We start from the raw sequence: 57,671 nt of genomic DNA on the forward strand, positions 1-57,671 counted from the left end.
CATTTCCTCGACACCATTAAAATCATCGCTTACCGCGCTGAATCAGCAATGGTTAACATCGTCCGTGAATTCCTACCCAAACCCGATCAGGCTCGGGCAATATTGCGTGCCTTATACGCCACCGAAGCCGACCTCTTGCCCGACTACCTCAACAAAACCTTGACCGTCCGGTTGCACCACAGCGCACGCGTACATACTGATGAAATAATCGCTAAGCTTTGCGAAGAAATCAATGCTACCAAAACCTTCTTTCCCCGATCTGGATTACGTCTGATCTTTAAATTGGGGTCATCTTAAAATCGCTGGGATCAGGTGGTCTGAGTTAAGTGCGATGCAGAGACGCCGTTACCGTGGTAAAAATGAAGCAGGGAAGTCCATCTGTTTTTTAGCTTGAACTTTGTCGCTGAATTAATGGGCAATCTGCGATAACACGTTTTCGCAAATTTCAGAAGATATTTTTTTGTTCCATGGCGAAAGGGATGTTGGTCTATTTTTTGTGCCCATGCGGATAGGCGTAACGCTTCCAAACGTTCCACGGTGTGGGTTGCTTGCAGCGTTTCGATTTGCTTGTCACGTTCCATAACGGTCTGGCTCAGCACTGAAATATGCTTGTCCCGTTCGGCTACCTCTGCTGCCAGGTTTGCTATCTGCCTTTCCTGTTGATTGAATGATTGAGTAAGGTGCTGGACCTGCATTTTCAAATCGGCTACCACTTTTTTCTGTATTTCATTCAGAAACTGATCTTTATGGAAAAGGTAGCTGCCAATTAAATTAGGGTGGCCATATTTAACGCTATGGACAAGATGGCCGATTTGTTCCATAAAGTCTGTGGACTGCAGAAACGGAACATTTCTGTAAAAAGAATGGGTTGTCAGCGTACGATAGCAATCAGTAAGCAAGGAGGGGTCAGGCGGTTCTAGCGCATCCAGTTTTTCCAGAAAGCATTCCCATAATTTCGTTTCGATATAGTTCTTTCGGACAAGTCCAAATAATTCTTCGATATCAGTATTTTTTAACCTGTTAATTTGATTGTGGAAGGTTTTATCGTCGATGTTCTCTAAATGACGGCCGGAGAAATTCGCATATTGAGCCTGGGAAAAAAAAGCTGGATCAACCAGCCCCTTTACGCCATCATAACCGACCAAGCAAACGGGCCTGCGGCTTGCCAATCCTTCCAGCACCACCCTCCCCATGCCTGCAACGCCCCGGCTTGCTTGCATGAGTTGTGGGATATCCGAGCGGTTGCCGCAAAACTCAACAAAGTTCAAGGTATTATCATGTGCAAGCTGATGCAAGAGTGCCTCTTTGGCTGGACCATCACCGACAACCCGTACACCCGGCAGATCAGCAGTTTGTGCCTTGTTGATGAAGTCGGTGATTCCAACGATTTTCAGTGAATCAAGACGGCTCACTAGCAGCCACCTTGGATCGATCCCGCCAACGTTTACAGTGGCAGACTCAAAACGATCGATATCTATCCCATTAGGCTGACTGAAGATGCGTTCTTGTGAAATATAGGGCGAGGCCAGTTCGGAGATTTCTTGGGATACCGTCACGACCAGGCTCGTATGCGGCAGCACTACTGATGTCAGAAGAAAATTGTAGATGGGTCCATAATGGTTTCTCAGGGAAGTCGGGCCATGAAGCGTGAGCACGTAGGGTATTTTTTCAAGCTCTGCCGCAATCAAGCTGGGGAGTAGAGAAATAAAAGGGTGGGCATGGATACACTCGATCGCGTGCTGACGAACAATTTGCCTCAATGTTTCAATAGTATGTAGGAGTTCGGCAAGTGAGCTTTCCGGCCCGAGGGGGAGATCTTTTGTCAGTGAAGCAGTTTCCGGTGGAAGGAGCAAATCGTTGAAGCGTTTACCCGTTGCGAGATGAACGCGACACCCGGCACGGGTAAGCGAAACGATCTCACCTCTGATATGCGTTTCGAGCCCGCCTACTTCGAATGCCTCGCTGACGATCAGAATCGATTTCATAGACTGCTGATTTCTTTGACGGATACAGTCGACTTGAGCGATGCGATACCGCTACCCAATGGATGCGTTTCAGTGATATTAAGAATGATGACATCCGTTTTTCTGTCAAGATAAGACATATCTTGGGGGGAAATGGCTTCTGCGATTGCAAGGGTGACGAAATAAGTGCCCGTGCAAAGCATTAGATTGAGATTGAAGTCAAATTGGAGTGCCATGCCGGATTTGGCATCCAGATAATTTTTGTCGTAATAAAGTGTACTGGTGCCAAAAGCGGAAACGCCTTCGATGGTACGAATGAGAATACCGGCTTGAATCTCTTGAATCGACTCAAGAATATCGACATGGAAACGTATTTTGACTTTATCTCCAGTCCTATACGCTTCACAGTAATCCCCTGCTTGATCTAATGCTTCCCAGTGGCTGATAATTGCTCGCAGCCCTGGATTTTCCTCTTTTTGGGCAACATTGGACGACGCCTGTGCGCCGACATCGCTTTCGAGTGGTGCTGGGCGAATGGGTTGGGAGCGAGCATTGAGGTAGCGTAAATAAGTCTTTTCATCCGAATAAAGCAGGGCGTGATATTGATCGACGATTTCCTTTGCAGGCCCTAAGCCATGCAGTTCTCCTTTATGCAGTAAAATAGCACGCTGGCAGAATTTTTCGATAGTGGCGGTCGAATGGGTGACCAATAAAATTGAACTGCCATTGGCGCGCAGCCGATCGATATAGTCGTAACACTTCCTTTGAAATTTTTCGTCACCCACGGAGAGTGCTTCGTCCACAATCAAGATCTGCGGATGGATGCAAGCTTGCACCGCAAATGCGAGTCGAATATACATGCCGCTTGAATAGGTTTTTACCGGTTGATCGAGATATTCGCCAATATCGGCAAAATCAGCAATTTGATCGATGCGTTCATGAATTTCTTGTTGCGTGAGACCCAGCACGGAGCCATTGAGATAAACATTCTCACGACCGGTAAATTCAGGATTGAATCCAGAGCCTAACTCCAGTAGCGCCGCCAGCAGTCCATGGGAGTTGACTTCGCCTGTAGTGGGAGACAGTGTTCCAGCAATGATTTGCAGCAAGGTTGATTTTCCGCTGCCATTTCGGCCGATGATGCCAACGGTTTCTCCTCTGGAAATCGTGAATGTGATATTGCGCAGTGCCCAAAATTCGCGGAAATAATGTTTTTTCCCCCCTGCCAACATTTGTATAAGCCGGTCACGCGGCTTATCGTAAATGTGATAGCACTTACTCAGATTGTTAACTGCAAGTGCGGTGTCAGAGAACATCTGCAAATCCTTTGCGGGTTTTCTGGAACCAGGCAAAGCCCAGCCAGGCGATAGCCGATGCCAGCAGCAGATAGACACTCCAAGCTTGCCAATCTAGCCCTTTTCCCCAGATCATGACGTCTCGGGTTTGTTCGACAATGAAGGTCAATGGGCTAAGGTGCATGATGAGTTGATATTCTTCCGGCAGCGCAGTGATCGGATAAAAGATCGGTGACAAGAACAACAGTGCAGTTGTCATGACGCCGATGATTTGAGCGACATCACGCAAATAAACTCCCATCGAAGCGAGAAACCAGCTCAATCCCAAGATCATCATAAAAAAGGGAATCAAGGCAATAGGTAGCCAGAGAATGGTCGGATGGGGGATGCCAAAAAAAATCAGATAAAAAAGTAGCCAGACAATCAAGCTGATCAAGAAATGAAAGGCGGCGGAGCCCATCGAAACGACCGGGAGGATTTCCAAAGGAAACACCACTTTCTTGACATAATTGACATTGCCCAGTATCAAGCCAGGCGATCGATTTACGCACTCGGCAAATAGGTTATAAACCATCAATCCCGCAAAAAGCACCAGGGCAAATTCGGTTTTAGATTCGGAGCCGCTCGCCCAGCGTGCTTTGAAGATCACGCTGAATACAAACGTATAAACAGTCAGCATCAGAACCGGGTTGAAAAATGACCACAATAGTCCCATGACGGAACCCCGATACCTCCCGACCACTTCTCGTTTAGCCAAATTGTAAATAAGACTTCGATGTGTTTTGAGTGAGTTGAGCAATGCGAAAGGAGAGATCGATCGTGCTGCGTGTGGATTCAATTTTAAAACTCCAGCTTACCGGTATTATTGTTATGATTTTGCAAGATGTGTAATAAGCTTCCTAAAGAGGGTGGTATAGAAAGCTGGAAGATGATTCCTAAATGATCATTAATATTTCATTAATGACATATTAAACAATTGTGACAATAGTATCATGGGCGCTTCTTTCCCAGCAATGACAGCCACGGTGCGGCCTATATCCCGACTCTTACCAGCAGGCCCTTAAGATAGGCCCCTTCTGGGAAGCTCAGCAAGACGGGGTGATCGGGTGCCGCTATCTGTTGAGAAATAATGTGTGCGCTTACCCCGGCATCCAAAGCGGCGCCCGCTACAATTTTCTGAAACAGATCGCTGCTGATACCGCTGGAGCAGGAATAGGTTGCCAAGATTCCCCCTGGCCTGAGCAATTTAAAAGCAAGCAGATTGATATCCTTATATCCCCGTGCAGCTTTGTCTGCAAAGGCCGCAGTGGGTGCAAATTTGGGTGGATCGAGTATGATCAGATCAAATTTCCGGTTTTGATCACGTAATTTGCGCAGCATTTGGAACACATCGGCACATTGCCATTGCAAAGAATCCGTACTTAAACCATTTAGCGCAATATTGCGCTGGGCGAGTTTCAGTGCATCCTCCGATGAATCAACAGACAGGACCGATTGGGCACCCCCTTGCCGAGCATAGACGGAAAACGCGCCAGTGTAGCAAAAACAGTTCAACACATCTTTTCCGCTTGCCAGCGTCCGGATTTTAGCGCGATTATCTCGCTGGTCCAGATAAAACCCCGTTTTCTGACCTTGAGCAATGTTTATGGCAAAACGCAGACCATTTTCTTCAATCGTCAAATTGTCGGGCAATTCACCCCACAAGAGACCGATGCGCTTTTCTAATCCTTCGAGTGCGCGCACATCGGTATCGGAGCGTTCGTAAATACAGACCGGATCACATATATTTTTCAAGATCTCCAAGAACGTTTTTTGCCAGCACTCGGCACCGACGCTCCCAATTTGCAAAACGACCACGCGATCGTAGCAATCGACCACCAAACCAGGCAGACCATCCGATTCGCCATGCACGAGGCGGAAGCCAGAATGCTCCTGATACGCCCCCACATCTTTGCGAAGTGCTAGCGCCTGAACGATCTTATGGTAAAAAAAGGCTTCGTCGATACGTTCATCTTCCTGCCAGGACCATACACGGGCAGCGATGGGGGCACTGGCGTGGTAGGCGGCTTGTGCAAGAAACGCCCCTTGGCTTGAATAGAGCTGCACGGTATCACCATCGACTGGATATCCCTCTGTCCGGCTTATCGCGCCAGAAAAGACCCAAGGATGACGACGCAGCAGGGATTTTTCTTTCCCCGCCTTGAGGATGATTTTTTTCATGAAGATATTGATACGATGAGGGTTCTCAAGCGCTAAATGGCATTGTTGCGGGGTTATTCATCCGGCGCTCGGTCAGGAATGCGTTCGACATTCTCAAGCCATAGCTTCGCTTCACTGTCGCTCGGCGCGCGATAGTCACCTCGTGGAGAAAGCGAGCCGCCCGAGCCCACCTTGGGGGCATTGGGAATACAACTGCGCTTGAATTGACTGATCTGAAAGAACCGGTAAGCGAAGACGTTTAGCCAGTGCTTGATTTCACCGATGGTGTATTGATTTCGCTGGTTCTCTGGGATGCTGGGCCAGCGGCCTTGGCTGCGGTCGCGCCAGCTGCAGTAGGCGAGAAATGCGATTTTGGTCGGCAGATAGCCAAAACGTATCGTGTAATACAGGTTGAAATCTTGCAATTCATAGGGTCCTATGATCGTTTCCGTGCGTTGGGCGGGTTGATTGCTGCCTGTTTTTCCTGGAATGAGCTCCGGGCTGATTTCCGTGTCCAGGATGGCACGCAGTACGGTGCTGGCATGCTCGCCAAGCTGATCGGTATCGGCAATCCAGCGGATCAGAAATCGAATCAATGTCTTCGGCACGCTGGCATTGATGGCGTAGTGCGACATGTGATCACCCACGCCATAGGTGCACCAGCCGAGTGCCAGTTCACTCAAATCACCGGTACCCAGTACCAATGCATGGTGGTGATTCGCTAGCCGGAAAAGGTGATTGGTACGCTCTCCCGCCTGCACGTTTTCGAATGTGACGTCATAGACGGGTTCACCATGTATGTAAGGGTGGTCGAGATCGCACAGCATCTGCTCACAACTTGGGCGGATATCGAGTTCATGCGCGGTGCAACCAATCGCTTGCATCAGTGCCCGGGCATTGTTCAGGGTAAGGCTACTGGTGGCGAATCCAGGCATCGTATAGGCGAGGATGTGCGTGCGCGGGTAGCGCAGCACGTCCATCGCGCGGGCTGCCACAATGAGCGCATGGGTGGAGTCGAGCCCCCCTGAAACGCCGATGACGATTTTTTGAATGCCCGTGTGCTTGAGCCGCTTAACCAAGCCTTGCACTTGGATATGGTAGGCTTCAAAACAATGTGCATCGCGTGCAGCAGGATCTGCGGGAACATAAGGAAAGCGGTCATAGTGGCGCTGACAAAGAAGCTGGCTAGACTCCGGGAAATCGATCTCGAACAGAATTTCACGGAAGGGTTCGATGGTCTGCCGATAGTAGCGCGCGCTTTGCGTGAAGCTATTTTGCCGCATGCGTTCTTGAATCAGGCGATCCAGGTCAATATCGGCGAGTATCACTTGTGAGCCCTCTTGAAACCGGCTCGATTCGGCAAGCAGTGCACCATTTTCATAAACCATGGCGTGACCGTCCCAAGCGAGATCCGTCGTCGATTCGCCTGTGCCGGCAGCCGTGTAAAGATAGGCTGCCAGACAGCGTGCTGACTGATTGGCTACCAGGCTATGGCGATACGCGTGTTTGCCGATCGTGATATTGGAGGCCGAGAGATTCAGCAGCAACGTGGCGCCTGCCAGCGCTGCATGACAAGAAGGCGGAACCGGTACCCACAGATCCTCGCAAATCTCTGCAAAAAAACTGAAGTGTGGTTGATTTTCCGCCCGGAACAATAATTTTTCACCGAACGGAATCGCACGCTGACCACATAGCGTTATAGTGCCACAATTGGCTGCGCTAGCCGGGGCGAACTGCCGAAGTTCGTAGAATTCCCGATAGTTGGGAAGGAATGTCTTGGGGACGACGCCGAGAATTCGGCCCCGATAGAGGATAGCAGCGCAATTATAGAGGGCGTGATTCACTTGCAACGGTAACCCGACCACAGCAACAAGAGGGAGTTGCTTGGAAGCAGCCAATATTCTATCCAGCGCATCGATGGCACCGGCAAGCAAGGTTTGTTGATGGAACAGATCTTCACACGAGTAGGCCGTCAATCCCAATTCGGGAAAAAGCGCAACGAGGGCATGTTGTTCGGCCGCCTGCTCCATCAACATAATGGTTTCTGCAGCGTTGAAGGCCACATCGGCGACGCGAACATCGGGGATGCCCACTGCAACTCGCACGAAACCGTGATGATAGAGATTGAAAAAAGCCTTATCTGATTGCATTGATGATCCCCGGTATCTTGGCGCCACTGTCAAGTCGCTTGCAGGAAACGCATGGATAAATCCACCGCTTTGAGCTCTTTCGTCAAGCTGCCGATGGAGATTCTGTCCACCCCGGTTTCTGCAATTGTGCGAGCATTGATCAAGGTGATGTTTCCTGAAGCTTCCAGAATCGCGGGTGGATTCGATAGGTGCCGATTCAATGCCACGGCGTCCCGTAAAATTTGCAGATCGAAATTATCCAGTAGAATCATGGGAGCACCGGCCGATAATGCTTGTTGCAATTCATCCAGCGTTTCGACTTCGATTTGGATAAACACGCCAGCAGGCGCGATTTCTTTTGCTTTCTGTAAGGCAGGTGCAATACCTCCCGCGGCAAAGATATGATTTTCCTTGATGAGGATGCCGTCGTACAGGCCGAAGCGATGATTTTCGCCACCGCCACATTTGACCGCGTATTTCTGAGCAAGCCGTAAACCAGGCAGGGTTTTGCGCGTATCGACAATCATGGTTCCTGTACCTGAAACAGCTTCGACATAGCGCCGTGTTTGCGTAGCAACCGCGGAAAGGAGCTGTAGGTAATTCAGAGCGGTACGCTCGGCTGTCAACAAGGCTCTGGCATTTCCGGTTATTTCACATAACGGCTGATCAGCTAGAACGCTCTCACCCTCTCGCACCAACCAGCTTATTTCAATGCCGGGTGATAGCTGCCGAAAGCATTCCTCGAACCAGGCGATACCGCATATGACGGCTTGTTCACGGCAAATAACGCGCGCAGCCAACCTTTTATCGGCAGGTACCAGCGAGGCAGTCAAATCGCCTGTGCCGATATCTTCCGCTAAGGCCAGACTGACCTGTTTTCTGATGTCATCATGCGTTATCCCTATCATGGGTTTCTTGGTCTTCCTAAGCAATTGAGTCGCGTTCATTGTATAGCAATTTATCGTGCGGGCAGTCAAACGAAAACAAGTAATTGCCTAGCTCTGATGGATATCAATGCATTTCAACTTTTGCTTGACAAATATTCTGGATCACTTGCTAGCGCGCTATTTCTACGTGTTCATACGTATGTTTTTAATCGGTGCATTCCGCTAATCTGCTGGGACAGCGGGCTTAACAAGCTGAGTGGTTATTTCTAGTAGTTTGACTATCAATAGAGGAGTAGCTCATGGCTGATCAAGAGGATAGTAAAGGGGTTAAGCATTGTCTTGATAGACAATCTCCAGATTTACACACGCAGCAGCGCTTGTTGAAATTTATTAATGAAGCGCGCGTCGTCAACGATCTTACAGTACTTCCTCATGACGTACCCGTGGTGGATGAGGAACTAGCTCACCTGGGGGATATTCCGCACCATATCGACCCGAAACGGACGCTCGATTTGGCTGATGCGTGCAAGTTGTTCGAGGCGCGTATCGATCACAACCTCCTGCATGGCTTTACAAATTTTAAGGATCTGGTGGCAATACTGGATCGTCGCATCCTTGACATTCTGATTCGTTTGTTCGGCTCTTACCGGTACGGGCGCTGGGATTACCTATACCCCATGACAGCTGGTGGCATGGCATTGTCGATTGAACATGCCGCTTTGTTGCGTACTGGCAAGGTGTTGTTCATAGAAAGTGGCACTGACACCATTTTGTGGGATCCGACTGACGAAGTGACGCCTCAATTCAGTGTCATAGATGGCGCAACTACCGGTTTGACTGCCAATCTATTTTGCTCTGGCCATGTCTTTCTTTCCAACGGCGAACTGCTCGTGGTGGGTGGTGGGGGCGGTGGACCTGGCGCTGCGAGTTCGATTCAAGGCTGGCGCTATGATCCTATCAGCCAGCAATGGACGCAGACAGGCGATATGACTACGAAACGCTGGTATCCCACTGCATTGATGCTGGGAGATGAACAGGGACCGACAGGCTTTAGCAACCGCGTGTTGGTTGCAGGCGGAACCGGTGGGACAGGGGGCATGGAGGTCTACTCCGAATCGACAAATTCATTCGTGCCAATAACCGTAAATGGCCCGATTACCAAGCACTTCAACCAGACTTATCCAGGCTTGCACTTGTTGCCGGGCGGCGAAGTTTTTTATGCGCCTACGGGATTTGCCAATTGCAGTACTGGGAGTGTGGGCGGCTATACAGATGGCCCATCTGCTTGGTTTACATTTGATGCTCAGCAAGGTTCGAACAGCGGTCATTGGACTGAAGTATCCAGCGCGCAGATCGATCGTGCTAAAGGGATGTCGGTGTTGCTATTGCAATCCACCTACCCCTTCGTGCGCGTTACTGCAATAGGAGGCGGCCCGGCTGGCACCAATAGTACGGCGCAAACGATCAATCTTTCCACTCTTTCCCCAAGTTGGGGACCAACCACCACTATTCCTGATGGTCGCCCCAGAATTAACGTGAATGCGGTGTTGCTGCCCAACTCCACGATATTGGTTTGCGGAGGCTTGCAGAGCAGCCCCTACCCGACATGGATTTATGATCCGAACGCTGCGGTGAGCGCATGGCGCGAAATGGATGAGAATCATCGCCCGCGGCACTATCATGCATGTGCCCTGCTGCTGCCTAGTGGAAAGGTAATGATGGCTGGCGGTGCGTCATCCGGGGGGTGCAGTCTCAGCGTTGAAAATTCCATTGAGGTTTTCAGCCCACCTTATCTATTCAATCCTGATGGTACTTTGGCGACCCGCCCCATTATTGATTCAGTGAATGGAGAGGTACCGACTTCTAGCCATTTTGTCCAGTTCCATCACGGCGATACGTTCACAGTGGAGTCTCCTCAAGCTACGAGTATCGCCAAAGTGGTTTTGATCCGCCCAATGGCTGTGACACACCAAACGGATAGTGAGCAGCGTGTCATTCAAATGCCTTTTTATACAAGTGGGGCGGCTCAGTTAACGGTCAGTGCGCCTGACGGCGGTCCGGCGCATGCAATGGCACCGCGCGGTTACTATATGTTGTTCTTGCTCAATACTAGCGGTGTGCCGTCAGAAGGGAAATTCGTTCATTTGCATTGAAAATGAAAATGTCATGATCTCCATCGAGCTTATTTAAGAAGGGGAAATATTGGCGCTTACGTAACGGCATCCTCGAATGGATGAACACATGCAAGGAGAAAATAGTGCTGCGGTATGAGCAATGAATGGTCAGCGTTATTGTACATCGAGCAGTTCAGACCAAGAGACATCACTCATTGGTTTGATTTTGCAAGGTAAAGTATCGCTGTTATAAGATCAACTGCAATCGGAGAACGCCACTATGACAACAGGAATCGGGCCCTATGTGACCCCAGATGCTGCTGATATCGATACCGATCCATCACCTAATGTATTAGAAATTACCCTCACGATTTCACAGCAAACTGTCGATATTGGCGGTGGGGTGATGGCGAACGCGGAAACGATCAATGGCACCATTCCCGGGCCAACGCTGAGGTTGAACGTTGGCGATACCGTGATTGTTCGCGTGGTTAACGATCTTCCCCATCCCAGCGGCATCCATTGGCATGGTATCGAGTTGCATAATAGTGCCGACGGCACACCTGTCACACAAAATGGAATTCCGGTCGGACCCTTCGTGCAGCCTTCGCCATTATCGCCGACCGGTGGTACTTACCTGTATAAATTCAAAGTACCTCGTCCAGGTATCTATTGGTACCACCCCCACCATCATCACTCAACCAATAGAGTATTCCGGGGTACTTACGGTATGATCATCGTCACCGACCCGAATGAAGCAATGTTGGTTGGGGCGGGTGTGCTGCCTGGTGCTACGGATACCGTTCAGCTGGTATTGAGTGATACTACCGTATGCAAGGCACCCGGTACCAACGATACGGTGACTTACGATCCTTCCCTTCCTTGGGTAGGTGGTGGACCATTTCCAGGTCAGCCGGGGCCGACACCAGCAGATTTATGCGAAATTTCTCCAATGAATGAGGATGGCAGTCCAGCAGCAGGGCCTTTTGCCGCCGGAGATATACCCAATATACAACGTATGGGTGGCGGCAGAACCAATGAGGGCCAGACCGTGCTCACGAATGGGATGAATGTCGGTGGACGGACTGGAACACCGACGGCCCCCGGTCTCTTGAACGCTGATGCCATAACATACGATATCCAATCAGGGCAAGGATTGCGACTGCAGCTCGTCAATGCGGCTACTATCCGTTATTTTCGTCTTATCCTGACGACGAATGACGGAGTGCAAGTGCCCTTGGTTCGTGTTGGTGGTGAGGGTGGATTGCTCGATCATGCCGTCGTTGAGGGTGGCGTGATCGGCGGCTTTGATACTAAATACACAACCGGTGAAATATTACTGCCAGCAGCGAGCCGGGCCGATGTGGTCGCAGCCATTCCAGCGGGGACTACCGGCGTATTAACGCTGTGGACACAGGATTTTGCGCGAACCGGAGCAGGATTTGCCAATCTGCCGACTGTGCCCGTTATGCACTTGAATGTGACTGGTCCGGTGGCAGGGCCTGCTTATGTGATTAGTGATGGCACGCCTCTGTTATCCACGATTCCTGGCGCATCCCCCATTCCATTGGGAGCGCCGGACGCTGTGCTGCTCGATCCGTCTGGCTTTGCTCCACCGAAGCCTGGCTTATCCGATCAGGACATAGTGTTGACCAATGTGGGAGGCATGCTGGGGATCAATGGAATTCCCGGAGACCATGAAGACCCGGAACCTTATACCTCAAGACCCCACTTTGCTTCTGCACGTTACGCCAAGCTGGGGGATACACTCGAATTGACTGTGACCAATAATACGGGTGCGCACCATCCCTTTCATCTGCATGGTTTCTCAATTCAACCGATTTCGTATACGCGTCCGGGTTTTCCAACATTGGCCTGGCCTTATACAGAATTCAGAGACAATGTGGATGTGCCGAGTAATTACACGCTTACCTTCAGAGTAAGGATGGATGATCGCGAACTGGCCGATGGGATTACATTGGGCGGCGGATTGGGTCGCTGGTTATTCCACTGCCATATTTTCTTCCACGCGCATCAAGGGATGATCAGTGAGTTAGTAACCACGGACGCCGATGGCACTGGAAGCGAAAAACCCAACGTCGATGTAGGGGGTTCTTGGGCATTCGCGCCTCTTGGCGGAATCGCCACCCGTAAGGGCAAGCATAGTCATCCCGATGGCGACCCTATAGCCCTTTCTGCGAGTATCGGTACAGTCACCGATACAGGCGGTGGAAATTGGTCATGGGAGTTGGACACCTCCATTGGTCCTGTACCTGCTTCGACCCAATATGTTTATATTACAGGAACAGATCCTTCCGGGCGGCAGGATCAAGCTGTTTTTCGTTTGAAAATCGGCGCGCCGGATGATGGCTCAGACAACGGCGATCCTCATATTCATACCGTGGAAGGTATTCGCTACGATTTTCAAGCGGTAGGTGAATTCATTCTATTGCGCGATCGTGAAGATGGAATAGAGATCCAAGCTCGCCAGACGCCTGTACTTTCAGCAAATCCGATTATCGATCCCTACAGTGGACTGAGAGCATGCGTCAGTGTGAACACAGCCATTGCCGCCCGGGTAGGATTGCATCGGATTGCCTACCAACCCGGACAGGAAAGGGGGCAGCTTCAATTTTATATCGATGGAAAACCTGCCCGGCTGACAAGAGAGGGCATCGATCTTGATGGTAACCATGTAAGCGGTTTTGATGCGGACGGCGCTACCGCTTTACGCGTTGATTATGCGAACAGCACGGTACTCATGGTTACGCCACGCTTTTGGAATAGCCATAATATTTGGTATATGAATGTGAGTATTTCGCATACACAGGCCGACGAAGGCATTATGGGTCGCATTCCAAAATCCAGTTGGCTGCCGAATCTACCCAGCGGCCAGAGTATGGGACCTAGGCCGAGAAGCCTGCACGATCGTTACGTTGCGCTTTACCAGACATTTGCCAATGCCTGGCGAGTTAACGACGCGAATAGTTTGTTTGTCTATACGCCGGGTATGTCAACCGAAACCTTTACAGATAGGGACTGGCCTGCCGAAGAGCCTCCCTGTCAGTTAAAATCGGGATTCGAAATCCCAGGTGCGCCTGTTCCAGTAGGCGTTGATATCGAACAAGCTGAACAAATTTGCCAAGCTGTGACCGAGGGTGATCTTCACCAGGACTGTGTTTTCGATGTGGCGACACTTGGCGACGAGGAGTTTGCCAAGGGTTATTTGTTTGCCCAGGAACTCAGGCTGCGCAGTACTTCCGTGCAAGTTGCGGTCGGTAAAACATGTACCGGACACGCTGATTCTCCCGGCATTACCGCAACGGTACTGCCGATGAAAAGTCACGGCCCCACTCCCACAGGAAGCATCACGTTTATGGCCGATGGCAATGCAGTTGGATCACCCCTCAGACTGGACGAACGGGGGCGAGCATGCCTGCCTTTTAATACTCTCAGCCCGGGCACCTATAAATTTCAGGCGATATATCAAAGTGATGGAGACCCGCATCGTTACCATTCCAGCGCGAGCCCAATTCTCACTCACACTGTGGAGAAAGGAATGGATGACCATGGCAAGCGGCGTTTCAAACTTTGGTGGGTGATCGGGATCATTTTATTGCTGCTGCTGTTGGTAGTGGCGGTTATTTCAAGATAAGAATGATCGTGACGTCATGTAGTCAATAATGGACCGTTTGCTGATGCAAGGTAAATTTGTTCTCCTCTTGAGTTAATCAAAACGACATCATCGGTGATTTTTCCGGTACTTTTGTAAAGGGTCTCTCGCACGATCAGGAATACTTGCCCAACATGTGGGAAATCGAGGTGTTCATTCAGCTTTGTTCACTGGGCGAACGCATAATCGCTCAAGATTGATTTTCATGAGCGCTGTTTACACTGGAAGCGCTCTTTTGTCCAGATCTTTAAATAACTTTCTGAATTTGATTATGATTGATTAGTGAACAAATTTATCCTGGAAAATACCAGCAAGACCTATACAAACTAGCAAAACTGTGGATGGAGTTGGAACTGGAACAGCTGTTATTGAAGATTCGGCATCTCCGGTGCAAACAGCCCATGCAAAATAACGGCACCCTTTACCATTTGCATTCAGAAAGCCGGAGTTGGTATCGAGATACCATGCGTGTGTTAAGGTTTCAGTACTTGTCCCGTAACGGCCTAATTTTATATTCGAGAATAATGCAAGCGAAGCAGGGTCGCCGTCTAAAATTGAGTTGCTATGGTGAACGCCTAATGATACATAAAGTAAATAGGAAAGTTCACTGTCATCACAATAACCAAAGCATGGGGCGCTGCCATCCGGATTGAGTGCTGATGGCAACCGCCAATCAGTAAACCCGCCAACATTCAGACTTTCTGTCCATGCTGTAGCGTTTGTCCAAGTCATTTGTCCATCACTTGTAGGAAGATCATAAGGATCATTGTCGTAAATTGTTCCTCTTCCCGCGTTCGCATCTGCCAGCCAGGTCAAATTGGAATCAGTGTCATAAACAGCGAGCCCATTAAGGCGTGATAGCAATGTGGCGTTTGCGGATAGCGATATAGAGCTGAACAATATTAAAAAAAGCACGTAATTAAATGCTGAAACAAATGACTTGTTCGTTGCCGGTCCTTTTTGCATTATTGAGCAGTTTTTCGGCGATAGATTCCCATGCCTAATAGGCCGATTGCCAGCAAACCTATGAGGGGTGGTTCTGGAACCGAGTTGATTGGGTTCGTTATTAGTGGTCATTGCTCGTACTAGAAAGCTTCCTGCATTCGGATTGCCAATATTTTCATCGTTAAAAGTGGCAGCATGTGTTTAAGCCCTCCCTAGAATGATGGTTGAAGAAGAAATGCTTTGATCGGAAAGATTGATTCTGGCCCCCATATGACTACCGAATGAGTTAACATCAGAGAAAGACGATACAGCAAGGATGGAAAGATGCGATTGACCAAACTATAGCTTCTCACGGCCGTGAGACTTTAGATAAGGAGTGGCTTGATTTTCCATTAGAATCAGATAAAGAACTGGACTGGTGAGGTGGAGGTAGAGCGGTTTGAAGTATGGCTGGTGGAACTTAATCCAACTAAAGGGAAAGAGATCAACAAAACTCGGCCGTGCATAGTGATATATCTCCCAATGAACTGTCTGCCTTGTCAACAGTTTTAATGGCGCCTTTGGCGACAAAGGGTTTTGAACTTCCATGTCGTGTAAAGTGTCAGTTCAAGGGCAAAAAAAGGGCTTATAGTGCTCGATCAAATAAGGGTGGTTGATAAATCACGGTTGAGAAAAAATCTCGGGATGATAAGTGGTAAAACGCAATTTGATCTTTGCGCGTGCCTGCAGGAATTATTTGCGTGCAGGCTCTTACAATGTTGCGCCAAAAAGAAGTCAAATGGCTTCTGCATATTAATTTAACAGCAAGCATAGGACGCAATCCATATTGCGCCGAATTAAAAATACGGGTGCAATGCACTTCGCATATTGGCACCCTACATCTGCAAATCATTAGCAGCAAATGGATAGCCGGACAAACGCCATTGCTTTGAGTTGATTGCTACTCATTTGGGTTTTGTTATTACAGTGCCGGTTTGTCTATAGCCAATAAGTCATAAATATTGACCCACTCTCCCTCCACTTTGAGCGCCAAGCCGGGATTGAAAACATAAGTTCCGCGCATGACGCGATAAAACAATTTGCGGTTATATTTGTCGTCTTTGTTGATTTCATTCTTTGACAGAATACTGGACAGATAGGTCCGTTGTTTACGCCTTTCCGGTAAGATGCTATAGGGAATATGTTGCACTGCATCGATAAAATCCTGGCTGGAGAAACCGGTAGGCCGGTAAAAATATTTTTTCGTCATTACGCGGCAAGAGAGGGCAATCATTAGATTGAGCATGAAAAATTCCATGATGTGCTGGTCGAGTTTGATCAAATGGCCGTCGACCTGAATGCTCATGCTGGTGGGTTCGAGCTGCTCGTAGATATCAGCCAATTTCTTTTTGGCGTAGCTTTCGCTGTGAGCCGTTTGCGCTAGAGCGATTTGAAAAGCTGTTAAACCATTGCTGTCGACTTTTTCGGTATTGGCACCCAGTTCAACCAGCGCCTTGATCACCTCGGTATTGCCCATCCACGCAGCGACCATTAACGGTGTTTGATTGAAAATATTACGAAAATCCGGGCCATATTGATCAACCTGTTTGAGAACGGCATCGGGTTTTTTAAAACTATAAGCGCTATAGTGCTTTTGTTGCAGTAGTTGTAAGCCTTTTTCGGGGTGCTGCGCGGCTTTGAACCCTGCTCTCTGCAGATTAATTATAATGTCCCGATCTTCATAAACCAAGCCATACTCGAGCAACAGCATCCTGGCGTTTTTGTCAGCATTGTCAAAGGCTTTCTGTTTTAGCTCAGCCAGCACGGGATGGGTGATGACCTGCCAGTTGGGTGTTTTTTGCTTGAGAATTTCATTGCGTATGCGCTCAGCCTGTTCCTGCTTGCCTTGAAGTTCGAGTTTATGTGCTTCCAGACGCCAGGCATCGAGACTGGATTGCTGGCTGGCAAGCTGCAGGCTTTCCTGAGCGTTGCGCAATCCCAACAAATCCAGCAAAGGCTGTTTGGGGTTACTTTCAATCCAGTATAGATTTTTGACCGCCCTTGTCAGTGCGACATACAGTGCATTGATATAAAACTTGTAGATTTCCAGCGATTTGTCGGTTTTGTCCTTGGCACGCGCATATTTAATGTCTTGATCTAGATCGGTTAAACTGACGCCCTTGCTGATTTCACGATAACGGCTTTCCTCCTGAGTCAGGAAGTTGTAGAGGATGATGTTTTCATATTCCAGTCCCTTGGCTTCTTGGATGGTAAATATCAACGGCGTGCTGAAATACTGTTGTGCAGCCGGTTTTTGCTCAGCCGTCATGACGATGATGGCGAACAGGGTAGAAGCTTTTGTTTTGCTATCCAGCTCCTTACGGACAGAAGCAGTATCCTGCAAAAACAGCACTTCACCCTGATTATGGCCATTACTCTCAACCAAGTAGTGACTTTCCTTGTCGATGGAACCAAAGCGCTGGCTCTTTATTTTTAAAATCTTGTTGGCAATATCCGTGACTTGCGGTGAATTACGGTAGTTGGTGTTCAGAATCCGGATCAGTTGGTCGGATGTCTGAATATCATCCTGCCGGTAAAACAAACTTTTTACTTTCGACCAGGAAAAGAAATTGGGATGAACGATCTGATTGGAGTCGCCGCACAAGATAAAATCCTGCGACTGTCTGAGCGATTTGATGATCAGATAGAGCTGAATATTGGTCAAATCCTGCACTTCATCGACAACGATAAAATCGTAGCGTGGCTGGAGGAGCTGCAGGTATTGGTGGCTGACGATATTGCTGTCGTAAAGATGTTCTTTCTGGAGAAATGCTAGATATTTCTCAAAAGTGTCATAGACCAGTTCGCGTTCTTCAGCCAGAAAGATCGATTCCTTAACGCCCAGATTCAGATAGTCTTCACGGCTTAACCAGCTTTTATCGGTGGCAGGTCCCGTGATGACCCCGCGAAACTCCTCGAACAATTTGTGTGCATCCTTCAAAGGGCCTTGGCGATAACGACCAAACCACTGCTGAAATGCCTGGAAAGTGACGGGCTTACCCTCCGGCACACGTATACTTTCCAGAAATTCCTGGAATGATAAAAAATCGATCTGCTGATCAGGATTATCGTAATGATGCGCGTAATACAAATCGCGTGAATTTTTAACCAGATAGGCCGATTGCGTGACATACAAGACATCGCCTACGGCTTGCTTCATTTTTTCCAGCGTCAGGGCAGTCTTGCCGCTGCCGGCCGAGCCGATCACAATGAGGGGCGGCTGCAAATCATAAATCGACTGTTGGCGGTCATCAAATGAGATAATTTTATCCAATAAATTAAACGAGGTATGGCTAGGGTTCAGATAAACCAACCTTTTTTCGCCAGCCTCATCGGGTTTGGAGAGGGTGGGAATTTTATCTTCATCAATATGGCTTACCTGGCGTAGAAACCGAGAATCCTGATAAGCGTGGTTTTTGATAAACTCGAGTATGAGTGCGTAATTTTCATCCTGATAACGATAAATCGAGAACAGCAATCGATCGCGCTGATTCAACTTTGCGCGATACAAATTATCACCTACCTTTTTAACCTCGGCCGATTTAAAGTTATCATCTTCTAGGTATTTATTTAGTTTGGCGAAACCTGGGATGGTGTGAGGGTTAAGTTCATTGTAGACAAGGATTTTCATAGGATACGCTGGATGGCTGGTTAAAGCATGCTGATCAAATATGGACTTTGTTTTTACTATGGCAGAGATTCTTTTTGGAACTTGGAAAAAGATGCGAAACTGCCTGGAAGATATATCAATTAATTAAGTGATATTTTACAAGAAAAACTCTACTATCCGAAAAATAGGCCATTACCCATAAAATAGCCAATGAGATTTTGTTTTTGGTTAACAAGAAACATTAGTCGCCCTTTTATTGAGCCAGGTTGATTCATCAGGAGAGTTGTGCGATGCGCCAAACACTCGCGGCGATATTGGCAAGTGCCCGCTGCCTTGACTCGATCCGTTCCGGTGTCCAGTTCGCATTGTCCTCGGCTATTTTTTTGTCAAGGCAAACATGCTCGCCTGCAGAACGGGTTTTTTTATCCACAAACGACACATTTCCTATATCCCGATTCTTACCTGCTTCCAGCATAGTCATGTTGCCAAGTCGGTAGATGAATGATACCAGGTCGCTGTCGCGGAACGCTTCCTACCCTTCTACAGGGTTCTGGGGCAGGACGTGTTCGATCGTGTAGCTTGATGAATCGAAATCAACTTCCAACCCGCTCCATTGACGTTCCAATTTGCACAGGATGTAACGCACCACCTTGTTGTTGCGTGTGGCGGTGGTCTTGATGCTCTTGTCGGCAAAGGCTGCTCTGAATCCATCATCGGTTAGATAGATCGGGCGCAAACCCTCCAGCACCTCAGATGCTCGTGTGATTTCAGCACGGGCAATCCGTAAGGCTACGGCGTGGTAAACCCGCTCCTGCTCTCCGGTGTGCTGCGCACCAATCACGTTGTAGCGGAACGCGAGTACTACTGTGGCGCTCAACAGGGACTCAAAATCAGCATCCTGATGGTTGCGCCGCGCTGCCATCAACATCGGAAATGGCTGACGAACACTGAACATACGGAGCTCCTGCGCGCATTGCCGCCAGCGCGGCGGCCACTGCGATCCCTCAGGTTGTGTCAAGGCAAGATAGATATCGATGTCCTGATCCATATTCCGCAGTAACGAGAACACCTTTTCGCGAGCATCGATCCGGCTGTGGATCGTCTTGAACAACTCGGACTGTCTGGTAAAGCTCTCACGACTATTCCAGTGCATGCGCAGGAAATCGGGAAAGCTTTCACTGCCAAGCCGTCCCACCATGGCTTCCCAGTGTCTCTCCATGTCTTCGAGCTCATGGCTACCCTCATTGTCACGTGCGAGCACCGAAAACAAATAATTCTTGAGGAGATCGGTTGCTGATAACCGGACGCCACGCGCGTTCAGCGTTTCAAAAACTTTGTAGGCGTTTAGTTCGTCCGCAACGGCGATGACCGTGAAAAACAGTTTGTCGCTCATCGCTTCAATAAATTGCGCGATGGCCATGCCTGGGTCCTGGGTCAGCGCTGGATTTAACATAGTCCCGCAGCCGCCGCTCGAACCACTCGAAAGCCTTGCGCATTGCGTGGACCGAAGCCGGGAATCCCCGCTGCGGCAGATGGCCTTCCAGTGGCACCAGGTACCGCTGATAGTAGTCATCATTATTCCGGTTGAGCGACAGCTTTGATCGCGGCACTAAAGTCACTGGATCGAGGTAGCCGATGTAGCTCGCGCGAATCTGATCCATTCGCTGGCGGTTTCGCTCCGCATCCTTACCTTCGGCAACATAGCGCTTGAGCAATCGCAGGCCGCGCAACAGGTCGGCTACAGACCAGATGAAGTTGGCGAGTTGTTGAAAGTTGGCTGAGATCATCAAGTAAGATTATTTCTTTGCAAATGCCGACTTGATTCCGTTCGGCAAATGGAATAGCGAACTATAACGCAATTTAACGCTCGGCCAATACCACATCAACTATTTGAACCTCACTATCCCGTCTAAATTGTAATATCGTTTTCTCCCCCACCTTGAGTGTCCGCAAAATATTGGCATACGATGCCAAATCAGTGATGGGTTGTCCGGCTAGTTGAATCAGAATATCGCCAGGTTGTAACTGCGCTTGTTGTGCTGGGGAATCAGGAAGCACGCTATCGACACGCACGCCTTCGCCTTGGTAGGAGAAATCCGGTACCGTGCCGAGACTGACTTTGCGTTTATCTTTTGCTTGTGTTGTTTCAGGCGACCCGTTTTGGGTATCAAGTGTGACGGTCAGCGGCTCCAGGCGATTGGCGAGATATTCGGCCGCTTCCTTGAGGATGGCGGCTACTTTGACCAACCCAGCAGGGTCGATTTTATCGGCGGTATCGCCTGGCGCGTGATAGTCTTCGTGCGCGCTGCCAAAAAACTGGACGGCGGGCACGCCTGCTTGAATGAAGGCGGCCTGGTCGCTGGAGCCGAAATCATCCTGTACGGCGTTGACGGCAACTCCGGTGACAAAGCCTGCGCCACGAAATACATGGACCAGTTCTCGCGCCGTGCCGGTACCGAATAGCGTAACCGGGTTATTGCCTAGCCGCCCTACCGTATCCAGATTGAGCATGGCGATGATTTTTTCTGCTGGATAGCGAGGGCTGTTGTCAATGTAGTGCTTAGAGCCGAGTAGATTAGCTTCTTCACCGGTGAAGGCGACAAATATGATGGTGCGCTGTGGTTGCCATTTGGGAGCGATCTGCCGTGCCAATTCCAGCATGACGGCAACACCGCTGGCGTTGTCATCCGCGCCGTAATGGATTTTTCCCTGATGGGCTGCGCGCACATCTGGCCAGCCCAGGCCCAGGTGGTCGTAATGCGCACCAATCACCAAACTTTGTCCTGCTAACTCAGGATGGGTGCCTGGCAAAATTCCGATCACATTGCGCAGAGTGATTTTTCCCTTTGGTGCGCCCACATCCTGTTGCCATACTTGGAAGTAGCTGTCGCCATCGCCACCGGGCATCAGTCCTGCCTGCTGAAAGTGTTGTGCGATGTACTCGGCCGCCGCATCCAATTCCGGGGTGCCCAATTCGCGTCCTTTAAACGCTTCACTGGCGAGCTGGGCGATGTCTGCAAGCATGCGGTTTTCTGAAAACAAGGGGGGCAATTCCGCCAGTGCACGCCGGGGCGTTAAGGTGCCAATATGGTTAGAGGTATATGATTCATCGTCTTTTTGCTTGATCGGCTGTGTTAAGGGCGATTGGGTGACCGGCCATTGCCCTTTGTTGACATTGGTCAGCTCATCGCCCTCAAAGGCCAGGTAGCTGTATTTACGATAATGCGGCAGTTTTCGGGCGAGCTCCGCAATGGCTTTAGGGTGATCCGACGCCACCCATAACAGGGTTGCGTCTGGATGGGTCGGCTGCCTGGCTGTCAGCACAATGGCGTGTTTGGTTTGTTGGTAGTGTTGTTGATCCAATTGCAGCTCACCCGCACGGTGAATCACGCCATGTTCAGACAAAGCGTTGAATAGCGCGTTGCTGAATTTATTCTGCCAGCCCATGATCCATACGGTTCGATCTTTGGGCAGCGCTTGTATCTGGTCATCCTGCACGACTTCCAGCAAGCCGGTTTGAGTTTTTTGCCAATTGGCTGCGAGTGACTGGTAGGCTTGCAGCACTTCTTTAGTTGCATTGGCTGGCAGCACCAGCAAAGGTTTCTCCGCACCGAAACCTTGTGACAAGGCAGAAGGGATTTCGCGGCTATCCAGGCGACGGAACACATCGAATTGGGGATCAACGTCGATGCGGACTGGTCGTGCGTGAAAATCCATTTCGATTAGATTGGTTGGCTGATCAATGGTAATTTTAGTCTGATAAGCCTGTGCTTCACCTTCCAAATGCACAGCCAGTGGCACATTGAGTTGATAGGGTGTGCCCTGTTGATTTTGCTTGATGACTGCCTTGAGTTTAAATCCTTGCGTCGTGCGTTCCGCCCACGCATCCTGCAGCAAGAGATTCGGTGCGCCAGTGCGGTATACCCATTGCTCAAAGAATGGAGAAAAATCCATCTCCGTCAGTGTGCTGAAGGTCGCTCGTAAATCCTCGAAAGTGGCTTGCTTAAATTTGAACTGTTTGTAAAAAGTACGTAATACCCGGATAAACGCCTCATCTCCCAGCTCTTGCCGTAACATATGAAAAAACATCATGGTTTTACCATAACCTACCGCTTCCGAGCTGGAGCTGTGGCGTGAGGTGAAGCGGGCGATGGGGAAGTCTTTTTCTTTGCTGACGAAATCCGCATATTTTTGCAGCACATCACGGCGGTATTCCTCGCCTTTGCCGTTTTGCTCGCTGACCAGATGATCGGCAAGATAAGCGGTCAACCCTTCCGACCAGTTTCCTTTGCTGTAGTCGACAAAAACGCCATTACCCCAGTAATTATGCAAAATTTCATGCGGGTAAGAAGAATGCAGGATGAAAGGAAAGCGCACCACCTTCGGACCCAGTAAGGTAAATGAAGGCATCCCGTAGCCGGTTTCCCAGAAATTCTCGACCAAGGCGAATTTCGAGTAGGGGTAAGGTCCGATCAGTTTGTTATACATCGCAATGTATTGTCCGGTGGTATCCAGATATTTCTGAGCCAAGGCATCATCCGCACTGCGTAAATAGACATAGGCCTCTACCGCGCCCGCTGACTGCTGGTACCGTTGATAGCGCCCGGCTACGAGATAGATATCGTCTTGCGGCTGTTTCTCTTCCCAGATGACATGCTGGGTTGTTTCTGATTTTTGTTCGTTGACCAAGGTACCCTGGCTGACCACATCCCAACCGGCAGGAATCTGAATATTCAAGTTGAATGACACCATGTCGTCCTCGAACTGAGGGTACCAGGCGGTGGAGCTGGCCAGAAAAACCCCTTCGCTCGTGATGAGCCCGGGCGTATAACTGAAGCTACGTGCATATTCCAGACCGGGGCCTTGCACTGCATGGTTGATTTTGCCGCTGAACGCAAGTGAGAACGACTCCTGTTGCGGTGACAAGGTCAAGGTGTACAGTTTCAATGGAACAGGTCGGGCAGATAACGCAGCGTTATCTTTCTGTGAGGCAATACGCGCGCCTTTGACTGCCGTAATCGTCAAATCCGCATGCAAGCTGAAATGCAGCTCGCTGGCTGTCGATTGATTGCGATAGCGTTCTGGAACGCGTATTTGGTCTATAACTTGTATTTCCGAGGTATCCGGTGAGAGCGTGATTTCCATCTGATGATGAAAGGTCTGATCGCTGGCTGACGCCAGGCTATAGAGCATACAATAGAGGATGAAGCACGCTATGGTATAAAATTTGATTGATTTTTTCATGCTTTTAATTATTGGAAGTTGTTTGATTAACTTATTCTGACCGATCTTCGCGCGATTACAAAACCGATTTACAAAACCACTGCAAATGACAGGTTTGTTTACTTTTTTTTAAAAGCTATGTTTAAATGATTTTTATTTAGTAACGAGGCTTAAAAGTCACATGAAAAATTTTACACAACTACCTTTTATGGGTTTCCCATTGCTCAGCAAGAAACTATTGGCAGCAGCTTGTTTATTGACCGTCACTCATGCAGGCGCAGCAGAGTTTATTACCGAGGTTACTCAACTTTCAGATAAAGAAATCAGGGTCGGTGAAGCCTATTACCGTGCTGATATGCAGTGGATGGTTTATCAAGCGGAAGTGACCGGAGACAATCCTTTTTATCAGATTTTCCTGAAGAATCTAAGCAACGGAAAGGTGCAACAAGTATCGCCGGGCATCGGCAAAACGACTTGCTCATGGGTCCATCCTTCCCAAGAGAAAGTGCTGTTTTCCTCGACACACGAAGATCCCGACGCTAAAGCCAAAATGATTGCTGAGATCGAACGGAGGAAATCCGGTGAGCGGAAACCTTACGCTTGGGACTATGATGAGTTCTATGAAATCTACGAAGCTGATTTTACAGGCGGAAAGATCAAGAATCTGACTAATACGCTGGGCTATGATGCGGAAGCTTCCTGGTCGCCTGACGGCAAGTTGATTGCGTTTGCTTCTAATCGCAGGGCTTATACCGAAACATTGTCCGAGGAGGAAGCCGCCCTTTTCAAAAAAGACCCTTCCTCTATGATCGATATCTATATCATGAACGCCGATGGTACCAACGTAAAAAGACTGACCCATACCAATAGCTATGATGGCGGCCCCTTCTTCAGCCCGGATGGAAAGCGTATCGTCTGGCGACGTTTCTCGGATAATGGCCGAGAAGCCGAAATATTTACCATGAATATCGATGGCTCGGACCAAAAACAAATTACCCGTCTCAACATGATGTCCTGGGCGCCTTTTTATCATCCCTCAAATAAATACATCATTTTTTCGACCAACGTTCATGGGCACCGGAATTTCGAACTTTACATCGTCGATGTCGATGGCGAAAAGGAACCCGTGCGGGTGACAGATATGGATGGGTTCGATGGACTACCTGTTTTTACCCCTGATGGCAAATATATTACTTGGACCAGTGATCGTACCCCTGAGAAAAAAGGGCATCTATTCCATGGGAAATGGAATCATAAAAAAGCGTTAGAACGTCTTGCAGTGAAATAAGTAAATTAACTCAAGGGTAAGGAAAGGGCAACAGGGCTAAGGAGGCTGTCCGAGAATAGACTGATCTACTGCGGACAGCCTCCTAGTGCTGGAGTGTATCCTGTTGACACCTTTCCTTTTACGACTAATTACTATCAGCATTCTCAGGTTGGCTATGACGACCTTCAGGAACTTCGCCTTCATGGGTTAGACCATATGTCGAAGGATCTGGGCTTTCGGGTGCTGACGGTTTGCCGCAGGCGGCGAGGCTTAACAGTAAAAAAATTGCAAAAATGGGTAACATTTTCATATGAGGTAAACTCCTTCAATTAAATAAAAATATAGTATTTTGTGTGTCTTTCACAATTAGTGACATGTTGATAGTTGGAATGATCACATCCGCCAAATTAATGTAGTTTGGGGAATCTAAAAGATATCAAATTATTACAGGAGGGATTGATATCTTTTTGGAACCAACGTGTCTGCTGCCCATTGCTTAAGCATACTTATTTCGAGTCGAATTACTCGCCAATCAAATCACTCGAAGGTGCCAATAACATCAACTTAAGAAGTTTGCTGAAAGGCTCATGACATCAAGGAAAATCTGTCCGATTGGAAGTGGGCCGTTCAAACTTGAGATAAGCGTCTGCCTATCCTTCTAGTTTGCCGTACCACTAAACTTACTATACGCTTCAAAATTGGATCCGTATAGGAATAGATTCCCATCTTTTGAAAAGAATGGAACAAATGGGGTTTGGTAGCTGGATTCAATCAAGCTTCCGATTTTAGCCTAAGAGGTTGTCTGAAAATAGTTTGGATCTACTCCGGACGAACCTGCCAGGCTGGATTTTTCGATCCTTTTCGTAAGGTAGAGCCGCTATTCGCCTCAAATGATCAAAAAATCTAGCTCCGCCAACTCACGCTTGCGTATCGAGGGTGAGTCGTGTCGGTAACTCAAGTTCGGCGCGTAACGGCAAATGATCCGAGGCTATCCGCGCGATAGGTGAGTCATGGCGCTGCAGACGCTTCAACACGATGTTGGGACGCACCCACAACCGATCCAATGCCAGCAGTGGAAAGCATGCTGGAAAAGTAGCAAAAGAAGGCGTCTTAGCAAATGCTCGATGCAACCAGCGCAGCGGCCGGCCCCACAGGAACCACTCGTTGAGATCGCCGAGCAGGATCTCGACCGATTCAGCTTGAGGTTCGATCAATTCCAATATTCGTTGCGCCTGAAGACGGCGTTCCCTGATAGATAATCCGAAGTGGGTCGCGACGATGCGAAATGTGATACCGCTTGTCTGTATCCTTGCGTCGATCGCGCCACGTGGTTCACGATCCGGGACGGTCAAGTCATGTTGAAGGACCTGCTTGATTGGTAGGCGACTAAGTAATGCGTTGCCATACTGTGCGTTATGCCGTAGCAGCGTTGGCCCGGCAATCGGCTGATATTGGTCGCCGGAGAGGAATTTCAGTAAATCGAATCCACCGTCGTCATAGGTTTCGACTTCTTGTAGGGCGATAATATCGGTGTCGAGTTCTTCAAGAACTTTGCGAATGCGCTCAGGTGAGAAGCGGCGGTCGATACCATAGCAACGGTGAATGTTGTAAGTGGCTACGGTAATGCCCAGCAACGGTTTTCAATCCTGGTTAGTCGATGGGGTATCGTTTGCGCGGCGCTTAAGCCAGGTTATCAACCCATAACCTGCTAGTGCGATGCCGCCAAAAATAAGTGCAAGCAGGATGCCATTTCCCCAACTGGGCTCTTCCAGCATTGCACGAATACGATCAGTAAAGAGGGTGGTCGCAGCAATACCGGGCCCCATGCCTATCGCCGTACCTAAAACAAAATCCCTGAACCGAATATGAGAGGCACCCGCAACCAGATTGACGACGGTAAAGGGGGCTACGGGGATGACGCGAATGAGAATGACAGCGAGCAACCCTTGTTTCGCCAGTCGCTTGCTGATCCGGTTTAGACGGTTACCCGCGATGTGGCGTACCGTGTTGCGGCCAACAAAGGCCCCTAAACCATAACCGCTCAGTGCACAGCCAAGCGCGCCTAGAAATGCACAGGTAAAGCCGGTAAAAGGCCCGAAAGTCAAAACCGTTACAATAATCAGCACGGTGATTGGAAACATCGCGAGTCCTGCTACCAGTATTCCGCCAACCGCAAGCAGTGGTGCAGCAGGAAGTTGATTAAATGTGTCGATAGCGACGAGTAATCGATCGATATCAAGGTATTCCGACAACGGTGTCCACCGCCACATTGCAGTCAGTGCGGCGAGAACCAATAACATAGCGACCCATAATATCAGCCTCCGCCGCGCAGGTGGACGATCTTCTTGGTGAACGAGCTGTTCTGCGAGACGATCAGGATCGATCGGCTTTTCTGGATCGAGTAACGTTGCCTCGGATACGAGTTCCTCGAGCTCTTTGGGTATGTCCATGGGTAAGGGCTTTAAGGTCCGCTCGTTCTGGGATAGATGGTCAATGGCTTTCACCAGAGAACCCGTACTTTCGATTGCTTCGGTAACTTGCCGAGGTTCGGCGCCAAGATGTTCGGCTAGCAGACGAGCACGAAAGTAGCTAATGGCATTGCAGAGATCCTTGCGGTCTTCGGACTCAAAGGCAAGATCACATTCGCTGTCAAGGCCCATTGAACGGTTATTCAAATTGGCGGAGCCGACGCGCACGAAAACGTCATCCACGATCATTATTTTGGAATGGACATTGACACATTCTTTGCCGATACCCGGAATTTCGGGATAAAGCAGCCGAAATCTTCCCTCACGGTCGCTTTGCTGCAGTTTGTGTCCAAGCCGTGCACGCAGTACGTCCATGGTCATCTGAGACAACCATCCGCGCGTGCATTTGCCTGATACGATCACCACATCGGGGCCATCCGGCTCTTCCAAGCGACGGGCAAGCGCATCGCCGATAGCAGGGGAACTGATGTATTGATTTTCAATATAGATGGAGCGCCGTGCTGCGGCGATCGCGTCGAGATATAGGCGCTCTACTTCGCGTATCTCGGCACGGCCTTGGTAGGCGGGATCGGTGCGTGCAATGGCGATGCGCACGTTTTCTGCATCCACCGGTACATCGTTAGGCCATAATTGAGCGAGGGGCCGAGGTTCGTGAACGTGAGGTTGGTAACCGCTCGCCCGTTTCCAGCGATCGCGTGCCAACTCGCCCAATGAACGGGCGATTGGCCCCCCTACCATTAACTGCACATCATGATGTGGATCCGAAGGGCCTGCTCCTTCGTCACGTCTTGAGTCTCCGGGTTTGTGCTCGGGCGTGTCCCAGCGTGCACGGGTCAGATCTAAGCCACCACAGAATGCCACGGTATCATCAATGACCACTAGTTTTTGGTGATGGCTGGCACCGAGTGGATGACAGTCGTCAAGCCAGAAATGTACGCGGCGATGGGTGCGCCAGTCTAGCTGGTAGACGGGCAGCCATTCTCTATCCATGCCATACAGCATCGCAAAATCCCAATTGAGTACGTAGCACTGGAGCTTAGATTTTGCTTTAGCAATGTGGTCTAGCAGCGTTCTCAACTCATTTGGATGAACCTCTTCGCCACTGCGGATGAGGCGGAGGTTGCTATAGGTATCCCAGGCAAGAATCAGTAGTGACAATTCAGCACGCATGGCTGTCGTGCGAAACGCCTGAAAATAGTCGGCGCCGTCCACTAGAAAGGTGACGCGTTCGGCAGTATCGATACGCCAGCAGTTGTGGCCTGGATTCAGAATTTTCATACTTGGTGGAATGGCAATCGATCCAATAAGTGCCAGAGTAAGCAGACTTTATCGCGAATATCGCTTTTCTGGGAAATAGGATGTTTTGTACAAATCATCAGTCAATCATGGTTTTATGCCTATTATTAATAGAAGTATAACGCTTTGTGTCAGGGGTTTTGTCCAATTTGCACAGGAAAGGATGAAATTTCTATCCAAATTGCAAGCGGTATGAATGTATGCTGTTTTCAGTAAATTCGCTTACTATGGAGACATTAGCGATTATTTGTGAAGGTAATTGAATTCAATATGTCCAATGCACTTAATCTGATCATATATAGTATTGGCACGATCCTGGGATTGGTGGTCGTCGGCGCGATCGTTGCGTTGTTTATCCGGGATATCACGCAAAAGCAGCACACGATATTGCGCAATTTCCCGATCATCGGCCGGCTGCGCTATTTTTTTGAGCTTCAAGGAAAATACTTCCGGCAATATCTATTTTCGGGTGATCGGGCAGAATTACCATTCAATCGAGCCACCCGGGCATGGGTCTATAAGAATGCCAAGAATAAAGGGGGCATCGTCGGCTTTGGCTCAACTTACGATTTACGGGAGCCGGGCGCGATCATCTTCGTCAATGCGGCTTTTCCAATTCTGGAAGAAGACCAGTTGCCTACCCCTTCGCTTTATATTGGAGAAGGTTATTGCCGCTATCCTTACGAAGCACGGTCGATTATCAATATCAGCGGAATGAGCTATGGCGCGATTTCTGCACCGGCTGTGCGGGCGTTGTCGCTGGGTGCAGCCAAAGCCGGTTGCTGGCTCAATACCGGTGAAGGCGGGTTGGCGCCCTATCATACGGAAGGTGGTTGCGACATCATCATGCAAATCGGTACAGCAAAATACGGGGTTCGCGATGAAAACGGTAATTTCTCTCCTGCACGCGCCAAGGAGATTGCTCCACTTGTCAAAGCATTTGAAATCAAGCTTTCGCAAGGGGCGAAACCCGGCAAGGGGGGCGTGTTACCGGGTTCCAAAGTGCACGCTGAGATCGCTGCCATTCGGGGTATTCCAGCTTTCCACGATTCAATCAGCCCGAATCGTCACCACGATATCGGCAGTATCGATGAATTGCTGGATAAAGTGGCCTACATCCGCGAATTGACCGGTCGTCCCGTAGGCGTCAAAACGGCCATAGGTGGGTGGCACTTCATAAATGAGCTTTGCGATATCATCCTGCGGCGAGGGCTCGAGTACGCGCCTGATTTTCTGACCATCGATGGTGGAGAGGGAGGGAGCGGTGCTGCACCGCAAACGCTGGTCGATCACGCAGGATTGCCGATTGCAGAAGCGTTACCGCGAGTCGTGGATGCGCTGATCGAATCTGGCTTGAAGCCACGCATTCGCGTCATTGCCGCGGGTAAGCTTGTCACTTCGGCACATGGCGCCTGGGCATTATGTGCCGGAGCGGATTTTGTCAATACAGCGCGCGGCTTCATGTTTTCATTGGGTTGTATCCAGGCGATGCGCTGTCATCTGAATACCTGCCCGACAGGCGTGACAACACACAATCCTCGCCTGCAGCATGGTTTGGTTGTGGAGGAAAAATACCTGCGTGTCGCGAACTATGCTATGAATGTCAATAAGGAAATCGGGATGATCGCTCATTCATGCGGTGTCAGGCACGCTCGTGAACTGAGGCGTGAGCATGTGCGGATCGTGGAAACCGCGGGAAAAAGTGTCGCTTTGAATATGTTGTATCCCTACCCTGAAGTGCGCAAGGGATTTAATGAGAAAATAAACATTGATTGATCGAAGGTTGAAATTTCTTTGCATCCCCATATAGTAAGGTCAACTTACAATCTCATCAGGAGCTTCTATGCGTCTCGATAAACTTACCACAAAATTTCAACAGGCACTCGGTGAAGCACAAAGCATGGCACTAGGTAAAGATCATCCGTATATAGAGCCACAGCATCTACTGCTGGCGTTACTACAGCAAGATGACGGTGGCACCGCTTCATTGCTGCAGCGCGCAGGTGTTAACGTTAACCCGTTGCGGGAGGCCTTGGCAAAAAGCTTGGAGCGTATGCCTAAAGTGGAAGGTGTGGGTGGAGAAATCAATATCTCACGGGAGCTCAACAATTTACTCAATTTGACCGATAAAGAGGCGCAAAAGCATGGTGATCAGTTCATTGCTTCGGAAATGTTCCTGCTTGCAGCGCTCGAGGATAAAGGTGAAACGGGGCAGTTGTTGAAACAGTTTGGCGCCAACCGCAATGCTTTGGAACAAGCGATCAAGTCCGTACGTGGTGGAGAGAATGTATCGAGTGCGGAGGCAGAAGGCAGCCGCGAAGCTTTGAAAAAATATACGCTTGATCTGACCGAGCGCGCACGTCTTGGCAAGTTGGATCCGGTAATCGGGCGCGATGATGAGATACGGCGAACCATCCAGGTATTGCAGCGCCGTACCAAAAATAATCCGGTCTTGATTGGGGAGCCAGGGGTCGGTAAAACCGCTATTGTCGAAGGGTTGGCTCAACGTATCGTTAATGGAGAAGTCCCCGAGACGTTGAAGAATAAGCGTGTCTTGTCACTCGATATGGCGGCATTACTGGCAGGCGCGAAATATCGGGGCGAGTTTGAAGAGCGACTGAAAGCGGTTCTCAAAGAAATTGCTCAAGATGAGGGTAAGACGATCGTGTTCATTGATGAGCTGCACACCATGGTGGGCGCAGGCAAGGCTGAAGGCGCCATCGATGCGGGGAATATGCTCAAGCCTGCGCTGGCCAGAGGCGAGTTGCACTGTGTCGGGGCAACGACCTTGGACGAATATCGTAAGTATATCGAGAAGGATGCGGCATTAGAGCGGCGCTTCCAGAAAGTGCTGGTCGATGAACCGACGGTTGAGGCGACCATCGCCATCTTGCGAGGACTGCAGGAACGTTATGAACTTCATCATGGCGTAGATATCACTGATCCTGCCATCGTGGCGGCTGCAGAATTATCCCATCGTTACATTACCGACCGTTTTCTGCCAGATAAGGCGATCGATTTGATCGATGAGGCGGCTGCGCGAATTCGCATGGAACGGGATTCCAAGCCCGAAGCGATGGATCGACTCGATCGGCGCTTGATCCAGCTCAAAATCGAACGTGAGGCGATGAAAAAAGAGAAGGATGAGGCTTCGCAAAAACGACTCGCCTTGCTGGAAGAGGAAATTAAAAAACTGGAGCGGGAGTACGCTGATCTAGAAGAAATTCTCAAGGCAGAAAAATCACGTGCTCAAGGATCGCAACAGATCAAGGAGGAATTGGAGAAACTTAGAAAGGAAGTAGAAGCCGCAACACGCAAAGGAGATTGGCAAAAGGTTTCGGAATTACAATATGGCCGTATTCCTCAGCTGGAAACCCAGCTTGCCGAACAAATCCAGCAGGCTGAAGCAGCCGCCCAAGGTAAAGATGCCAACAAGCCCAAGTTGTTCCGGACGCAAGTGGGTGCTGAAGAAATCGCTGAGGTTGTTTCGCGTGCAACAGGTATTCCGGTCGCCAAAATGATGCAAGGGGAACGGGAAAAATTGCTCTTAATGGAGCAAAAATTGCATGAGCGTGTGGTGGGACAAGATGAAGCAACGCGACTTATTTCAGATGCGATTCGTCGCTCGCGCTCAGGACTCTCCGATCCTAATCGGCCTTATGGTTCCTTTTTGTTTTTGGGGCCAACCGGTGTGGGGAAAACCGAACTATGTAAGGCTTTAGCAGAGTTTCTGTTCGATTCCGAAGAACATTTGATTCGTGTCGATATGTCGGAATTCATGGAGAAGCATTCTGTGGCGCGCTTGATTGGCGCTCCGCCCGGTTATGTTGGTTACGAAGAAGGTGGATATCTCACTGAGTTGGTACGCAGGAAGCCTTATTCAGTGATACTGCTCGACGAAGTGGAAAAAGCGCATCCCGATGTATTTAATGTTTTACTGCAAGTACTGGATGATGGGCGCATGACCGATGGACAGGGACGAACGGTAGATTTTAAAAATACCGTAATCGTTATGACTTCTAACCTGGGCTCACAAATGATTCAGCAAATGAGCGGAGATGATTATCAAGTCATCAAACTTGCCGTGATGGGAGAGGTCAAAAGCTATTTCCGTCCAGAATTCATCAACCGTATCGATGAAGTTGTCGTTTTTCACGCCTTGGATGAAAAACATATTAAATCGATCGCGCAGATTCAGTTGCGGAAGTTGGAGGCTCGGTTGGCGAAAATGGAGATTAAACTCGAAGTAACCGATGCTGCTTTAACAGAACTTGCTCGAGCAGGATTTGATCCCGTGTTTGGTGCGCGCCCACTGAAACGCGCAATACAAGCACAAATCGAAAATCCACTTGCTAAAGAGCTCTTGCAAGGTAATTATGCTGCTAAAGATACAATTAAAGTGGACTGTGCAAACGGTATTTTGACATTCTCAAAAGCGGGATGAATGTATAAAAAGAAAACTTGGCGATAATTCATGAGAATAGAGAGTTTCAGGTAGAATAGTATTTTTTTCTGAATAGATCCTATGCTGAGAGGTAGTCTGGTTGCGATTGTAACGCCCATGTTTGAAGATGGTACGTTGGATCTGGAGAAATTTTGTGCGTTGATTGATTTTCATATTGCACAAAAGACGGATGCAATCGTAGTGGTGGGAACGACGGGTGAATCACCCACTGTCGATTTCGATGAGCATCATCTATTGATAAAGACAGCGGTATCGCATGCAGCCGGAAGAATACCCATCATCGCTGGAACAGGTGCAAATTCTACGAGAGAAGCGATCGACCTGACAATTTTTGCTAAAAATGCAGGTGCGGATGCATGTTTGTCTGTCGTTCCTTACTATAACCGGCCAACCCAGGAGGGGTTATATCAGCATTTTAAGACTGTGGCGGAAGCGGTTGATATTCCTATGATTTTATATAATGTGCCCAGTAGGACAGTGGCTGATATTTCCAATGATACGGTGTTGAGGCTTGCGCAGATTCCAAATATTATCGGAATAAAAGACGCGACAGGCAATATTGCGCGAGGATGTGATTTATTGCAACGCGTCCCCGTCGATTTTTGTGTGTATAGCGGGGACGATGCCAGCTCGCTCGCATTGTTGCTACTGGGCTGCCATGGCGTTATATCAGTGACTGCAAATGTTGCACCGAGATTGATGCATGAAATGTGTGCGGCAGCATTTGCAGGGGATTTGACTACCGCGCGAAAAATTAACAACAAATTGCTAAAGCTACATGTGGATTTATTCGTAGAGGCGAATCCCATCCCAGTAAAATGGGCAGTTTCCCAAATGGGATTAATCGGTCCTGGCATACGCTTGCCCCTTACCCCGCTGTCAAATTCATTCCACCAACTGGTAAAAGAGGCCATGTTGCAGGCTGAGGTTTTAGTTTAAAGGTTTGTAATGTTGAATATAAAATACCAAAAAACGATCGTCCTGAATATGGCGTTGGTATTGATGATCTCAGGTTGTAATTTGATACCTGAAAGCAAAAAGATCGATTACAAATCAGCCGGCAAAATACCACCACTGGAGGTGCCTCCTGATTTGACAGCACCTTCAGCCGATAATCGTTACGCTGTTCCCGATATCGCATCAGGAGGCAGCGCTACCTACTCTACTTATAATAGAGAACGCGAAGATCAACCCAGTGCCTATGATAGTCCGGTTTTGCCGTCATCCAAAGATGCCGCTTATATTGCAAGATCTGGTACACAGCGATGGTTGGTGGTTCCACAAGCCCCAGAAGATGTTTGGCCAGCTATCAAAGAATTCTGGCAAGACCTGGGGTTTATAATCAAGGTCGAGTCACCTGAAGTGGGCATCATGGAGACCGATTGGGCTGAGAATCGTGCAAAAATCCCCCAAGATATCATTCGTAGTGTTCTCTCGACTTTTCTCGATAGTTTGTACTCTACCTCGGAACGTGACAAATTCCGTACCCGACTAGAGCGGAGTGAGTCGGGGGCAACCGAAATTTATATTAGTCACCGAGGCATGAGCGAAGTACTTGCAGATAGGAGTACACAGCGTACTATTTGGCAACCCCGGCCTGCAGACCCTGAGCTAGAGGCAGAGATGTTAACTCGGTTGATGATGCGTTTTGGCATTCAGGAAGAACGTGCGAGACAGGAGATTGCATCAACTACAGATAGCGCCTTGCTTCGAGAGCAAGCTTATATGGACAAAGCAAGAGGGGGTGTACTTATCGTAAGTGAGACATTCGATCGTGCCTGGCGTCGAATCGGGTTGGCGCTTGATCGTGTGGGGTTTACTGTGGAAGATCGGGATAGGGCGAGTGGTGTTTATTTCGTGCGTTATGCGGATCCAGATGCCGAAAGTAGAAAGGCGGGTGAAGGGGAAGGGATACTTTCAAAACTTGCGTTCTGGCGTAGCGATGCAGATGCCAAAGCAGAACGATACCGTATACAGGTGAGTGAAGTGGGGGGAAGTAGCGAGGTTAAGGTGCTCAATGAAGATGGTACCCCAGAAGAGGCAGGAGCTGCGCAACGAATCCTGAACTTGTTGTATGAGCAATTGAAATAATCTCATTTGCTCTACATAAACCCGGCGGCTCAAAACAATAGTAGGTGTAGGCGAATTTTTAAGGCCAAGAGCCAGGAAAAAGAATCAAAAAAAACCGCCCAGCTGGGCGGTTTTTTTAATAGCAATCTGGTCATTAATTAACCAATTAATGGCCAGGTTTGCTGGTGCCGCCGTATGGACGAGGATCTGCACCCGCTTTAAGGCAGTTGCCGTTAGCATCTAGTCCATGTTCGCACTCCATTTTTTGGCCAGAGATAATGCGCTCGTAAGCATCTTTCTCGGTTTCAGGTAATGCTTGGCTTGGTTTGCCACATCCTGCCAATGTCAGAGTTGCTAAAGCTGCGGCGATTAGAAAAAATCTCATTATATGATTCCTTATTAAAATATTTGTAACTAAAAACACTTGTGACATGTCGAGTATATAACGAAAAGACTAAGTTGCTCAAGCCTCTGTTTACAAAAAATCTTCGCTCTTTTCTTTTTTTGTTGGCTGGATTAAAGTTCGTCTGTTTTTCAATATAGAAGCCAGGAGTGGCAAGTAAGTTTTACTTTGCCTTATTCTTCCTTGATTTTCAACGTTTCAGTAAATTTTTAAATTTATTTATACATTTCATTTCAAAATTTGACGTTGCATCACCCTAAATAATATTCCTGCTTTAGCGAAATATAATTGTTGATGTGTAAGAAAGGTGACTTGGGTATACAATGAGGCCGTCAATCTCATTATGAATCAGGTGGCAGTTAGTTTTATACGGGGCAATTCTCCCAGACATAATATTGACACTTGTTTAACCCATAATTGCGGTTGGTATTTCCACCTACTCATATTTTAATGGAGGTTATATATGAAACTAATCTTATTGCTGGCGCTGATCCTAAGTTCTCACGCATATGCTCAAGGTGGCCAGGGCCATCAAGGTGGAATGCATAAGGGTGATCATCATGGTGGAATGCATGGAGGAGAATTGGATGCAGCAACGCTCAAACAATTTTTTGAGCCGCTACCAGCCTCGATTATCGATGAGAAAAAAAATGAAACGCTGATCAAGCTAGGAAGAATGCTCTATATGGATCCCCGGCTTTCTGTGAATGACAAGATTGCCTGTAATTCTTGTCATCAACTGAATAAGTTCGGTGTCGATAACGAACCGACATCCCCAGGCCACGAAGGTAAGCGTGGTGGAAGAAATTCTCCAACCACACTTAATGCTGCCCTGCATATTGCGCAGTTTTGGGATGGACGAGCGAGAGACGTTGAAGAGCAAGCCCTCGGCCCAATCTTGAACCCAATTGAGATGGGGATGCCAAGCGAAGAAGCCGTAGTCAATAAATTGAAGAAAATTGAAGAATATCAGGATCTTTTTCCAAAAGCATTTAAAGATGATAAGGATCCATTCCAATATAAAAATGTCGGTAAGGCGATTGGTGCTTTTGAGCGCACCCTCTTAACGCCCTCCCGATTCGATGATTACCTCAAAGGTGACAAAGATGCGCTGACAGCAGACGAGAAAAGAGGTTTGAAAAAATTTGTTCACATGGGATGTGCGACTTGTCACAATGGGATCGTCATTGGTGGAAATTCGTTCAAGAAGCTAGGCCTCGTCGAGCCCTTTGAGACAGACGATTTGGGAAGATATGAGGTAACCGGGATTGAAAGTGACAAACATGTATTTAAAGTGCCTAGCCTTCGAAATATTACTAAAACAGGCCCCTATTTCCATGACGGATCGGTTGAAACGCTCGACGAAGCGATTCGCTTGATGGCTAAACATCAACTTGGACGCCAAGTCGGCGATAGCTTTATCCGTGATGTAAAAGCATTTCTGGGCTCTTTAACCGAAAAAGGTAAGGAATAAACCGGTAAAATTTGTGCTGTGAGGCCATTTGAATGGTATAAAGCCCGGGGTTTTATACCATTCTTTTCTAATATTGTTTCCGTTAAGGAACCTTGCTGTTACTGATGGATCAATAATGAAGTGAGATCAGCATTTTTATCTCATAACATAGCGTTGATCAACCTAATAGGTAGGAGGCTATCATGCGTCGCATTTACTTCCTTGTCCCCGATATAACCGCTACTAAGCGTATTGTCAATGAATTGCTTTTGGCGCGGATCGAAGAAAAACATATTCACGTTATTGCCAAGCGCGGCACACCATTAGAAGATTTACCCGAAGCTAGTCTTTTGCAGAAATCCGATTTCGTTCCAGCAGTCCAGCAAGGGTTGGCGCTAGGTGGGTCGACTGGCGTGCTCGCTGGTCTAGTCGCTGTCGCCCTTCCTCCTGCTTCAACAGTGGTTGCGGGCGGTATTTTGCTTGCGAGCGCGCTCGCCGGTGCAGGTGTAGGTGCATGGGTAAGTGGGCTGGTTGGAATGAGCATTGGTAACCGGCGAATCAAAGAGTTTGAGGATGCGATTGAAGCGGGTCATTTTTTAGTGCTCGCTGATGTTTCCGCAGATAGAGTCGAAGAGATCGAAGAGCGTGTAAAACAGCATTTGCCTGAGGTGGAGATCGAAAGTACTGAACCTAAAGTTCCTGCATTTCCTTGATCGAGTAGCTTGTTTCTGCCTAACTTAATTTTGAGGAAGCACTGTAAAAAGGGAAATGCAGCGCTTCCTCTTCCTATTGGCTGATTCAAAATTGTTCAAACGGTCGCTTGCCAAGCGCCTAGGAGGCTGTCCGAGGCTGATCTACTGCAGACGAGCTTGGCCTGGCTGGATTTTCTGATTCTTTTTGTTAAATAGAGCGACTATTTGCCTCAAATGATCGAAAAATCCAACTCAACCAGACAACGCTTGCTACGAATCGCTAATCTCGGACAGCCTCATCGATCACTAGAATTTGATAGGGCGCATGTTTTTGCGTAACGCACTGATCAATAGCGATAAGCAAAACAGTATTGTACCGAACAGAACGATTGTTGTACCGGAAGCAACGTTGAATATATAGCTTAGATACATCCCTACAATCCCGGTCATTGCACCAATAATCATTGAATATACGATCACTCGACTGAAGCTATTGGTAAGCATTCTTGCTGTCATGGCGGGTGCTATCAGTGTGGCGGCCACCATTGTGACGCCGACTACATTCAGGGATGCAATCACCGAGAAGGTGAGCAGGAACGAAAAAATGATCTGCACCAAGCCAGTCTTAATTCCGAACACACGTGCCGCATCGTGATCGAATGTTAGGAAAAGCAATGGTTTGTATATGAAGAAAATGGTTACCAAGGTAATGGTCGTGATGCCGCCAATCATGATCAAGTCTTGATCGCTGATTCCCAGAATATTGCCAAACAAAGCAGCTTCAAAATTTTGCCTGAAATGACGCAACTTGCTGATAATGGCTACGCCTAGCGCGAACATGGCCGTAGTGACTAATCCGATCGCCGCATCGAGCTTGATTTGATTATTTTGAGTCACGCGATTGATGAGCAATGTGGCAAGTAAACCCATTGCGCAAGCACCGACATAAAAATTAAGATTCAAGGTAATGCCTACCACGGCACCACCGATTGCGGCATGAGATAAGCCGTGGCCGATATAGCTCATACCACGAAGCACAACGAATACACCAATCAAACCGCAGAGTGTCCCTATCATAAGTGCAGCAAGCAGGCCACGACGGAAAAACTCGTAATCGAGCGGCTCGACAAGAAAAGCTATCATGGATGCCTGTCCCTGAAATGAAGCGGTGTGCTATTGGCAATCAGGAAATGTCCATCGTATTTAACGATCACGATATCGCCACCGTAGGTTTTAGTAAGAATCTCATTGGTGAAGATGTCATAAGGGCGGCCTTGTGCAACGATGCCTTTATTGAAACAAATGACCCAGGGTAGATGAGAAGCAACCGCATTGAGATCGTGCGTAGTAAGCAATACCGTGATGCCTTCGCTATTGAGATCACCCAGCAAGTGCAGTACTTCATGCTGAGTTTTGATATCGACGCCAGAAGTGGGTTCGTCTAAGACGAGTAGTCTGGGATTGTTGATGAGCGCGCGTGCAAGAAATGCGCGTTGTCGCTCTCCTCCCGAAATATTGGCGATGTGCTGGCGCAAACAATCATAAACGCCCAGTCTGGATGCGAGTTCGTTAACTCGATTGCGTTCTGCCCTACTAGGCCACGGCCAAATACGTCCACTATCATGCAGTCCCATGGTAATAACTTCCTCCACCGTTATGGGGAAACTCCAATCCACGCTATCCAACTGGGGTACATAACCGATTGTCCTTGGTGGAGCTTTTTCTATGGAGCGGGTACTCAAGTGTATTGCACCGGACATGACGGGGTGCGTGCCTAAAATGATTTTAAGCAAAGTACTTTTACCAGAGGCGGTAGGGCCAACGATCCCCGCGAACTGACCCGAAGTGATTTCGAGTGAAAGGTCGGAGAAGACAATATTCCGTTCGTAACCGGCTGTTACATTGTGGAGCTTGATAGCCGAATCAGAATCGACGTTAAAAGAGATTGCTTGCATCGATGTCGGTTATGCAGGCTGAATTGCCTCCTAATGCTTCCGTCATGATCGCCAAATTGTTGGCCATCATGCCAATAAATGAATCGTTAGGGGGGGGCGGGAGCTCATCGTCGGACAGTTGGTCGACAAATTTAACATTGGCTTCGCGCGCGATCTGCGCCATCACTTTACTTGGGAAAACTTCTGAGCCAAATATTGCCGGTACTTTTTCTTTTTTGATTTGTTTGATAATGCTAATGATTTCACGTGGTCCCGGTTCGGAGAAGTCTGAAGGTTGTAGTGCAGCGATCACGGTCACACCGTAGCGCGGTGCGAAATAAGCAAAAGAATCGTGGTACGTGACAAGTTTACGATTTTGCTCCGGAATGGATGCCACACATTGAAAGATCTTGTTATCCAATTTTTCAAGCTTGGCGAGATAAGCAGCTGCATTGGCGAAATAACCTGTCGTGTTGATCGGATCGAGCTTACTTAGATTATCCCTGATAATTTCAACGTAGCGCATCACGAGCGCAATATTAAGCCACAAATGCGGGTTGGGGTACCCTTCGTCACGTGGATAACTGAAGTCATATTGCCATTCTTCTCGTGAGAGTGTTTGGTTGCCGAGTTGCAAGATAGGCGTTTCGGCTTTTTTCACTTTCTGGGCTAGCTTGACGGTGGGTAGTTCCAAATCGAGACCATTGACGATGATGAGATCGGCCGCTTGCAATATTTTGGCATCCGCTGGAGTCGGCTCGAATGTGTGCGAATCCGTTCCATCAGGAACAATACCTGCGATGTCGACGTAAGGTATGCCAACATTCCGGACGATATTGGCAAGGGGCGCAACTGTGGTCACAACCGCAAGTTTTTTATTCGTCGTTGATGCACAAGCAATATAGGGAAGCAGCAGCGAAAATGTAAATAGCCAGGTCAATAATTTCAACGTTCTGTTACTCTCAATTTTCATGTCGTTTTTCCTTTGACTCGGTCAAAACCGATAGCCCGCATCGATCAGCACACCTAAATGGAGAAGGGTTGCTGATTAAGGGTCAAGTCGATCAAGCCCGATCTAACGTTAAAGCTATTTAACGCGCATAAGGTTTATTTTGTGTTATCTTGTATGAAGAATATAGAATTTATCATACTTTTTATCTTGTTTAATAAATTAGAGGTCATTTTTATACCACAATCAGGTATCAAGAAATAGAAAATGACCTATTGATAGAAACGAAACGATCAAGTATCCATTTCGATTTGCCTTCTGTTTTTGCGTAAAGTGAGGATGAAAGCTTGAAGAATATGCTTAAATTTTCCAAAAAATGGGTGCAGGATGTTGCTTCATGGCAATTGGTGGCATTAACCAGTATCCCCCAGCTTAGTCATGCAGCAGGAATACCTACATTGCAAGAAGTGACTGTCAAAGCTAAAGCCAATGACTTGATGGGGTTGGCCAATTCAGCAAGTGAAGGCACGGTACTCAAGCGGCAGCTTGATATGCGTGCAGTCTATCGTCCAGGCGAACTGTTGGAAAGTGTGCCGGGCTTGATTGTTACTCAGCATAGTGGCGAAGGCAAAGCGAATCAATATTTCTTGCGAGGCTTTAATCTTGATCATGGGACGGATCTTAGAATCACCGTCGATGGCATGTTGGTGAATCAACGCTCACATGGACATGGGCAAGGCTGGGCAGACACCAATTTTGTCATTCCCGAACTGGTTAGTGGAATGCAATATCTGAAAGGGCCTTATTATGCTGATCAGGGTGATTTTTCTTCGGCGGGTGCAGTCAATATGGGTTATGTCAACAAACTTCCCCAGGGGATTGCAAGCTATGGATTGGGTCAGCAAGGATTTATGCGGGGCTTGCTTGCGAACTCCCATGAAGTGGGAGCGGGTCAAGTTTTATATGCCGCTGAGCTGCTGACAAAAGACGGTCCTTGGGTCAACAAAGAGAATTACAAAAAATTCAATGCATTGCTGCGCTATAGCCAGGATACCGGGCCGACCCAATTTAACGTGACAGCGATGGGTTATGGTGGACGCTGGAATGCGACTGACCAGATACCCTTGAGAGCGGTAACGGAGGGATTGATTTCCCGGCTGGATACGATTGATCCCAGCGGTGGAGGTGAAGCGCATCGTTTCAGTTTATCGGGGGCGTTGCAACATACCAGCAATTACGGCGTCACCCGCTTGAATCTCTACACACTCCATACCAATTTAGCGCTTTTCTCAAATTTTACTTATTTTCTGGACGACCCTATCAATGGCGATCAATTCTCGCAGATAGACAAACGCTTCCAGTCTGCAATGGATTTGAGCCATTTTTGGATAAACCGTCTGGGTGGTATCGAACTTGAAAATACCGTTGGCGTTCAATTGCAAAATGATGTGATTGACAATGGTTTGTTAAGTACGAGGCACCGGCAAACGTTATCGACGACACGTAAAGATCATATCAATCAGAACAGTATAGGACTCTATTTCCAAAATAGTATTCAGTGGCTGGAAAAATTTAGGACTGTTGCTGGAGTACGGTCAGATTATTACTGGTTTGACGTAAACAGTCACCAAAAAGCGAATTCTGGTAACCGTTTCGACAGTATTACCAATCCCAAGCTAAGTTTGATTTTTGGCCCTTGGGCCAAGTCGGAGTTTTATTTTAGCTATGGGAGCGGTTTTCATAGTAATGATGCGCGTGGCACCACAGCTACAGTCGATCCCAAAACGGGCGAACCGGTTAACCGTGTGACACCGCTTGTTCGTTCTACCGGCTATGAAGTTGGGTTGCGAACGGCAGTTATTCCAAGCCTACAAGCTTCTTTCTCACTTTTTCGGTTGAATATGGATTCGGAATTACTGTTTGTTGGCGATGCCGGTACCACTGAAGCGAGTCGTCCGAGTAAGCGTGAGGGATTTGAAATCTCGACATTCTATATGCCAACCGATTGGATGATCATCGATTTGGATTATGCCCTTACACGCGCCCGTTTTACCGATGCGGATGCAGAGGGAAATCATATTCCCGGTGCGATCAAAGGCGTTGGGAAGGCGGCTGTTTCCGTGGATAATATCGGGCGCTTTTATGGGAGCATGCAGTTCCGCTATTTCGGTAAGCGCGCGTTGATCGAAGACAATAGTGTTCAATCAGATCATACAATGACGCTGAATGGTCAGATTGGCTACAAAATCAATCATAACGTTCGTGCGCTCTTGCAAGGATTCAATTTATTGAATACTCGGGCACATGCTATTGATTACTACTATACTTCAAGACTGCCAGGCGAACCACAGGAAGGAATGGCTGATCTTCATTTTCATCCGATTGAAAGCCGCTCTTTTCGTGTTAGCCTGATTGTTAACTATTAACAGCGCTTTCTTTGTGTGAAAAGGTTGTAAATTGTGCTGTGATAAGTGTGTGCAAGTTTAACTAAGGGATCTTGCGGGGAGCGTATGTTCAGATCGCAATGATTTTTTATCACAATAAATGCATAGGAAAATAGCATCATGGAGCGACATACCATTTCATTGGATACACAGCTTTCTGAACAATTTGATAAATTCATGCAGGCGCGAGGCTATGAGAATCGTTCCGAGGCGATACGCGATTTGATCCGCGAGTGTCTGGAAGTTGACCGCCTGAATAAAAATATAAAAGGCTACTGTGTCGCAACACTTAGCTATATCTATAACCATCATGAAAGAGATTTGGCGAAGCATGTCACATCGGTCCATCATTTTCATCATGATTTGACGCTGTCTAGTATGCATGTACATATGGATCATGACAATTGTCTGGAAGTGGTTTTTATTCGAGGGACTGTGCAGGATGTCAGGCGTTTCGCAGACAAAGTTATCGCTACGCGCGGCGTGCGGCATGGTAAATTGCATATCGTGCCGATCGAACTTTCGCAAGAACGGCATGCGCATTCATCCGAGCCACATTTTCACAGTAGCCCCCTTACCTGAATACTGGCCCACGATTGTGATGGGGTGAAACCGGCGATAGAAGATCCGCGATTCTGCGGATCTTCTATCGGGAGGCTATGCTTACTTAATTGCTTCCCCAATATTTAGATTTACTGGCAGCAAACAAAAACATCCACATGACCAGTACGAATGGAAAAGTCAGGGTAGGCAATCCAATTGGCGTCAGGAAATTGGCTAAACCAGCCTGACATACTACGGTCAGCATCCCTGCCAGGAAGGCCAGAACGATACTTCTCTTAGAAGGTTTGAGAAAAACCCAGCCTATGGCCATCATGGTAAGGACGGGATTGAACGCGTATAAGCCCATTTCAATCAAGGTTTTGTCCGCACCTAGCAGGACGGGGGTAATGACGCCGACGATAGCGCCTGATAGCGCCATGGCTGCACCGCGTAGTGATGTAATCGCAATACCGACTAAAAACATAACGCCGACGGTGACACTGTCCGCAAACATGACTTCGCTTACTCCCTTGGAGACAGCGACGTGCCACATTTCGACTGGTATCATGGAAATATTAGCTACTTCGGTAGGGATACTGGCTGCAGGCAAAACGGGCCCTCGCGAGAAACTGTCGAAAGCAAAAACGGCTGCCATGAACATCCAGCAGGTTAGAACAAAAGGTGAAGTCGAAGCGGGGATATTATAGGGTTGCAAAATCCGCATCAGGGCAGCTAGGACAATGGTTGACAAAATCGAAGCAAAGACGACATAGAGCCAAAGCTGTGGAGAATGCTCCAGAAATAAGAAAAGACAGGGGCCTACCAACGTGCCGTTGAACCCATACAACCCTGCATCGATTTCATCGTCCGGTAACCCCAGTAGATAGGCTGCAACCGTGCTGCTGATGACACCCACAGTTGCTGCTAATCCTGCGGTTATCCCCCCGACGTACAAGGCAGCCAAAAAAATCAAGCCTGTTACCGCATTGCCACAAAAAAAAACTTGTCCGACTCCCCTAAAAATGACACGTAAGGGATACGGTATTGCTTTATCAACAGTCCAAGACCATTCCATGGTAATTAGCTCCCAAAGTTTATGAAAAAAACTATGCTCACAGCAACTAAACCAAAATCTTCAAGTACCCTACCCCATCGAGTGCGCAATTTGGTTGTTCGACTAAATAAACCATGAAGGATAGTCCATTTCATTGCGATTTTACTTCATCCAATAATCCCTGTTTTATGATGAAATCAACAATCTGATCAACCCCTTCACCGGTATACATGTTGGTAAATACAAATGGACGATCCCCACGCATTCTTTTGGCGTCACGTTCCATCACCTCCAGATCTGCACCCACATGCGGAGCAAGATCTATTTTATTGATGACAAGCAGCGCTGAGCGCGTAATCCCAGGTCCACCTTTACGAGGAATTTTTTCACCTGCTGCGACATCGATGACATAGATGGTCAAATCGGACAGTTCGGGACTGAAGGTCGAGGCAAGATTATCGCCCCCTGATTCAACGAGAATGAGATCAAGATTAGGAAAATCGGTTGTCATGCGCGCGATAGCTTCCAAATTAATGGAAGCGTCTTCCCGGATGGCAGTATGGGGACAACCACCTGTTTCCACGCCCATTAGCCGCTCCGGGGGGAGCGCGTTTGCGCGTAACAGGATTTCCATATCTTCTTTTGTATAGATGTCATTGGTAATGACCGCCATTTCGTAGCGATCGCGCATTCGTTTGCTTAGTGCTTCACATAAGGCTGTTTTACCGGAGCCAACCGGGCCACCGATACCGACTCGGAGAGGGTTAGGTAATTTACTCACGTTTTGAACTTCCATGAAAATTATGAACGATAGATTCTGCTGTACTGAACTTCATGCTGCATCGAGAGTAGCGATAATCCTGGCGCCCAGTTAGACAGTTCGTCATCTTCGAGTTGCCGCGCGTGCGAAGCAGCTGCCTCGATCGCATCATGTAGGGAAAGCAGCAGTTTCTGGCCAGCCATTTGACCGAGCGGAATAGATTTTACACAGACCAATACTTGGTTCTCGACCATCGAAAACAGCATACCAAGGAGTGCTTCTGAATGGGGGATAGCAAGTGCCTCTGCTGCACATGCAAACGCAGTCGGCAAAGGAATTTCAGTCTGATTGGTCAGAAATGTGCTTAACGATTCGTCGGCGATATTTAGATCAATGACTAACTTCCCTAAGGAGTAACCCATTTGTATGGTTTCTGCACGAAATTCTGCAGTGTCCCTGGAAGCTATGAAATACTCGGTCCAGTATTCGATCATTTCCAGATCGCGTTTTGAGAGTGCCTTAAGTAAGCGCCAGAGGATAGGCGCTTCAAAGTCGGCAACAATTCTCAATGACTCTGTGATCCATAATCTCGCCGAATTTTCATTAGTTACGGCGCCGTTTTCAATGGCTGATTCCAATCCTTGCGAATAGGTGTAGGCTCCTACCGGCAATGAAGGGCTGGCAAGTTGCAGGAGACGAAGCAATGAATTTGTTTGCAGGGCTGTCATTTATGAGTGCGAATCGGAAGGACGGTGAATTTTCTGGCGGACAGGAATAGGTGCGAGCGGGCCGTGCGCGTGGTAATGCCCATCGCCATGATGGTGATGATGCCCTCCTCCGCTGTAAGCGCCTGATTCGGGTTCAAATTGAGCACTTTCTTCCGTCACGGTTGCCCCTAGACCTTCCAGCATTTGCTTCAATACTTCGTCCTGGTGAATACGCAGAAAAGTATCCCCAACCTGTGTTTGAGTATGGCGATTGCCTAAATGAAATGCGCAGCGCACCAGATCATGCAGTGTGCGGCAGGTAACCCGATAAGTGGGTTCATGCGCAGCGATGATTTGAACCACACGGCCGTCGTCGCTTTTGAGCAGGTCATTATGGCGCAGTACGGTCCCTCGTGTGGTAAAAATAGCAACTTCTTCACCCGATGCCAATGTGGTTCTAAATCGACTGCTCTCACGCATTTCGTAAGGCAGCACAAGCTGTGCATAAATGGTTTCTGCGTGGTCTACTTTAGTGTTTAACGTAAGCATTTTTATGACTCATTAAATAGCCTAAACAAAGAATAACCTTGCGATCGCGACGATAGCATCAGAGTGGCCTTGCCGAAACCAAGATACGGGGTTCAGCATGCTCAAAAGGCGCACTCTGTCGTTACGTTCTTGACTAGAACAGAAAATAACGTTGTGCCATGGGCAATACATCTTCTGCGCCGCAGGTCAGCAATTGTCCATCGGCACGCACTTCGTATGTTTCTGGATCGACTTCCATTTTCGGTGTCGCGCCGTTATGGATCATGTCTTTCTTGCGTAAATTACGTGTATCTTTGACTTCGATAATATTTTTATCCAGCTTGAGCTGATCGACCAGGCCGGCGCTGAGTGCTGCCTGGGAAGCGAATGTAAAACAGGATGTTTTGATTCCGCCGCCATAGCCACCAAACATGTAGCGGTAGTGCACAGGCTGCGGTGTTGGGATCGAGGCGTTCGGATCACCCATCAAGGCAGCGGCTATCATGCCACCTTTTAAGACCATGGAGGGCTTGATACCAAAAAAAGCGGGCCGCCATAGAACGAGATCGGCATATTTGCCAACTTCAATCGAGCCGACTGCATGCGCAATACCATGAGTAATTGCCGGATTGATCGTATATTTTGCAATATAGCGTTTTACCCGGAAGTTGTCGTTCCTAGAATTATCTTCTTGCAAGGTGCCGCGTTGTATTTTCATTTTGTGCGCGGTCTGCCAAGTGCGGAGCACGACCTCGCCGACACGGCCCATCGCTTGAGAATCCGAAGCCATCATTGAAATAGCGCCTATATCATGCAGAATATCTTCGGCTGCAATGGTTTCCTTCCGGATACGCGATTCCGCAAAAGCGACATCCTCCGGTATGCTGGCGTTCAGGTGATGGCACACCATCAGCATGTCGAGATGTTCATCCAGCGTATTGACGGTGTAAGGCCGGGTCGGGTTGGTCGAAGACGGCAAAACGTTTTCCTGACCGACAACAGCGATGATATCCGGAGCATGCCCGCCACCTGCGCCTTCGGTATGGAAAGTATGGATGGTGCGGTCTTTCAGGGCGGCGATAGTGTTTTCCAAGTAACCACCTTCATTGATGGTATCGGTATGGATCGCTACTTGCACGTCGTATTTATCTGCAATATTCAGGCAGTTGTCGATAGCGGCGTATGTGGTTCCCCAGTCTTCATGCAGTTTCAGACCGCAAGCGCCAGCCAGCACTTGCTCTTCGAGTGGAGTCGGAAGGCTGGCGTTACCTTTGCCGAAGAACCCCGTATTCATGACTAAACCATCCGAAGCACGTAACATGGAATGAATGTGCCAGGGGCCCGGTGTACAGGTAGTGGCAGCGGTTCCCACTGCCGGTCCCGTGCCTCCGCCGAGCATGGTGGTGGTGCCGTTCATCATGGCTTCTTCTGCTTGTTGGGGGGATATAAAGTGGATATGAACATCCAACGCGCCAGCCGTGACTATCTGCCCTTCACCGGCGATAATTTCGGTGGCTGCGCCAATGGCCATGGTCACGTTGGGTTGAATATCCGGGTTGCCAGCCTTGCCGATCGCGGCGATTTTGCCATTCTTGATGCCGATATCTGCTTTAACGATGCCCCAATGATCAATGATGGTGGCATTAGTAATCACAGTATCCATGACTTCGCTGTGATTACGCTGTGATTGACCCATACCATCCCGGATTACTTTTCCGCCACCAAATTTGACTTCTTCACCATAGGTGGTGAAATCTTTTTCAATTTCGATAAAAAGCTCTGTGTCGGCGAGGCGGATTCGATCGCCCGTCGTTGGGCCCATCATTTCCGCATAAGCTTGACGGGAAATTTTTACGCTCATTTTTATGCTCCTATAAAATTAGTGCGCTATTCGGCCTACTATTTAAGCTTACCCATTACTTTCTGGTTAAATCCATAAACGGTGCGATCCCCGGCCAATTCTACGAGCTCGACGGTTCTCTCTTGTCCTGGCTCGAAGCGGATCGCAGTGCCAGCCATGATATTCAGCCGCATGCCATAAGCCTCTTCCCTATCGAATTGCATAGCGGAGTTCACTTCGTAAAAATGAAAGTGTGAGCCAATTTGTATCGGTCTGTCGCCGCCATTGGCAACTTTGATCGTTTTGGTTTTTCTACCGGCGTTAAGCTCGATTTCACCTGGCTCTGTGAAAATCTCGCCTGGAATCATAGGTAATCTCATGGTTTTCTCCTGGATCTAATGGGTATCTTCTATTCATGGAATGGGATTATGGACAGTGACCAGCTTTGTCCCATCGGGAAACGTCGCTTCGACTTGGATATCCGGAATCATTTCAGGCACCCCTTCCATGACATCCGCGCGGGTCAGCACTTTACGGCCAGCTGTCATCAGTTCGGCAACCGTGCGGCCATCTCTTGCGCCTTCCAATACCGCACAAGTGATCAGTGCAACCGCTTCTGGGTGGTTGAGACGCAGCCCGCGAGCTTTACGGCGCTCGGCAAGCAATCCGGCAGTGAATATTTGTAATTTGTCTTTTTCTCTCGGTGTGAGGTCCATAGTGCTTCTCCTTGGTAAAAATGCATATTTGATTTGCCAATGTTACTGCTAAACACATTATTAAAATTCATCAATAGACATGCTGAATATCATCAGGTGTTCCACATGCGTGGCACGATTGCGGCACGTCCGAGGATTTCTGGGCGAAACAATGACCAGGCGCATAGCATGACGTGCCGTGCTACTTCGCTGGAATTCCCCAAGTAGCGGATAACAACGATGGATTTAAATTGGGATATGCCAATCTGACCAATGCCTTTGCTAATGTTTTCAGTCTCTGCACGTGCTAAATCGATCAATGGTTGAGGAAGCGTTTTTCCTGTCAGTATCAACGTAGCGCAGACAGTTTTGCCGGAGAGCGCAAGTGAATCTTTCATGGCCGAACTTCCACCTTGAAGTCGAATCTGTTCAAGCCAAATCATTTTTCCATCTCGAAGAATACGGGTACGTTGTCTGATCTGACCATTGTTGAACGATTCACCATAGGCCGTTCGTCCAAAGCAGAGAATTTCGCATCCAATATAGACTGCGTCTTTCTCTAGATTGACCCGATGGTCAACTATCACATCCGCATTGTCGTAGAAGATGGTTTCTTGGGGTACCCATTCGAGCACCCCACCCGCTTGTACGTCGATGCTGATTTGCTGATGCGAGACATGTCCGTTGGCTTTATACCACTTGCTTGCGCCTGGGGTGGTGATTTGCGCGCTTGCAGAAGCACCTACGCGTGCCGAGATACTCAACTCGTCACCGCCGGCGACGCCACCGGGCGGGTGCACAATAACGACGTGACATACTTCTTTACCTTCCGGATAAAAAGGTTTTTGTACCAATAGTGGGCCATAATGATTTCTTTCTGTCAGCCGAGTGGTGACGCCATCCTTTTCGAATCCCAACGATAAGCTTGCTTGTAGAGGGGTATGTATGACACTCGCAGCCGAATGCAAGGCATGAAGGAGATGAGGAGCTTCCTTTTTTGAAGTTGTTTGATTCATTCGTTGATTGGCAAGGGTTGCGCCAAGCACTGCTCGATTCATAATTAGTTATGGTTATTTAAGATGAAAATATGAGATGCCATCTCGCTAAATCTGGATTTGAAATGATATTTTGAAGATATCCACGGCGCGCCCAGTTACACCAGGCGCATAATTGAGTCCTTTGGTAAAAAGATCGCCATGTTGGTAATAAGCTGAGATACGTGCGTTGAAGCCATCGATAATATAATTGAGGCCTGCTTCGATTTCTTCCCTGTTGCTGCTGCGATTGGGTTGCACGCTGGTAAATCTGCCGTACGGCTGGAATTGCCCGATCCCTATTTTCGTGGGGATTAAATAAAGGCCCGTGACGGTCCATGATTTACCGTCAAATATACAAAAACAATCACGATCAGCGAATGCCGCTGTCGAATAATCGGCGTAGAATTGTTTATACTCGGCGTTGGCCGTGACCACGCCTAAATTACGAGGTAAAACTTTTTCCAGGAGCGCATCGCCTACGAAACCCAGAAAATCACTGCGATGCGCAAGGGAGCCCGCCCCATTTTTCTGGTAGGACATACCAAAGGCGAGTGCGAGAATATCGCCTGCTTTGCCGTAATAGGTTCCCGCGGTGTAATAGCCTGGATTTTTTTCCGGATTCCAAAAATTATAAGTAAAACGTGCGGCGGTGAGTACACTGCCTCCTGTATTGGGTCCTGCAAGATTAGAAGATTGGAGGCCGCGATAAACCCCCATTGCATAGCCTAGCGTACCTGGAACAAAACCTGGTTCCACGCTTCCCCATAAGGTTGCACCATCATCCCGCCCGTACCGGCCAGCCCCCCCATTGCCGAATTTAACGCTAAAGTCCTGGGAGAAGAAAGGTGTCTTGAATCCATCATGTGTGGCATGGAAGAAAGGCCCATTGAGCTCACCCCGTTCGGTAGGTACCAGCATTCGTCCTCCCCAGACATTGAAATAACGGTTGAACTCGAATTTAGCTATCGCATCGAGAATGTTATATGACATCTTGGGATTATCATTCGCGCCGGTATTGTTACAGAAGAAACATTCCGTATTGATTTCGAATTTGAGGTACTGATGAAATTGCCCGTTCAGATAAAGCCGCGCGTTATCGATACTAAAATCACCATTCAAGTTACCTGACCTTTGGTTCTCCGCCCATAGCCCTGTCCCACGAAACCCTGCACCCAAGCTGATCCACCTGGTTTCGTCAGCTTGTACTTTTAGTCTGTCGGAAATCGGTTTGACGGATACATCTACGGAATAGGCATAAGATGATGAGAGCAGCAAAAGGATAGATGCAAGTACGGCAGCCACAGAAAAAATAGTATGCTTTTTACATAGATAGAAAAGCGAGCCAGGTGCTGATGGGCTAGATGAGCTGCGTTTTATATTGCTCATATTGTTTTTCGCGTTTGTTCCATCGTGCATATTCCATCCATCCCCTTTAACTAACTCTTTATCCATGTTCATCTAACAAGCTCAGTCGATGAGCTATATATATTGTCAGACATTAAAAAATGTACCTATGCTTTTCTACTTCTACTAACCTTCAATTTAGTATAAATGCAAATTTTCTACTGATGTATTTGTAATACACTTTGGGTTATTTGTGTGAATGATAATGATTATGAATTGAAACTGACTTTATTATCGTGGTTTCGGTTTCTTATCATAGTTCGTTTGTTTTGTTGTTAGCTAGCCTACACCCTGCCTGATTCCGTAATGAAGGTTTGACAAGCGGAGTCGTATCTGGGTATGGTTGATAGCTCGGTATGGTCTTTTGGCTATACAAAATCTGGAGAGAGTGAAATGAAAAAAATGAATATTGGATTGATATTGTCGCTGTTGATAATTTTAGTGGGCTGTGGAAAAAGTAATGATTATGCGCCTGGCGCGGACGACAGCGGGGAGCGGATTTTCAGTACGGCTTGTACCGAGTGTCATAAACCATTAAGCCAGGATGTTGCGATGCTGCTCAGTGAAAAAATGGCTAATAAAGAGGCGATTATCAACAAAGTACAGACAGGCAGCATGAGAATGCCAGCTTTCAAGAATATTCAAGGTGAGGCGGCGGATCGATTGGCGGAATATATTTTGACGCATAGCGACAAGAATAGATAATTTTTCAAGCTTCTGTAATAGGGGTGAATAAGCATTTTCCTTTGATAATTAACAATTGTTTGATGCATGTATTGGTTATGTGGCTTTGAATGAACATCTGTTTGTCATCAAATTGCCGTACAGCATATAAAATTTGTATTTGTCGATATAATGCGGTATGGTTACGACTGACTGGTCAGCTTGATTTAGCTTGATTTGTAAGTAACGATCATGGGATTTTCTGTGCTGGATAAAGGCGCGAAATTGTGATTATAAACAAGGCAGGTCTGGCTGGTGGGTCTTATTCACGAGAGAAAATCTATTCTCAATTCTACGAAAGTGCATCAGAGATGTCTTGAAAATAATTTCAAGAGTCCAATTTTTTATTTTATAAAAGGAGGTGTCTGATGAACAAACTTACTTTGTCAATATCTTTGCTTCTTCTTTCTTTTCTTGTTGCTGGTTGTTCTGGACAAGAGGGAACTGCGGAGCAAGTGGGCAAGAAAATAGATGAATCTGTAGACAGCAGTAAACAAGCTATCGATGAAGCGATTGATAAAGCGGCTAAAAAGATAGAGGAGTTAGGTGACGCAACCGAAGGGCCCGCTGAACGGACAGGTGAAAAAATAGATGAATCAATGGAAAGTATGAAAGAATCTATGAGCGAAGCCTACGATAATGCCGCAGAGAAAACGGAAGAAGCGGGTGATGCTTTAAAAGATAAAGCAGAAGCCGCGAGTGGTGGCTATTAGTATCAATAATTAAGAAACCTATTCTTAAGTAAACCCTAGAAGTCGAGAATAAAACCGGATAGCGTGTATTGCTTGTAACTCGGAAACCGGCGATTGCCGTGGTAGACAGAAAAGCATGGAATAATAATCGCAGATGCCGCTTAGGTATTCTTTTGCTTTTTTGGGCGAGAGGCTGTAAAAAAATCGTAACGAGTACCTTCCGGCATAGTACATAGTGATTGGAGGGGTGGTATATTTTTTCATGGCCTCTACTAGAGTTAGGCATGGCCAGCACTAAGCATGTGATGCTGTGTCAAAAACTATCGTATCACCATTGCAATGGAATCGAAGAATATCCGATTTCCCCTGCGCTTAGCATCAAGTCAGAAATTGGTATCAAGCAGGTACAAAGCTATTCTATTTCTCTCGCTTCTAGGAATACGATAAAAAGTCTTTAGGGTTATCTCTACAAATTCACAGTCTTAAACAAGATGAGGCGAGAGCAAATAATGCTGTCGTGGCCTATGATCGATAGGTAAGGAAACATTTTCGGTGAGCGACGATGTATTGTGAAGAAATAGGGATGTTTAGAGACTATGCTTTTATTTGTTCCAGTGAGTTTTCGTTTGGCAGGTAGCAGAGATATCGCTCGGTGACTTTGACTGCACCTGCCAAACTGAAACGGTTATTCCATACACGCGTTTGTCCGGGTGTTATGGTAATTTCCTATTTACATCGAATAAACCGCGGCGTTGATTTCCTTGAGCTGTTATAAGTTTTTGATAATCGATTCGAGGTGATGATCTAAGTTCCGTCCGGCCTGTAATTCAGCAGCATTGCACTATACCAACGGCGCGAGCAACACATTGTATCGTTGCACCGCATTTCTGTATGCACTTGCATTTCAGGACACATCATTTTTTTACAAACTGGAAATTTGATCGCTACTTTCGCCTCCCAATGCATCGATCAAATCAGGCAATAGCTGCTTCAATTCTTCAGTCATCAGAAAAAAATTGCTATCAAATTGCTCTTCGGCGGATTCGGCAGGTTCTTTTTCGATATCGAGTAAGGTAAGCCGCTTTATTTGTAGGTTTTCATCCAGGATGAAAGCAATTCTGTTTCGCCAAACTAGAGCCAGCTTGGTAACTTCCTTTCCCGCTCTGACGTGTCTAGTAATTTCATCCGAGTCGAGTGGGTGCCGGTGATAGCTTATCGAAACTTTTTTGTCTTCCCTGCTGCGAAATACGCTATCGCTATCGATGGAAAAGACATGGGGCAATGCATCTCCCGCTAGCCATCGAGTCATGGCTGAAGCCGGCGTCAGGACCGTATGAGTGCGCTTGAGCACAAGTGTGGGGATCGTTTTCAGGAGCGTTTCGACAAAATCATCTGCTTTGGCAGTACTTGCGCTATCAATGACAAGCCAACCTTCAGTCGGATCGATCCACGCATGATTCGTTTGCCTGATGGCAAAGGCGCGTGGCAGAAGCTCATATAAAGCTGCCTCTTTGATTTCTTTCATCTGTTTGCGGCCAGGCGGATAACCTTGTTGCGCTTCCATTTCTAAGGCGCGTACCTTGGCGAGCTGATTGACAACGGAAGCCGGCAATAATTTTTTTTCCGTTCCAAGCGCGATGAGCATTTGTTGTCCACGCGCATAAACTAGCCGGGTTTCCTCGATACCGGGTGGCACCCATCCCTGGCTTTGTATTTCCATATTCAAGCAGTTTTGCAAGGGACGTTTTGAGAGCAATTCATCAAGTTCGGCGGAAGTAATCTTCCAGTCGTCGATACGATATATCTGTATATTCTTGAACCACATAGGTGTACCTCAATCAAATCAATCTAGTGGGTAATTTGCGATGAGTGCTAAAAGTGCGGAGAATTGTACCTGTGATTGATCAGGTTTGTTCAATTTGATCGTGTTTACGAGGTATTCAATTAATTGCGGTATATGGGGAGTACGATCGGCGCGTTGTAGTGTTGTAAATTATTTCTTAATTATCAGTAAGATGATCAAGTCTGTTTGAATTATTCGAGAAAAAGGTATGGCATGGAGGCCATTATTGAAACCCTGCGTGCACTAAAAAAGCTACAATACAAGAACTGCATTTGAACCAAGACAGACAGTATGACAATGAGTCTAATCATTCGCATGGCAATTTTTGCATTGTTGTGGTGGGTTTTTACGGAAGGTGCGCCTAGTTCTTGGTGGATAGGCGGGGTGTTCGTTCCGCTGGTTGCATGGCTGAGCGTTCGCATGGCTTCACCGCAGAACTTTTCTGTTAAGGGTATCCGCCATTTTTTACCTTTCTTTATGCGGCATTCCTTGCAAGGTGGCATTGACGTTGCCTTGCGTGCTTTGAAGCCCGGCGTGAATATTGCCCCTGGGCTGGTGACTTACCCTTTGCGGTTGCCTCACGGTGCACCACAGATATTCATGGCCAATGTGATCAGTCTGCTACCCGGCACGCTTGCCGCTGACCTGGAAGAATCGATACTCGTTGTTCATGTCCTGGATGGCCGCAGGGCGTATCAATCAGAGCTAGCACGATTGGAGGAGAAGATCGCCCAGATCTATAACATAACGTTACCCATGGTTAGCGGTAACGCAGTGCAAGATAAGCGTTTTATCAACATTTCTTGATATGATCTACCAACTTTTGGCATTGTTCTTGTTGCTGACACTCGCTGCGGGCATGTGGCGACTATTGCGTGGGCCAACTATTGCTGATCGCATGCTGGCGGCTCAATTGTTCGGCACGACGACGGTTGCGATTTTACTGCTATTGTCACAAGCTTCCGGTAACAGTGCGTTGCAAGATGTGGCGATGGTATTTGCCTTGCTGGCAGTGATTACTGTGGTGGCTTTTGTGCGCCGTGCCTGGCCAAATAAAATGGAACGAAGTGATGATCCTAGTTGATATCGTTTCCGGTTTATTGTTGATTGTCGGCACAGTCTTTTTTTTGGCGGGAACAGTCGGCTTATTGCGTTTTCCTGATGTATATACCCGGTTGCATGCGCTTACCAAAGCGGATAATTTGGGGTTGGGATTTGTCATCGCTGGATTGGCGGTACAGGCAGAGTCCTGGTCGGCCGTACTCAAATTGATCATTATCTGGCTATTGGTGCTGTTGGCTTCCTCCGCGGCTTGTCATTTGGTTGCGCGCGGCGCGCTTCGTGGGAAAATTATGCCATGGAAGTCTTGATGTTGGTGAATGGTGCTTTCGATCTCTTGCTGGCGCTCATGTTGATAGGAGTGGCTTGGGTGGTACTGTCCAGTCCGGATTTGTTCAGAGCGGTGGTGCTATTTGTCGTGTTTGGCTTGTTGATGACGCTTGCCTGGGTCAGGCTAGATGCGCCGGATATTGCATTGGCTGAAGTCGCGATCGGCGCGGGGCTGACGGGTGCTTTGTTGCTTTCCGCGTGGGCACGTTTAAGCCGGTATTCTGACAAAGCTGACCAGAACGCAGGCGATGCGACCGCACAGAGAGCTGTTGAGGGCATCGGACGCGGAGATCACATCAAACGTGAATGATGTCATTTTGACGCTCAATGCGGGCTCTTCCAGTATCAAATTCGGTTTGTATACTTTTGAGGGGCAATCGGAGACGTTAATTTGGCGTGGCCACTTGGATTTATCCAGGCAACCTTCACGATTTATTGTGACAGATTTGGAGCAGCGTGAGATTGATTGGCAAGAAACGTTCAAGGGGAGCAGCTATCAGGATGCCCTGAGCAGACTGCTGCGGTGGTTGGTTGAGCAGATGGCCTCCTTTCGGTTAGTGGGTGTTGGCCATCGCCTAGTACATGGTGGGGTCGCGTTCAACCATCCCGTTATCATCAATGAACAAGTGATGGTCAGCTTGGAAAAGTTGGCGCCATTGGCGCCGCTCCATCAGCCTCCCGCACTGGAGGGCATCCGGGCGATCGAGCGGTTTCAACGGGAGTTACCTCAGGTCGCTTGTTTCGATACTGCTTTTCATCGAACCATGCCCTTTGAGGAGCAAGTGTATGCGTTGCCTATACGCTGGTCGGAGAAAGGAATCCGTCGGTACGGTTTTCACGGACTTTCCTATGAATACATAGCAAACATCTTGCCAGACTATTTGGGTGATGACGCGGATGGACGGGTTCTGGTTGC

Annotated in this window: 46 protein-coding genes and 2 pseudogenes (1 of these 48 running past the window's edge); 20 read left to right on the top strand and 28 right to left on the bottom strand. The window is 48.0% G+C overall.

Annotated features, from left to right (window positions below; translation table 11 throughout):
* The coding region (locus C8R30_RS15890) for a putative transposase (protein WP_181258722.1) at nucleotides 1–297 on the top strand (297 nt) is incomplete at its 5' end.
* A gap of 11 nt (nucleotides 298–308) precedes the next feature.
* Here C8R30_RS15890 and C8R30_RS08285 read toward each other — a convergent pair.
* The 6 genes from C8R30_RS08285 to nadC form a co-directional block, all read right to left on the bottom strand.
* Nucleotides 309–1,985 (bottom strand): glycosyltransferase, encoded by a 1,677-nt coding sequence (locus tag C8R30_RS08285; protein WP_107789935.1) that lies wholly within the window; start codon nucleotides 1,983–1,985, stop codon nucleotides 309–311.
* Complete coding sequence (locus C8R30_RS08290) at nucleotides 1,982–3,280, bottom strand: ABC transporter ATP-binding protein (RefSeq protein ID WP_107789936.1); 1,299 nt, start codon at nucleotides 3,278–3,280, stop codon at nucleotides 1,982–1,984. The genes C8R30_RS08285 and C8R30_RS08290 overlap by 4 nt, the downstream gene beginning before the upstream one ends.
* Nucleotides 3,270–4,097: an ABC transporter permease gene (locus C8R30_RS08295; RefSeq protein ID WP_090668014.1), complete on the bottom strand. Its 828-nt coding sequence runs from the start codon at nucleotides 4,095–4,097 to the stop codon at nucleotides 3,270–3,272. Before C8R30_RS08295 ends, C8R30_RS08290 begins: the two co-directional genes overlap by 11 nt.
* 194 nt (nucleotides 4,098–4,291) lie before the next feature.
* Nucleotides 4,292–5,479 carry a class I SAM-dependent rRNA methyltransferase gene (locus C8R30_RS08300; protein ID WP_090668011.1) on the bottom strand — a complete coding sequence of 396 codons (1,188 nt, stop codon included), beginning with the start codon at nucleotides 5,477–5,479 and terminating at the stop codon, nucleotides 4,292–4,294.
* Nucleotides 5,480–5,532: 53 nt separating this feature from the next.
* Nucleotides 5,533–7,608 carry an NAD(+) synthase gene (locus tag C8R30_RS08305; RefSeq protein WP_107789937.1) on the bottom strand — a complete coding sequence of 692 codons (2,076 nt, stop codon included), beginning with the start codon at nucleotides 7,606–7,608 and terminating at the stop codon, nucleotides 5,533–5,535.
* A 29-nt stretch (nucleotides 7,609–7,637) separates the two neighbouring features.
* A complete protein-coding gene (gene nadC, locus C8R30_RS08310; protein ID WP_107789938.1) occupies nucleotides 7,638–8,495 on the bottom strand; it encodes a carboxylating nicotinate-nucleotide diphosphorylase in 858 nt (285 codons plus the stop codon).
* A 278-nt stretch (nucleotides 8,496–8,773) separates the two neighbouring features.
* Between nadC and C8R30_RS08315 the strand changes: the two genes are divergently transcribed.
* Both C8R30_RS08315 and C8R30_RS08320 read left to right on the top strand, forming a co-directional pair.
* A complete protein-coding gene (locus tag C8R30_RS08315; RefSeq protein ID WP_107783070.1) occupies nucleotides 8,774–10,627 on the top strand; it encodes a galactose oxidase early set domain-containing protein in 1,854 nt (617 codons plus the stop codon).
* A 241-nt stretch (nucleotides 10,628–10,868) separates the two neighbouring features.
* A complete protein-coding gene (locus C8R30_RS08320; RefSeq protein WP_107789939.1) occupies nucleotides 10,869–14,243 on the top strand; it encodes a multicopper oxidase domain-containing protein in 3,375 nt (1,124 codons plus the stop codon).
* Between the two features lie 297 nt (nucleotides 14,244–14,540).
* On the opposite strand, the gene C8R30_RS16760 is transcribed toward C8R30_RS08320, so the two are convergent.
* On the bottom strand, nucleotides 14,541–15,338 hold the full coding sequence (locus tag C8R30_RS16760) for an Lcl C-terminal domain-containing protein (protein ID WP_090667998.1): 798 nt from the start codon (nucleotides 15,336–15,338) through the stop codon (nucleotides 14,541–14,543).
* Between the two features lie 291 nt (nucleotides 15,339–15,629).
* Between C8R30_RS16760 and C8R30_RS16655 the strand changes: the two are divergent.
* Nucleotides 15,630–16,007 (top strand): annotated as a pseudogene (locus C8R30_RS16655) (type II toxin-antitoxin system PemK/MazF family toxin).
* Nucleotides 16,008–16,167: 160 nt separating this feature from the next.
* Here C8R30_RS16655 and C8R30_RS08335 read toward each other — a convergent pair.
* The 4 genes and pseudogenes from C8R30_RS08335 to C8R30_RS08345 form a co-directional block, all read right to left on the bottom strand.
* Nucleotides 16,168–18,876 (bottom strand): ankyrin repeat domain-containing protein, encoded by a 2,709-nt coding sequence (locus C8R30_RS08335; RefSeq protein ID WP_107783072.1) that lies wholly within the window; start codon nucleotides 18,874–18,876, stop codon nucleotides 16,168–16,170.
* Nucleotides 18,877–19,129: 253 nt separating this feature from the next.
* Nucleotides 19,130–20,308 (bottom strand): annotated as a pseudogene (locus C8R30_RS16555) (DUF262 domain-containing protein).
* Complete coding sequence (locus C8R30_RS16155; protein WP_204800065.1) at nucleotides 20,253–20,642, bottom strand: hypothetical protein; 390 nt, start codon at nucleotides 20,640–20,642, stop codon at nucleotides 20,253–20,255. The pseudogene C8R30_RS16555 and the gene C8R30_RS16155 overlap by 56 nt, the downstream one beginning before the upstream one ends.
* Before the next feature lie 73 nt (nucleotides 20,643–20,715).
* Complete coding sequence (locus C8R30_RS08345) at nucleotides 20,716–24,099, bottom strand: M20/M25/M40 family metallo-hydrolase (RefSeq protein ID WP_107789940.1); 3,384 nt, start codon at nucleotides 24,097–24,099, stop codon at nucleotides 20,716–20,718.
* Between the two features lie 160 nt (nucleotides 24,100–24,259).
* Between C8R30_RS08345 and C8R30_RS08350 the strand changes: the two genes are divergently transcribed.
* Complete coding sequence (locus tag C8R30_RS08350) at nucleotides 24,260–25,366, top strand: TolB family protein (protein WP_090667990.1); 1,107 nt, start codon at nucleotides 24,260–24,262, stop codon at nucleotides 25,364–25,366.
* A gap of 124 nt (nucleotides 25,367–25,490) precedes the next feature.
* Here C8R30_RS08350 and C8R30_RS15895 read toward each other — a convergent pair whose 3' ends face one another.
* The 3 genes from C8R30_RS15895 to C8R30_RS08360 all read right to left on the bottom strand — a co-directional run bounded on the left by C8R30_RS15895 (nucleotide 25,491) and on the right by C8R30_RS08360 (nucleotide 29,112).
* Nucleotides 25,491–25,655, bottom strand: coding sequence for a hypothetical protein (locus tag C8R30_RS15895; RefSeq protein WP_177182305.1), 165 nt, complete (start codon nucleotides 25,653–25,655; stop codon nucleotides 25,491–25,493).
* A 607-nt stretch (nucleotides 25,656–26,262) separates the two neighbouring features.
* Nucleotides 26,263–26,979: an endonuclease/exonuclease/phosphatase family protein gene (locus C8R30_RS08355; protein ID WP_258191969.1), complete on the bottom strand. Its 717-nt coding sequence runs from the start codon at nucleotides 26,977–26,979 to the stop codon at nucleotides 26,263–26,265.
* Between the two features lie 6 nt (nucleotides 26,980–26,985).
* Nucleotides 26,986–29,112, bottom strand: coding sequence for a VTT domain-containing protein (locus C8R30_RS08360; RefSeq protein WP_090667987.1), 2,127 nt, complete (start codon nucleotides 29,110–29,112; stop codon nucleotides 26,986–26,988).
* 288 nt (nucleotides 29,113–29,400) lie between these two features.
* Between C8R30_RS08360 and C8R30_RS08365 the strand changes: the two genes are divergently transcribed.
* From C8R30_RS08365 to bamC, 4 genes are all read left to right on the top strand, one after another.
* Nucleotides 29,401–30,906 carry an FMN-binding glutamate synthase family protein gene (locus C8R30_RS08365; protein WP_107789941.1) on the top strand — a complete coding sequence of 502 codons (1,506 nt, stop codon included), beginning with the start codon at nucleotides 29,401–29,403 and terminating at the stop codon, nucleotides 30,904–30,906.
* 67 nt (nucleotides 30,907–30,973) lie between these two features.
* Complete coding sequence (gene clpB / locus C8R30_RS08370) at nucleotides 30,974–33,574, top strand: ATP-dependent chaperone ClpB (RefSeq protein ID WP_090667981.1); 2,601 nt, start codon at nucleotides 30,974–30,976, stop codon at nucleotides 33,572–33,574.
* Between the two features lie 81 nt (nucleotides 33,575–33,655).
* Nucleotides 33,656–34,534 (top strand): 4-hydroxy-tetrahydrodipicolinate synthase, encoded by an 879-nt coding sequence (dapA, locus tag C8R30_RS08375; protein WP_090667978.1) that lies wholly within the window; start codon nucleotides 33,656–33,658, stop codon nucleotides 34,532–34,534.
* Nucleotides 34,535–34,543: 9 nt separating this feature from the next.
* Complete coding sequence (gene bamC / locus C8R30_RS08380) at nucleotides 34,544–35,686, top strand: outer membrane protein assembly factor BamC (RefSeq protein WP_090667976.1); 1,143 nt, start codon at nucleotides 34,544–34,546, stop codon at nucleotides 35,684–35,686.
* Nucleotides 35,687–35,831: 145 nt separating this feature from the next.
* Here bamC and C8R30_RS08385 read toward each other — a convergent pair whose 3' ends face one another.
* The gene (locus tag C8R30_RS08385; protein WP_090667973.1) at nucleotides 35,832–36,050 is read right to left on the bottom strand and encodes a hypothetical protein; all 219 of its coding nucleotides are present in this window, start codon (nucleotides 36,048–36,050) and stop codon (nucleotides 35,832–35,834) included.
* Nucleotides 36,051–36,531: 481 nt separating this feature from the next.
* Here C8R30_RS08385 and C8R30_RS08390 point away from each other — a divergent pair, with 481 nt between their 5' ends.
* Nucleotides 36,532–37,542 carry a cytochrome-c peroxidase gene (locus C8R30_RS08390; RefSeq protein ID WP_090667970.1) on the top strand — a complete coding sequence of 337 codons (1,011 nt, stop codon included), beginning with the start codon at nucleotides 36,532–36,534 and terminating at the stop codon, nucleotides 37,540–37,542.
* Nucleotides 37,543–37,724: 182 nt separating this feature from the next.
* Nucleotides 37,725–38,234: a DUF1269 domain-containing protein gene (locus C8R30_RS08395; protein ID WP_090667967.1), complete on the top strand. Its 510-nt coding sequence runs from the start codon at nucleotides 37,725–37,727 to the stop codon at nucleotides 38,232–38,234.
* Nucleotides 38,235–38,519: 285 nt separating this feature from the next.
* Here the strand turns inward: C8R30_RS08395 and C8R30_RS08400 are convergent, their stop codons facing one another.
* Genes C8R30_RS08400 through C8R30_RS08410 form a run of 3 tightly spaced genes read right to left on the bottom strand, consistent with a single transcriptional unit; the run spans nucleotide 38,520 to nucleotide 41,120 of the window.
* On the bottom strand, nucleotides 38,520–39,356 hold the full coding sequence (locus C8R30_RS08400; RefSeq protein WP_090667964.1) for a metal ABC transporter permease: 837 nt from the start codon (nucleotides 39,354–39,356) through the stop codon (nucleotides 38,520–38,522).
* Nucleotides 39,353–40,168, bottom strand: coding sequence for a metal ABC transporter ATP-binding protein (locus C8R30_RS08405; protein WP_090667961.1), 816 nt, complete (start codon nucleotides 40,166–40,168; stop codon nucleotides 39,353–39,355). The genes C8R30_RS08400 and C8R30_RS08405 overlap by 4 nt, the downstream gene beginning before the upstream one ends.
* Nucleotides 40,149–41,120, bottom strand: coding sequence for a metal ABC transporter substrate-binding protein (locus tag C8R30_RS08410; protein WP_090667958.1), 972 nt, complete (start codon nucleotides 41,118–41,120; stop codon nucleotides 40,149–40,151). Before C8R30_RS08410 ends, C8R30_RS08405 begins: the two co-directional genes overlap by 20 nt.
* A gap of 332 nt (nucleotides 41,121–41,452) precedes the next feature.
* On the opposite strand from C8R30_RS08410, the gene C8R30_RS08415 reads away from it, so the two are divergent.
* Nucleotides 41,453–43,522, top strand: a complete 2,070-nt coding sequence (locus C8R30_RS08415) for a TonB-dependent receptor (RefSeq protein ID WP_090667955.1) — start codon at nucleotides 41,453–41,455, stop codon at nucleotides 43,520–43,522.
* Between the two features lie 138 nt (nucleotides 43,523–43,660).
* On the top strand, nucleotides 43,661–44,122 hold the full coding sequence (gene nikR, locus C8R30_RS08420; protein ID WP_090667953.1) for a nickel-responsive transcriptional regulator NikR: 462 nt from the start codon (nucleotides 43,661–43,663) through the stop codon (nucleotides 44,120–44,122).
* A gap of 85 nt (nucleotides 44,123–44,207) precedes the next feature.
* Here nikR and yut read toward each other — a convergent pair whose 3' ends face one another.
* From yut to C8R30_RS08465, 9 genes are all read right to left on the bottom strand, one after another.
* On the bottom strand, nucleotides 44,208–45,158 hold the full coding sequence (yut, locus tag C8R30_RS08425; protein ID WP_090667950.1) for an urea transporter: 951 nt from the start codon (nucleotides 45,156–45,158) through the stop codon (nucleotides 44,208–44,210).
* Nucleotides 45,159–45,288: 130 nt separating this feature from the next.
* The gene (ureG, locus tag C8R30_RS08430; RefSeq protein ID WP_090667947.1) at nucleotides 45,289–45,933 is read right to left on the bottom strand and encodes an urease accessory protein UreG; all 645 of its coding nucleotides are present in this window, start codon (nucleotides 45,931–45,933) and stop codon (nucleotides 45,289–45,291) included.
* A gap of 5 nt (nucleotides 45,934–45,938) precedes the next feature.
* On the bottom strand, nucleotides 45,939–46,625 hold the full coding sequence (locus tag C8R30_RS08435; RefSeq protein ID WP_204800070.1) for an urease accessory protein UreF: 687 nt from the start codon (nucleotides 46,623–46,625) through the stop codon (nucleotides 45,939–45,941).
* Nucleotides 46,626–47,153: an urease accessory protein UreE gene (gene ureE, locus C8R30_RS08440; RefSeq protein WP_090667944.1), complete on the bottom strand. Its 528-nt coding sequence runs from the start codon at nucleotides 47,151–47,153 to the stop codon at nucleotides 46,626–46,628.
* Between the two features lie 133 nt (nucleotides 47,154–47,286).
* Complete coding sequence (gene ureC, locus C8R30_RS08445; protein WP_090667942.1) at nucleotides 47,287–48,993, bottom strand: urease subunit alpha; 1,707 nt, start codon at nucleotides 48,991–48,993, stop codon at nucleotides 47,287–47,289.
* 38 nt (nucleotides 48,994–49,031) lie between these two features.
* Nucleotides 49,032–49,340 carry an urease subunit beta gene (locus C8R30_RS08450; protein WP_090668037.1) on the bottom strand — a complete coding sequence of 103 codons (309 nt, stop codon included), beginning with the start codon at nucleotides 49,338–49,340 and terminating at the stop codon, nucleotides 49,032–49,034.
* 45 nt (nucleotides 49,341–49,385) lie between these two features.
* Entirely contained in the window at nucleotides 49,386–49,688 is a 303-nt protein-coding gene (locus C8R30_RS08455; RefSeq protein ID WP_090667941.1) for an urease subunit gamma, read from the bottom strand.
* 92 nt (nucleotides 49,689–49,780) lie between these two features.
* Nucleotides 49,781–50,725 carry an urease accessory protein UreD gene (locus C8R30_RS08460; protein WP_218143434.1) on the bottom strand — a complete coding sequence of 315 codons (945 nt, stop codon included), beginning with the start codon at nucleotides 50,723–50,725 and terminating at the stop codon, nucleotides 49,781–49,783.
* A 45-nt stretch (nucleotides 50,726–50,770) separates the two neighbouring features.
* Nucleotides 50,771–52,090: a hypothetical protein gene (locus tag C8R30_RS08465; protein WP_258191970.1), complete on the bottom strand. Its 1,320-nt coding sequence runs from the start codon at nucleotides 52,088–52,090 to the stop codon at nucleotides 50,771–50,773.
* A 411-nt stretch (nucleotides 52,091–52,501) separates the two neighbouring features.
* On the opposite strand from C8R30_RS08465, the gene C8R30_RS08470 reads away from it, so the two are divergent.
* Together C8R30_RS08470 and C8R30_RS08475 are read left to right on the top strand one after the other, a co-directional pair.
* Entirely contained in the window at nucleotides 52,502–52,813 is a 312-nt protein-coding gene (locus C8R30_RS08470) for a c-type cytochrome (protein ID WP_090667938.1), read from the top strand.
* 386 nt (nucleotides 52,814–53,199) lie between these two features.
* Nucleotides 53,200–53,544, top strand: a complete 345-nt coding sequence (locus tag C8R30_RS08475; RefSeq protein WP_090667934.1) for a hypothetical protein — start codon at nucleotides 53,200–53,202, stop codon at nucleotides 53,542–53,544.
* Between the two features lie 901 nt (nucleotides 53,545–54,445).
* Here C8R30_RS08475 and C8R30_RS08480 read toward each other — a convergent pair.
* Nucleotides 54,446–55,348: a recombination-associated protein RdgC gene (locus C8R30_RS08480; protein WP_090667930.1), complete on the bottom strand. Its 903-nt coding sequence runs from the start codon at nucleotides 55,346–55,348 to the stop codon at nucleotides 54,446–54,448.
* Nucleotides 55,349–55,657: 309 nt separating this feature from the next.
* Here C8R30_RS08480 and C8R30_RS08485 point away from each other — a divergent pair, with 309 nt between their 5' ends.
* The 5 genes in view from C8R30_RS08485 to C8R30_RS08505 are tightly spaced (at most 1 nt apart) and all read left to right on the top strand, a layout consistent with a single transcriptional unit that may run on beyond the window.
* Complete coding sequence (locus tag C8R30_RS08485; protein ID WP_107789942.1) at nucleotides 55,658–56,173, top strand: Na+/H+ antiporter subunit E; 516 nt, start codon at nucleotides 55,658–55,660, stop codon at nucleotides 56,171–56,173.
* Nucleotide 56,174: 1 nt separating this feature from the next.
* Entirely contained in the window at nucleotides 56,175–56,450 is a 276-nt protein-coding gene (locus C8R30_RS08490; RefSeq protein ID WP_107783081.1) for an MrpF/PhaF family protein, read from the top strand.
* Nucleotides 56,437–56,736, top strand: coding sequence for a monovalent cation/H(+) antiporter subunit G (gene mnhG, locus C8R30_RS08495; RefSeq protein ID WP_090667922.1), 300 nt, complete (start codon nucleotides 56,437–56,439; stop codon nucleotides 56,734–56,736). Before C8R30_RS08490 ends, mnhG begins: the two co-directional genes overlap by 14 nt.
* The gene (locus C8R30_RS08500) at nucleotides 56,724–57,065 is read left to right on the top strand and encodes a Na(+)/H(+) antiporter subunit B (RefSeq protein WP_090667920.1); all 342 of its coding nucleotides are present in this window, start codon (nucleotides 56,724–56,726) and stop codon (nucleotides 57,063–57,065) included. Before mnhG ends, C8R30_RS08500 begins: the two co-directional genes overlap by 13 nt.
* Nucleotides 57,058–57,671: the 5' portion of an acetate/propionate family kinase gene (locus tag C8R30_RS08505; protein ID WP_107789943.1), read on the top strand. The gene runs 607 nt beyond the window's last position; only the first 614 of its 1,221 coding nucleotides appear in the window; the start codon lies at nucleotides 57,058–57,060; the stop codon falls past the right edge of the window. Before C8R30_RS08500 ends, C8R30_RS08505 begins: the two co-directional genes overlap by 8 nt.

The sequence above is a fragment of the Nitrosomonas nitrosa genome, from assembly GCF_003051105.1.
In the GTDB taxonomy this organism is placed as follows: Bacteria; Pseudomonadota; Gammaproteobacteria; order Burkholderiales; family Nitrosomonadaceae; genus Nitrosomonas; species Nitrosomonas nitrosa.

Excerpts from the sequence above, each read along its gene's own strand:
- C8R30_RS08285 (WP_107789935.1), bottom strand. The coding sequence starts at position 1,985 with ATGAAATCGATTCTGATCGTCAGCGAGGCATTCGAAGTAGGCGGGCTC.
- C8R30_RS08290 (WP_107789936.1), bottom strand. The coding sequence starts at position 3,280 with ATGTTCTCTGACACCGCACTTGCAGTTAACAATCTGAGTAAGTGCTAT.
- C8R30_RS08300 (WP_090668011.1), bottom strand. The coding sequence starts at position 5,479 with ATGAAAAAAATCATCCTCAAGGCGGGGAAAGAAAAATCCCTGCTGCGT.
- C8R30_RS08305 (WP_107789937.1), bottom strand. The coding sequence starts at position 7,608 with ATGCAATCAGATAAGGCTTTTTTCAATCTCTATCATCACGGTTTCGTG.
- nadC (WP_107789938.1), bottom strand. The coding sequence starts at position 8,495 with ATGATAGGGATAACGCATGATGACATCAGAAAACAGGTCAGTCTGGCC.
- C8R30_RS08315 (WP_107783070.1), top strand. The coding sequence starts at position 8,774 with ATGGCTGATCAAGAGGATAGTAAAGGGGTTAAGCATTGTCTTGATAGA.
- C8R30_RS08320 (WP_107789939.1), top strand. The coding sequence starts at position 10,869 with ATGACAACAGGAATCGGGCCCTATGTGACCCCAGATGCTGCTGATATC.
- C8R30_RS16760 (WP_090667998.1), bottom strand. The coding sequence starts at position 15,338 with ATGACCACTAATAACGAACCCAATCAACTCGGTTCCAGAACCACCCCT.
- C8R30_RS08335 (WP_107783072.1), bottom strand. The coding sequence starts at position 18,876 with ATGAAAATCCTTGTCTACAATGAACTTAACCCTCACACCATCCCAGGT.
- C8R30_RS16155 (WP_204800065.1), bottom strand. The coding sequence starts at position 20,642 with ATGATCTCAGCCAACTTTCAACAACTCGCCAACTTCATCTGGTCTGTA.
- C8R30_RS08345 (WP_107789940.1), bottom strand. The coding sequence starts at position 24,099 with ATGAAAAAATCAATCAAATTTTATACCATAGCGTGCTTCATCCTCTAT.
- C8R30_RS08350 (WP_090667990.1), top strand. The coding sequence starts at position 24,260 with ATGAAAAATTTTACACAACTACCTTTTATGGGTTTCCCATTGCTCAGC.
- C8R30_RS15895 (WP_177182305.1), bottom strand. The coding sequence starts at position 25,655 with ATGAAAATGTTACCCATTTTTGCAATTTTTTTACTGTTAAGCCTCGCC.
- C8R30_RS08360 (WP_090667987.1), bottom strand. The coding sequence starts at position 29,112 with ATGAAAATTCTGAATCCAGGCCACAACTGCTGGCGTATCGATACTGCC.
- C8R30_RS08365 (WP_107789941.1), top strand. The coding sequence starts at position 29,401 with ATGTCCAATGCACTTAATCTGATCATATATAGTATTGGCACGATCCTG.
- clpB (WP_090667981.1), top strand. The coding sequence starts at position 30,974 with ATGCGTCTCGATAAACTTACCACAAAATTTCAACAGGCACTCGGTGAA.
- dapA (WP_090667978.1), top strand. The coding sequence starts at position 33,656 with ATGCTGAGAGGTAGTCTGGTTGCGATTGTAACGCCCATGTTTGAAGAT.
- bamC (WP_090667976.1), top strand. The coding sequence starts at position 34,544 with ATGTTGAATATAAAATACCAAAAAACGATCGTCCTGAATATGGCGTTG.
- C8R30_RS08385 (WP_090667973.1), bottom strand. The coding sequence starts at position 36,050 with ATGAGATTTTTTCTAATCGCCGCAGCTTTAGCAACTCTGACATTGGCA.
- C8R30_RS08390 (WP_090667970.1), top strand. The coding sequence starts at position 36,532 with ATGAAACTAATCTTATTGCTGGCGCTGATCCTAAGTTCTCACGCATAT.
- C8R30_RS08395 (WP_090667967.1), top strand. The coding sequence starts at position 37,725 with ATGCGTCGCATTTACTTCCTTGTCCCCGATATAACCGCTACTAAGCGT.
- C8R30_RS08400 (WP_090667964.1), bottom strand. The coding sequence starts at position 39,356 with ATGATAGCTTTTCTTGTCGAGCCGCTCGATTACGAGTTTTTCCGTCGT.
- C8R30_RS08405 (WP_090667961.1), bottom strand. The coding sequence starts at position 40,168 with ATGCAAGCAATCTCTTTTAACGTCGATTCTGATTCGGCTATCAAGCTC.
- C8R30_RS08410 (WP_090667958.1), bottom strand. The coding sequence starts at position 41,120 with ATGAAAATTGAGAGTAACAGAACGTTGAAATTATTGACCTGGCTATTT.
- C8R30_RS08415 (WP_090667955.1), top strand. The coding sequence starts at position 41,453 with ATGCTTAAATTTTCCAAAAAATGGGTGCAGGATGTTGCTTCATGGCAA.
- nikR (WP_090667953.1), top strand. The coding sequence starts at position 43,661 with ATGGAGCGACATACCATTTCATTGGATACACAGCTTTCTGAACAATTT.
- yut (WP_090667950.1), bottom strand. The coding sequence starts at position 45,158 with ATGGAATGGTCTTGGACTGTTGATAAAGCAATACCGTATCCCTTACGT.
- ureG (WP_090667947.1), bottom strand. The coding sequence starts at position 45,933 with ATGGAAGTTCAAAACGTGAGTAAATTACCTAACCCTCTCCGAGTCGGT.
- C8R30_RS08435 (WP_204800070.1), bottom strand. The coding sequence starts at position 46,625 with ATGACAGCCCTGCAAACAAATTCATTGCTTCGTCTCCTGCAACTTGCC.
- ureE (WP_090667944.1), bottom strand. The coding sequence starts at position 47,153 with ATGCTTACGTTAAACACTAAAGTAGACCACGCAGAAACCATTTATGCA.
- ureC (WP_090667942.1), bottom strand. The coding sequence starts at position 48,993 with ATGAGCGTAAAAATTTCCCGTCAAGCTTATGCGGAAATGATGGGCCCA.
- C8R30_RS08450 (WP_090668037.1), bottom strand. The coding sequence starts at position 49,340 with ATGATTCCAGGCGAGATTTTCACAGAGCCAGGTGAAATCGAGCTTAAC.
- C8R30_RS08455 (WP_090667941.1), bottom strand. The coding sequence starts at position 49,688 with ATGGACCTCACACCGAGAGAAAAAGACAAATTACAAATATTCACTGCC.
- C8R30_RS08460 (WP_218143434.1), bottom strand. The coding sequence starts at position 50,725 with ATGAATCGAGCAGTGCTTGGCGCAACCCTTGCCAATCAACGAATGAAT.
- C8R30_RS08465 (WP_258191970.1), bottom strand. The coding sequence starts at position 52,090 with ATGAGCAATATAAAACGCAGCTCATCTAGCCCATCAGCACCTGGCTCG.
- C8R30_RS08470 (WP_090667938.1), top strand. The coding sequence starts at position 52,502 with ATGAAAAAAATGAATATTGGATTGATATTGTCGCTGTTGATAATTTTA.
- C8R30_RS08475 (WP_090667934.1), top strand. The coding sequence starts at position 53,200 with ATGAACAAACTTACTTTGTCAATATCTTTGCTTCTTCTTTCTTTTCTT.
- C8R30_RS08480 (WP_090667930.1), bottom strand. The coding sequence starts at position 55,348 with ATGTGGTTCAAGAATATACAGATATATCGTATCGACGACTGGAAGATT.
- C8R30_RS08485 (WP_107789942.1), top strand. The coding sequence starts at position 55,658 with ATGACAATGAGTCTAATCATTCGCATGGCAATTTTTGCATTGTTGTGG.
- C8R30_RS08490 (WP_107783081.1), top strand. The coding sequence starts at position 56,175 with ATGATCTACCAACTTTTGGCATTGTTCTTGTTGCTGACACTCGCTGCG.
- mnhG (WP_090667922.1), top strand. The coding sequence starts at position 56,437 with ATGATCCTAGTTGATATCGTTTCCGGTTTATTGTTGATTGTCGGCACA.
- C8R30_RS08500 (WP_090667920.1), top strand. The coding sequence starts at position 56,724 with ATGGAAGTCTTGATGTTGGTGAATGGTGCTTTCGATCTCTTGCTGGCG.